59 protein-coding genes (1 of these 59 only partly in view) are annotated in these 55,176 nt (G+C 53.1%); 41 read left to right on the top strand and 18 right to left on the bottom strand.

Features of this window, described 5'->3' with window-relative positions; translation table 11 throughout:
* The 7 genes from H7F08_RS00895 to H7F08_RS00865 all read left to right on the top strand — a co-directional run.
* Positions 1–369 carry the 3' portion of a PTS sugar transporter subunit IIA gene (locus H7F08_RS00895; RefSeq protein WP_010640622.1) on the top strand. It extends 39 nt beyond the left edge of the window, so the window shows 369 of its 408 coding nt (coding positions 40–408); the start codon falls outside the window, past its left edge; the stop codon is at positions 367–369.
* A 130-nt stretch (positions 370–499) separates the two neighbouring features.
* On the top strand, positions 500–772 hold the full coding sequence (locus H7F08_RS00890; RefSeq protein ID WP_024893430.1) for an HPr family phosphocarrier protein: 273 nt from the start codon (positions 500–502) through the stop codon (positions 770–772).
* Positions 769–2,481 carry a phosphoenolpyruvate--protein phosphotransferase gene (gene ptsP / locus H7F08_RS00885; RefSeq protein ID WP_031571013.1) on the top strand — a complete coding sequence of 571 codons (1,713 nt, stop codon included), beginning with the start codon at positions 769–771 and terminating at the stop codon, positions 2,479–2,481. The genes H7F08_RS00890 and ptsP overlap by 4 nt, the downstream gene beginning before the upstream one ends.
* A gap of 7 nt (positions 2,482–2,488) precedes the next feature.
* The gene (locus H7F08_RS00880; protein WP_193639674.1) at positions 2,489–3,751 is read left to right on the top strand and encodes a hypothetical protein; all 1,263 of its coding nucleotides are present in this window, start codon (positions 2,489–2,491) and stop codon (positions 3,749–3,751) included.
* Positions 3,748–4,860 carry an A/G-specific adenine glycosylase gene (mutY, locus tag H7F08_RS00875; protein WP_024893427.1) on the top strand — a complete coding sequence of 371 codons (1,113 nt, stop codon included), beginning with the start codon at positions 3,748–3,750 and terminating at the stop codon, positions 4,858–4,860. The genes H7F08_RS00880 and mutY overlap by 4 nt, the downstream gene beginning before the upstream one ends.
* Before the next feature lie 76 nt (positions 4,861–4,936).
* Positions 4,937–5,209 carry an oxidative damage protection protein gene (locus tag H7F08_RS00870; protein ID WP_010640613.1) on the top strand — a complete coding sequence of 91 codons (273 nt, stop codon included), beginning with the start codon at positions 4,937–4,939 and terminating at the stop codon, positions 5,207–5,209.
* Between the two features lie 482 nt (positions 5,210–5,691).
* Positions 5,692–5,937, top strand: coding sequence for a hypothetical protein (locus H7F08_RS00865; protein WP_010640611.1), 246 nt, complete (start codon positions 5,692–5,694; stop codon positions 5,935–5,937).
* Between the two features lie 295 nt (positions 5,938–6,232).
* On the opposite strand, the gene H7F08_RS00860 is transcribed toward H7F08_RS00865, so the two are convergent.
* Positions 6,233–8,425 carry a TonB-dependent receptor gene (locus H7F08_RS00860; RefSeq protein WP_193639673.1) on the bottom strand — a complete coding sequence of 731 codons (2,193 nt, stop codon included), beginning with the start codon at positions 8,423–8,425 and terminating at the stop codon, positions 6,233–6,235.
* Between the two features lie 245 nt (positions 8,426–8,670).
* On the opposite strand from H7F08_RS00860, the gene H7F08_RS00855 reads away from it, so the two are divergent.
* Genes H7F08_RS00855 through H7F08_RS00845 form a run of 3 tightly spaced genes read left to right on the top strand, consistent with a single transcriptional unit; the run spans position 8,671 to position 11,875 of the window.
* The gene (locus H7F08_RS00855; RefSeq protein WP_031571028.1) at positions 8,671–10,170 is read left to right on the top strand and encodes a sensor histidine kinase; all 1,500 of its coding nucleotides are present in this window, start codon (positions 8,671–8,673) and stop codon (positions 10,168–10,170) included.
* Positions 10,106–10,486, top strand: coding sequence for a hypothetical protein (locus tag H7F08_RS00850; RefSeq protein WP_010641183.1), 381 nt, complete (start codon positions 10,106–10,108; stop codon positions 10,484–10,486). The genes H7F08_RS00855 and H7F08_RS00850 overlap by 65 nt, the downstream gene beginning before the upstream one ends.
* A gap of 3 nt (positions 10,487–10,489) precedes the next feature.
* Positions 10,490–11,875 carry a sigma 54-interacting transcriptional regulator gene (locus tag H7F08_RS00845; RefSeq protein WP_010641185.1) on the top strand — a complete coding sequence of 462 codons (1,386 nt, stop codon included), beginning with the start codon at positions 10,490–10,492 and terminating at the stop codon, positions 11,873–11,875.
* A 1-nt stretch (position 11,876) separates the two neighbouring features.
* On the opposite strand, the gene H7F08_RS00840 is transcribed toward H7F08_RS00845, so the two are convergent.
* Positions 11,877–13,250, bottom strand: coding sequence for a glutamate decarboxylase (locus tag H7F08_RS00840; protein ID WP_193639672.1), 1,374 nt, complete (start codon positions 13,248–13,250; stop codon positions 11,877–11,879).
* A gap of 311 nt (positions 13,251–13,561) precedes the next feature.
* Positions 13,562–13,930: a rhodanese-like domain-containing protein gene (locus H7F08_RS00835; RefSeq protein ID WP_010641189.1), complete on the bottom strand. Its 369-nt coding sequence runs from the start codon at positions 13,928–13,930 to the stop codon at positions 13,562–13,564.
* A gap of 128 nt (positions 13,931–14,058) precedes the next feature.
* Between H7F08_RS00835 and H7F08_RS00830 the strand changes: the two genes are divergently transcribed.
* The gene (locus H7F08_RS00830) at positions 14,059–14,670 is read left to right on the top strand and encodes a histidine phosphatase family protein (RefSeq protein ID WP_010641191.1); all 612 of its coding nucleotides are present in this window, start codon (positions 14,059–14,061) and stop codon (positions 14,668–14,670) included.
* A 226-nt stretch (positions 14,671–14,896) separates the two neighbouring features.
* Here the strand turns inward: H7F08_RS00830 and speE are convergent, their stop codons facing one another.
* A complete protein-coding gene (gene speE, locus H7F08_RS00825; protein WP_010640600.1) occupies positions 14,897–15,733 on the bottom strand; it encodes a polyamine aminopropyltransferase in 837 nt (278 codons plus the stop codon).
* A gap of 118 nt (positions 15,734–15,851) precedes the next feature.
* Positions 15,852–16,253, bottom strand: coding sequence for an adenosylmethionine decarboxylase (gene speD / locus H7F08_RS00820; protein ID WP_010640598.1), 402 nt, complete (start codon positions 16,251–16,253; stop codon positions 15,852–15,854).
* Between the two features lie 315 nt (positions 16,254–16,568).
* Here speD and H7F08_RS00815 point away from each other — a divergent pair, with 315 nt between their 5' ends.
* Genes H7F08_RS00815 through pdxA form a run of 8 tightly spaced genes read left to right on the top strand, consistent with a single transcriptional unit; the run spans position 16,569 to position 21,817 of the window.
* Positions 16,569–17,393, top strand: coding sequence for an ABC transporter ATP-binding protein (locus tag H7F08_RS00815; protein ID WP_010640596.1), 825 nt, complete (start codon positions 16,569–16,571; stop codon positions 17,391–17,393).
* 3 nt (positions 17,394–17,396) lie between these two features.
* A complete protein-coding gene (mlaE, locus tag H7F08_RS00810; protein WP_010640594.1) occupies positions 17,397–18,179 on the top strand; it encodes a lipid asymmetry maintenance ABC transporter permease subunit MlaE in 783 nt (260 codons plus the stop codon).
* Positions 18,180–18,192: 13 nt separating this feature from the next.
* On the top strand, positions 18,193–18,672 hold the full coding sequence (gene mlaD / locus H7F08_RS00805; RefSeq protein WP_193639671.1) for an outer membrane lipid asymmetry maintenance protein MlaD: 480 nt from the start codon (positions 18,193–18,195) through the stop codon (positions 18,670–18,672).
* 12 nt (positions 18,673–18,684) lie between these two features.
* Positions 18,685–19,326, top strand: a complete 642-nt coding sequence (locus tag H7F08_RS00800) for a phospholipid-binding protein MlaC (protein WP_024893421.1) — start codon at positions 18,685–18,687, stop codon at positions 19,324–19,326.
* Positions 19,323–19,640 carry a lipid asymmetry maintenance protein MlaB gene (locus H7F08_RS00795; protein ID WP_010640588.1) on the top strand — a complete coding sequence of 106 codons (318 nt, stop codon included), beginning with the start codon at positions 19,323–19,325 and terminating at the stop codon, positions 19,638–19,640. The genes H7F08_RS00800 and H7F08_RS00795 overlap by 4 nt, the downstream gene beginning before the upstream one ends.
* Positions 19,633–20,553: an ABC transporter ATP-binding protein gene (locus H7F08_RS00790; protein ID WP_075322056.1), complete on the top strand. Its 921-nt coding sequence runs from the start codon at positions 19,633–19,635 to the stop codon at positions 20,551–20,553. Before H7F08_RS00795 ends, H7F08_RS00790 begins: the two co-directional genes overlap by 8 nt.
* A 14-nt stretch (positions 20,554–20,567) precedes the next feature.
* Positions 20,568–20,819 (top strand): S4 domain-containing protein, encoded by a 252-nt coding sequence (locus H7F08_RS00785; protein WP_010640584.1) that lies wholly within the window; start codon positions 20,568–20,570, stop codon positions 20,817–20,819.
* On the top strand, positions 20,816–21,817 hold the full coding sequence (gene pdxA, locus H7F08_RS00780; RefSeq protein WP_193639670.1) for a 4-hydroxythreonine-4-phosphate dehydrogenase PdxA: 1,002 nt from the start codon (positions 20,816–20,818) through the stop codon (positions 21,815–21,817). Before H7F08_RS00785 ends, pdxA begins: the two co-directional genes overlap by 4 nt.
* A 35-nt stretch (positions 21,818–21,852) precedes the next feature.
* Here pdxA and H7F08_RS00775 read toward each other — a convergent pair whose 3' ends face one another.
* Positions 21,853–22,407 (bottom strand): HNH endonuclease, encoded by a 555-nt coding sequence (locus H7F08_RS00775; RefSeq protein ID WP_193639669.1) that lies wholly within the window; start codon positions 22,405–22,407, stop codon positions 21,853–21,855.
* Between the two features lie 65 nt (positions 22,408–22,472).
* Between H7F08_RS00775 and rsmA the strand changes: the two genes are divergently transcribed.
* On the top strand, positions 22,473–23,276 hold the full coding sequence (gene rsmA, locus H7F08_RS00770; RefSeq protein ID WP_193639687.1) for a 16S rRNA (adenine(1518)-N(6)/adenine(1519)-N(6))-dimethyltransferase RsmA: 804 nt from the start codon (positions 22,473–22,475) through the stop codon (positions 23,274–23,276).
* Positions 23,273–23,740 (top strand): YbjN domain-containing protein, encoded by a 468-nt coding sequence (locus tag H7F08_RS00765; RefSeq protein ID WP_010640577.1) that lies wholly within the window; start codon positions 23,273–23,275, stop codon positions 23,738–23,740. The genes rsmA and H7F08_RS00765 overlap by 4 nt, the downstream gene beginning before the upstream one ends.
* Here the strand turns inward: H7F08_RS00765 and H7F08_RS00760 are convergent.
* Positions 23,706–24,560, bottom strand: a complete 855-nt coding sequence (locus H7F08_RS00760; protein ID WP_193639668.1) for an SPOR domain-containing protein — start codon at positions 24,558–24,560, stop codon at positions 23,706–23,708. The genes H7F08_RS00765 and H7F08_RS00760 overlap by 35 nt on opposite strands.
* Before the next feature lie 6 nt (positions 24,561–24,566).
* Positions 24,567–26,306 carry an arginine--tRNA ligase gene (gene argS / locus H7F08_RS00755; protein ID WP_193639667.1) on the bottom strand — a complete coding sequence of 580 codons (1,740 nt, stop codon included), beginning with the start codon at positions 26,304–26,306 and terminating at the stop codon, positions 24,567–24,569.
* 364 nt (positions 26,307–26,670) lie between these two features.
* Here argS and H7F08_RS00750 point away from each other — a divergent pair, with 364 nt between their 5' ends.
* Complete coding sequence (locus H7F08_RS00750) at positions 26,671–27,585, top strand: mechanosensitive ion channel family protein (protein WP_010640572.1); 915 nt, start codon at positions 26,671–26,673, stop codon at positions 27,583–27,585.
* Here H7F08_RS00750 and H7F08_RS00745 read toward each other — a convergent pair.
* Positions 27,501–29,069, bottom strand: coding sequence for an MFS transporter (locus H7F08_RS00745; RefSeq protein WP_193639666.1), 1,569 nt, complete (start codon positions 29,067–29,069; stop codon positions 27,501–27,503). The genes H7F08_RS00750 and H7F08_RS00745 overlap by 85 nt on opposite strands.
* Before the next feature lie 91 nt (positions 29,070–29,160).
* Between H7F08_RS00745 and H7F08_RS00740 the strand changes: the two genes are divergently transcribed.
* A complete protein-coding gene (locus tag H7F08_RS00740; RefSeq protein WP_193639665.1) occupies positions 29,161–30,051 on the top strand; it encodes a LysR family transcriptional regulator in 891 nt (296 codons plus the stop codon).
* Here the strand turns inward: H7F08_RS00740 and prmB are convergent.
* The 4 genes from prmB to H7F08_RS00720 are packed head-to-tail and all read right to left on the bottom strand — an operon-like array spanning position 30,041 to position 32,880.
* Complete coding sequence (prmB, locus tag H7F08_RS00735) at positions 30,041–30,940, bottom strand: 50S ribosomal protein L3 N(5)-glutamine methyltransferase (protein ID WP_024893411.1); 900 nt, start codon at positions 30,938–30,940, stop codon at positions 30,041–30,043. The genes H7F08_RS00740 and prmB overlap by 11 nt on opposite strands.
* Positions 30,940–31,701: an exodeoxyribonuclease III gene (locus tag H7F08_RS00730; RefSeq protein WP_024893410.1), complete on the bottom strand. Its 762-nt coding sequence runs from the start codon at positions 31,699–31,701 to the stop codon at positions 30,940–30,942. Before H7F08_RS00730 ends, prmB begins: the two co-directional genes overlap by 1 nt.
* A gap of 12 nt (positions 31,702–31,713) precedes the next feature.
* Positions 31,714–31,998, bottom strand: a complete 285-nt coding sequence (locus H7F08_RS00725; protein WP_010640562.1) for a DUF2322 family protein — start codon at positions 31,996–31,998, stop codon at positions 31,714–31,716.
* Between the two features lie 33 nt (positions 31,999–32,031).
* On the bottom strand, positions 32,032–32,880 hold the full coding sequence (locus tag H7F08_RS00720; protein ID WP_024893409.1) for a 23S rRNA (adenine(2030)-N(6))-methyltransferase RlmJ: 849 nt from the start codon (positions 32,878–32,880) through the stop codon (positions 32,032–32,034).
* Between the two features lie 80 nt (positions 32,881–32,960).
* Between H7F08_RS00720 and H7F08_RS00715 the strand changes: the two genes are divergently transcribed.
* The 13 genes from H7F08_RS00715 to H7F08_RS00655 all read left to right on the top strand — a co-directional run bounded on the left by H7F08_RS00715 (position 32,961) and on the right by H7F08_RS00655 (position 46,210).
* A complete protein-coding gene (locus H7F08_RS00715) occupies positions 32,961–33,563 on the top strand; it encodes a glutathione S-transferase N-terminal domain-containing protein (RefSeq protein WP_024893408.1) in 603 nt (200 codons plus the stop codon).
* A gap of 5 nt (positions 33,564–33,568) precedes the next feature.
* Positions 33,569–34,339 carry an exodeoxyribonuclease III gene (gene xth / locus H7F08_RS00710; protein WP_024893407.1) on the top strand — a complete coding sequence of 257 codons (771 nt, stop codon included), beginning with the start codon at positions 33,569–33,571 and terminating at the stop codon, positions 34,337–34,339.
* On the top strand, positions 34,339–35,352 hold the full coding sequence (gene hemH / locus H7F08_RS00705) for a ferrochelatase (protein WP_024893406.1): 1,014 nt from the start codon (positions 34,339–34,341) through the stop codon (positions 35,350–35,352). Before xth ends, hemH begins: the two co-directional genes overlap by 1 nt.
* A 55-nt stretch (positions 35,353–35,407) precedes the next feature.
* Positions 35,408–35,890 (top strand): FKBP-type peptidyl-prolyl cis-trans isomerase, encoded by a 483-nt coding sequence (locus tag H7F08_RS00700; protein WP_024893405.1) that lies wholly within the window; start codon positions 35,408–35,410, stop codon positions 35,888–35,890.
* A gap of 56 nt (positions 35,891–35,946) precedes the next feature.
* Positions 35,947–37,080 carry an anhydro-N-acetylmuramic acid kinase gene (locus tag H7F08_RS00695; RefSeq protein ID WP_024893404.1) on the top strand — a complete coding sequence of 378 codons (1,134 nt, stop codon included), beginning with the start codon at positions 35,947–35,949 and terminating at the stop codon, positions 37,078–37,080.
* Positions 37,081–37,343: 263 nt separating this feature from the next.
* Positions 37,344–38,228 carry a shikimate dehydrogenase gene (locus tag H7F08_RS00690; RefSeq protein WP_024893403.1) on the top strand — a complete coding sequence of 295 codons (885 nt, stop codon included), beginning with the start codon at positions 37,344–37,346 and terminating at the stop codon, positions 38,226–38,228.
* Positions 38,198–39,916, top strand: coding sequence for a type IV-A pilus assembly ATPase PilB (gene pilB, locus H7F08_RS00685; protein ID WP_024893402.1), 1,719 nt, complete (start codon positions 38,198–38,200; stop codon positions 39,914–39,916). Before H7F08_RS00690 ends, pilB begins: the two co-directional genes overlap by 31 nt.
* A 32-nt stretch (positions 39,917–39,948) precedes the next feature.
* Complete coding sequence (locus H7F08_RS00680; protein WP_024893401.1) at positions 39,949–41,562, top strand: two-component system sensor histidine kinase NtrB; 1,614 nt, start codon at positions 39,949–39,951, stop codon at positions 41,560–41,562.
* A complete protein-coding gene (locus H7F08_RS00675) occupies positions 41,559–42,917 on the top strand; it encodes a sigma-54-dependent transcriptional regulator (RefSeq protein ID WP_050816103.1) in 1,359 nt (452 codons plus the stop codon). The genes H7F08_RS00680 and H7F08_RS00675 overlap by 4 nt, the downstream gene beginning before the upstream one ends.
* On the top strand, positions 42,914–43,714 hold the full coding sequence (locus tag H7F08_RS00670; RefSeq protein WP_024893400.1) for a prepilin peptidase: 801 nt from the start codon (positions 42,914–42,916) through the stop codon (positions 43,712–43,714). The genes H7F08_RS00675 and H7F08_RS00670 overlap by 4 nt, the downstream gene beginning before the upstream one ends.
* A 6-nt stretch (positions 43,715–43,720) precedes the next feature.
* Positions 43,721–44,329 carry a dephospho-CoA kinase gene (coaE, locus tag H7F08_RS00665; protein ID WP_031569871.1) on the top strand — a complete coding sequence of 203 codons (609 nt, stop codon included), beginning with the start codon at positions 43,721–43,723 and terminating at the stop codon, positions 44,327–44,329.
* 95 nt (positions 44,330–44,424) lie between these two features.
* Complete coding sequence (gene zapD, locus H7F08_RS00660; protein WP_024893398.1) at positions 44,425–45,171, top strand: cell division protein ZapD; 747 nt, start codon at positions 44,425–44,427, stop codon at positions 45,169–45,171.
* A gap of 34 nt (positions 45,172–45,205) precedes the next feature.
* Entirely contained in the window at positions 45,206–46,210 is a 1,005-nt protein-coding gene (locus H7F08_RS00655) for a class 1 fructose-bisphosphatase (protein WP_024893397.1), read from the top strand.
* Between the two features lie 123 nt (positions 46,211–46,333).
* On the opposite strand, the gene H7F08_RS00650 is transcribed toward H7F08_RS00655, so the two are convergent.
* Positions 46,334–46,600: a phosphopantetheine-binding protein gene (locus H7F08_RS00650; protein WP_024893396.1), complete on the bottom strand. Its 267-nt coding sequence runs from the start codon at positions 46,598–46,600 to the stop codon at positions 46,334–46,336.
* Positions 46,601–47,138: 538 nt separating this feature from the next.
* On the opposite strand from H7F08_RS00650, the gene bamE reads away from it, so the two are divergent.
* The 5 genes from bamE to H7F08_RS00625 all read left to right on the top strand — a co-directional run bounded on the left by bamE (position 47,139) and on the right by H7F08_RS00625 (position 51,514).
* Positions 47,139–47,639 (top strand): outer membrane protein assembly factor BamE, encoded by a 501-nt coding sequence (gene bamE / locus H7F08_RS00645; RefSeq protein WP_140391095.1) that lies wholly within the window; start codon positions 47,139–47,141, stop codon positions 47,637–47,639.
* Between the two features lie 57 nt (positions 47,640–47,696).
* Positions 47,697–48,455: a polysaccharide deacetylase family protein gene (locus tag H7F08_RS00640; RefSeq protein WP_024895508.1), complete on the top strand. Its 759-nt coding sequence runs from the start codon at positions 47,697–47,699 to the stop codon at positions 48,453–48,455.
* An 80-nt stretch (positions 48,456–48,535) separates the two neighbouring features.
* Positions 48,536–49,858 (top strand): NAD(P)/FAD-dependent oxidoreductase, encoded by a 1,323-nt coding sequence (locus H7F08_RS00635; protein ID WP_035209650.1) that lies wholly within the window; start codon positions 48,536–48,538, stop codon positions 49,856–49,858.
* A gap of 91 nt (positions 49,859–49,949) precedes the next feature.
* Positions 49,950–50,750: a lysophospholipid acyltransferase family protein gene (locus tag H7F08_RS00630; protein WP_024895477.1), complete on the top strand. Its 801-nt coding sequence runs from the start codon at positions 49,950–49,952 to the stop codon at positions 50,748–50,750.
* Entirely contained in the window at positions 50,747–51,514 is a 768-nt protein-coding gene (locus H7F08_RS00625; protein ID WP_024895476.1) for a glycosyltransferase family 2 protein, read from the top strand. Before H7F08_RS00630 ends, H7F08_RS00625 begins: the two co-directional genes overlap by 4 nt.
* Before the next feature lie 79 nt (positions 51,515–51,593).
* Here H7F08_RS00625 and fabG read toward each other — a convergent pair whose 3' ends face one another.
* From fabG to H7F08_RS00605, 4 genes are read right to left on the bottom strand one after another with little or no spacing between them, the layout of a single operon-like run.
* Positions 51,594–52,331: a 3-oxoacyl-ACP reductase FabG gene (gene fabG / locus H7F08_RS00620; protein ID WP_031569592.1), complete on the bottom strand. Its 738-nt coding sequence runs from the start codon at positions 52,329–52,331 to the stop codon at positions 51,594–51,596.
* Positions 52,328–52,762: a 3-hydroxylacyl-ACP dehydratase gene (locus H7F08_RS00615; RefSeq protein ID WP_226831401.1), complete on the bottom strand. Its 435-nt coding sequence runs from the start codon at positions 52,760–52,762 to the stop codon at positions 52,328–52,330. The genes fabG and H7F08_RS00615 overlap by 4 nt, the downstream gene beginning before the upstream one ends.
* Before the next feature lie 41 nt (positions 52,763–52,803).
* Positions 52,804–53,619, bottom strand: coding sequence for a beta-ketoacyl synthase chain length factor (locus H7F08_RS00610; protein ID WP_193639664.1), 816 nt, complete (start codon positions 53,617–53,619; stop codon positions 52,804–52,806).
* Positions 53,620–53,628: 9 nt separating this feature from the next.
* Positions 53,629–54,825 (bottom strand): beta-ketoacyl-[acyl-carrier-protein] synthase family protein, encoded by a 1,197-nt coding sequence (locus tag H7F08_RS00605; protein WP_031569586.1) that lies wholly within the window; start codon positions 54,823–54,825, stop codon positions 53,629–53,631.
* Positions 54,826–55,176: the final 351 nt, after the last annotated feature.

The raw sequence follows: 55,176 nt of genomic DNA, 5'->3' as shown, positions 1-55,176 counted from the left end.
GTGGCATTTGCCAATACCCTGGAACATATTTTCGGCACCATGCCAGCAGCCGTCGAGGTTGTGGAGATTCTGCCCGACGCTAATCCCGAAACCGGGCGCAAGCGCCTGTGGGAATTCATTGAAAAACTGCCGGAAGGTGATGCCATGCTGATTCTCAATGATCTTTACGGAGCAACCCCGGCAAACCTGATTCCGGCGATTCTTCCCGAAGACCGCGTAGCAGCCATTAGCGGTTTGAATCTGGCGATGCTGCTGCGGGCCTTATCGCGGCGCGAAGAAGGTTTGGCCGCAGCCCGTCAGGGGGCCTTGGATGGGGCTGTGCAGGGAGTTGTAGATATTCTTGCTCTGCGTGCTGTACCACGTACCTGACCATAAGCCTGGAGCGGGTGGCGGTCATTCGCCACAATGTCCGGTGTTGCTGGCGCTATGGTCGCACATTCGCTGTCAGGTTATGCTGAAAACAATTTAAGTCTGACCTCGTTGTCGGGGAGTATGTGTTGTGACGGTCCGTGTTGACTATCCTATTATTAATTCGTTGGGCTTGCATGCCCGGCCTTCGGCGAAGTTTGTCAGTCTTTCGGCACGTTACCCCTGTGCTGTCTGGCTGGAGCGCGATGCTCAGCGGGTCAATGGTAAAAGTATCATGGGCTTGATGACCCTGGCCGCAGCCCAGGGAACCATTCTGACGTTGGAAACCGAAGGAGAGGGAGAGCAGGCCTGTGCCGATGCCTTGCTGGCCCTGGCTAAGGACCGATTCGGGGAAGATGCATGAGTTTTGAACTGGCAGGTATAGGGGCTTCTGGTGGCATTGCGATTGGCACAGCGCTGGTGCTGGAGCCGACGACGCTGGATATTCCCGAACATATTCTGGCTCCAGAAGCTGTGGAGGCAGAAGTGCTGCGCTTACGTGCAGCTCTCAGCACTGCCCGTGATGAACTTTTTGCGGTACGTGACGTGATTCCTGCCGACGCACCCCAGGATACCCGCCTGTTTATTGATGCGCATCTCCTGATGCTGGATGATCCCGCCTTGCGGGAAAGACCGTTACGTTCCATTCGCGAAGATCACCGCAATGCGGCCTGGGCCATTCAGCTGGAACGGGAACGCCTGCTGGAAATTTTTGACCGCATGGAAGATGCCTATCTGCGTGCCAAGCGGGAAGACATTATTCAGGTGACCGATCGGGTATTACGGCAGCTCGTTGGCTGGGAGCCGCCGACGCTGCAGAGTGCGGAAGGACAAATCATCATTGCTGAAGAGTTGAGCCCTGCTGATACCGTGCTCATGAAAAAGGACAAGGTCCTGGCCTGGGTGACCGACTTTGGCGCAGCAAACTCGCACGCCGCCATTCTCGCACGGAGTCTTGGTCTGCCAGCGGTCGTTGGCGCCCATTCTGCCAGTCGTCTGCTACGCAGCGGCGACATGGTCATTGTCGATGGTGATCAGGGCATTATTCTGGTGGCACCCGACGCGCTGGTACTGCGACAGTATCAAGGTTTACAGGAACAACGACAGCGCCGCCGCCGGCTTCTGGAAGAACAACGGGATCTGCCCGCCATTACTGCCGATGGTGTAGAAATTCATTTGCGGGCCAACATCGAATTACCGGACGACTCCAGTCTGGTGCGGCGCATGAATGCCGATGGTGTGGGTTTGTATCGCAGTGAGTTTCTGTTTATGAATCGTCCCGATATTCCTGATGAAGAAGAGCAGTATCAGGCCTTTTCCCGGGTGGTGACTGAAATGGCAGGGGCTCCCGTTACCATCCGCTCGTTGGATATTGGTGCCGATAAGGGGTTAAGTGACGACGAAACGACCACACATAATGCCCTGAATCCGGCTTTGGGTTTGCGTGGACTACGCCTTTGTCTGCGTCGTCCCGAGTGGTTTCGCCCGCATTTGCGGGCCATATTGCGGGCTTCGGCCCTGGGGCCGGTGCGTTTGATGCTGCCGATGCTCAGCAGTATGAGCCAATTGCTGCAAAGCCGGGCGCTGGTAAGTGAATTGCAGGCAGAATTGCGTGGCGAGGGGCTGCCCTGTGATCCGGATATGCCTCTCGGGATTATGGTAGAAGTGCCCGCCGTGGCCATGGCCGCGCACTATTTTGCCGGTTGTGCCGATTTTTTCTCCATCGGGACCAACGATCTTATTCAATATGCCCTGGCGGTTGATCGTGGCGATGATGATGTCAATGATCTTTTTGATCCGTTGCACGTCGGCGTCCTGGCTTTGATTCAGCACACCATTGCTGCCGGGCGCGCCAAGGGTATTCCAGTAGCAATGTGTGGCGAAATGGCAGCCAATCCGGCCTTTACACCATTACTGCTGGGCTTGGGTTTGCGGGAATTCAGTATGTACCCGGGGGCAATTCCCGAGGTGAAGGAAATCATCCGCCAGACATCCATTGCCGAAGCCGAACAGTTGGCAATGGGTGCTCTGGCGGGAGAATTTTCTGTGGCCCTGGAGACCGGCCATAGCTAGATCACCCATGCACCGTATGGGGGTCGGGTTGATACTGCTCCTGTTGCTGCTGCTCATCGGAATGTTTGTTTTCTGGTTCATCGGTGGCCCCCGTATTGTTCTGGAAGAAGTTCTCGCTACCCGCCTGCAGACCCCCGTACATCTGCAGGCCAATCCCCGCTTTTATCGGGGCAAGCAGCAATTGCAGGTGACCCTGCAAGGCTTGCGGATCGGAACAGCAGCACAGCCCCGCCTGCGGTTGCGGCGGCTGATGTTCAGTGTGCTCTGGCGCCCCCTGCTTGCCGGGCATATAAAAATCCGCCAGATTTTTCTGGATCAGCCTTCTGTGTATGGTCCCTGGCCAGCCAGCCCGGGCTCGGCAGCTTCTTCCGCCAATATGAATGTCAGTCTGCCGGGAGACATCCAGATCCGCGATGGCAGTTTGCGCTGGTCTGGTCTGGCGGGACATGTCTTACAGCTGTCCGATGTGCAGGCCAGTTTCCCTCGTTCTGGTGCCGGGGCCGCTACCGGACGCTGGTTCTGGAATCAACATGCGGGTCAAGGCCGTTTGCAAATGGATATTCACTCCACCAGCGGACTTTCTCTGCGCAATTTGCAATTGCTGATTGGCACTCGTCAGGTTCCCGATGCCCTGAGTCTCCAGATGCCGCGCCTGGAAATTCAGGATAAAGTTCTGCAGATTCCCGCGCTGCAGGTCCGTTGGCAAGATAATCATGAGCGGCGGATGGAGCTTTCCCTGCAGGATTTACAGGCCCAGCCAGGGCTGCAGAAAATTGCGCTGCGCAGCGCGACACTGCAAGCCGGATCAGATTTTCACATGCAGATTGATCATGCCCGGTTTTCCTGGGCGCAATGGACCGGTCAGGCAGGCTATGTCCTCAGTGCAGAGCATCTGCCTGAGCTGGCAAAAAAATGGGGATTGTTCTGGCCGAAATTGACGAACCCCAAGGTCCCGCGATATTTCAAAATGAGCGGCAAGCTGGCCTGGAAAAATCCCCGCTTCGACTGGAGCATCCGCCAGGGACTGCTAGATAGCAGTCCCTGGTCTGGAAACATTACGGGAACCTGGCAACCCCTCAAAATTCATCTGGCTTTACAGATCCAGCGCCTGAACCTTGGTGCCTATCTCCCCGCGCCCAAAGCGGGTCCAGGAGCGGTACTACCCAAGCTTCCCGCAACCTGGCCGATCACCGGCTCGCTGCAGATCGGGCAGCTGATCTGGGGAAAAATCCGGGCGGAGAACGTGCTTATCCGTAGTCGAAAACCATGATGCAGATTGCCGACATATTGCTGGACTGGTACGGCGAAAATGGCCGTCATGGTCTGCCCTGGCGACAGACCCGGGACAGTTATCGCCTGTGGCTTGCGGAAATCATGTTGCAGCAAACCCAGGTGGAAAGTGTCAAGCCCTATTACCAGCGGTTTCTGGACGTCCTGCCCAATTGGGAGGCTTTGGCTGTTGCGCCCCAGGATCAGGTGCTGGCCTTGTGGAGCGGTTTGGGCTATTACGCCCGGGCCCGCAACGCCCAACGTGCTGCGCAAAAAATCATGACGGATTTTGCGGGTGAATTTCCCGATACGCCGGAAAGTGCAGAAAGTCTCCCGGGAGTGGGGCGCAGTACGGCTGCTGCAGTACTGGCCAGTGCTTTTGCCCAGCAACGCCCTATTCTCGATGCCAATGCCCGCCGTGTCCTGATCCGGACCCAGGCCATTAGTAGTGATCCCAAGGCCAGCAAGACCCTGCAGCATTTGTGGAAGCTGGCTGAGGCACTGACGCCCGCTGATGCCCACACCTACAATCAGGCTATTCAGGACTTCGGCGCAATGATTTGCCTTCCACGGCATCCTCACTGCGACGCATGCCCCTTACAACGGCATTGCCTGGCTTATGCGGGTGGGTTGAGTGAACAACTGCCGCTGCCCACCCGCAAGCCGGAAAAACCCGATCGCTGCGTTTTTTTTCTGCAGTTAGAAGATCGTAGTGGACGGATATTTCTTGAAAAAAGACCGGATTCTGGCATATGGGGTGGGCTCTGGTGTCTGCCTCAATTTAACCCGGAAGGTTCGTCGAACCCCTTCCTTTGCAATGATCAGCAAAAGGCCCTTGCCGATGGGATCCTGCTGCGCGAGCGGGTAAGACAGTTCTGTGTCCTCCGTCATGGTCTTACCGTAGAAGTAAAGGCGCTGACAATGGTTCAAAAGCATGTATTTACCCATTTTCAATTACACTTCCGCTGCATTCTCGCGACGGTGCAAGACGATCAAATTGTGCCGGGTGTCGCAGATCAGATTTTGACAGGACGTTGGTTTACCCGGGAAAATGCCCTGGCAGAAGGATTGCCAACCCCTGTTCGCAAGATTCTCAGTCAGACTTCGTAACTTGCCCGTGAGACAGGTTCAGGTAAGATGGGCGGCGTCTCCTTAATATCCTGATGTTCTAGCGAGGAAGTTTCTTATGTCTCGAATGGTGCAATGCGTAAAACTGGGTCACGAAGCTGAAGGTCTGGATCGTCCCCCTTATCCTGGCCCACTGGGCGCGCGTATTTATCAGGAAGTTTCCAAGGAAGCCTGGCAGGGTTGGCTGAAGCATCAGACGATGTTGATTAATGAATATCGTCTTTCGCCGATAGATCCCAAGTCCAGAACTTTTCTGGAAAAACAGATGGAAGCCTACTTTTTTGGTGACGGCGCGCAGCAACCTGAAGGCTTTGTTCCGCCTTCTGCCTGAGCAGTTCAAAAACAACCCGGAGGAAGTCGTTTCGGCAACCTCCCATATTTCCCATCCTCTCCATAAGCTGTTTCTCCAGCGTCGTCGTTGAATGACGACAGGCGCGCGCGGCGTCAGATCATCCATTTATTATAAAATCCTTTCCACCTGTCGCTAACAAGTGACGTATTACCATGCGTTCCGGGGTGGCGGCGATCGCTGACAGGCTATGGGATAAACCAGGGACTTATTTTTATCTGACTGATAGTTAAGCGCAAATAATTTTGCACCGGGAGTTTTCGTGCCCGGATTTTTATTGGCTGGAGATGGGACGTTAAGGTTGATTCTGCCTGTTTCAGCGCCATGAATGTTTTTATATTTTATTTTCTTATTATAATCATTAACTTAAAAAGTTGGCACGCGTTATGCTATGAGGTTATCGCTGCTGAAACAGCGCCGCTGCAAGCGGAAATCTGGAACCACCTTTTGAGGAGAGCTTATTTATGAAGAAAATTGTTGCCCTGACTGCTGCATTGTCTTTCTTGACTGCTACTGCTGCTTTTGCGACCACCGAAGTGCCTGCCAAGGCTCCTGAAAAGATGGTTGAGCACAAAGCGCCTGAGCACAAAATGGTAAAGAAAGCCGAGCACAAGAAAATTGAGCACAAGAAAATGGTGAAGAAGGCTGAAATGAAGAAGCCTGAAATGGCAAAGAAAATGGAAGAAAAGAAGGCTGAACCAGCTGCATAAGTAGCTTCAATCCGCAGCCTGATGGCGCGGAGTTCAGTTGTGCAGATGAACCCGGGGAATCTTCTCCGGGTTTTTTACGTCCGATAAATCTAAAAACGGCAGTTGCCGTGGGTGCTTTGCCGCGACTTTTGTTTCGAGCCGTTGTTGTTCTTGGCGAAATCCAGCGCCCGTCAGGAGAGCTGTTTGAGCCCGTAGGGCGAGTTCTCTCCTGACAGCAGGATGAGTCTTAGAACAACAGGCAAGGAACAATGGAGCAAAAAGCACCCACGGCAACTGCCGTTTTCAGGATAAAATATCAAAATTGATATTGCAGGCTCATGTTCACAGAACGTCCTGAACCAGGTAGTGCTGTGCCATAAGTCATGGGGCGCTGGCCCAGATAAAGCCCTCCAAGTGGTTGTTCATAAAACTGGTTCAAGAGATTCGCGAGTTCCAGGCTGGCCTGCCAGTGGCCCTGCCGATATGCGGTGCGCAGATTCAATAAGCCATAGCCAGCTGTTTGCGGTTCATTACGCAGCGCGTCTACCTGGTTTTTTGCGGCAACCAGCTGTTCTTCGATAGTGTTGCGCCATGCTCCCCAGTTTTGATGCAAGGCAAGTCGCAAGTTTAAGGGCATCATGTGGTAGAGGGGCGTATGGTTGCTCAAGTTATCCCCGCGCACATAGGCGGCTTTTGCCGACATTGTAAATGTTCCATAACGCCGGGTTTGTGCCAGACGGGCAGAGCTATCCATATTGATACCCCATATTTCGGCGGTTTGATTGGCAAATTGCAAATAGACAAAACCGCTTTCCGCGTGCAGATTTGCCGCTGTGCAGGCTCCTCCCAGGCTGGTCGGACAGCGGACAGCACCAATATAATTATGAATGTAGGTAAAGTAAGGCTGAATTTGCACGTGCCAGATTTGTGGATCTGAGCCATGGAAATTGGCAGCCAGACTGACCGTGTTGGCTGTTTCTGGTTTCAGGTTGAGATTACCAATATAACCATTACCATCGTTGAACCAGCCGATCATATTCATGGCCATGGCATTGCTGGACCAGGGGTAGAGTTCGTAAAGGCTGGGGGCTTGGGCTTTACGCGCCAGTCCCAGGGTATAGCTACTGTGTTTATCGGGCTGGTAGTGCACGATGGCCGAAAAATTCCAGATGGTGTACTGGCGCTGGCGATCACTCCGGTTGAATGTACCCGGCAAGCTTTGCGGGTTGTCCGGGTTTCCATACATCATGGCATTGTAACCTTGGACTGGGCCGGAGTTCATGCGCACATCTTCCAGCCGCAGGCCAAGATCACTGTTCCATTGTGGATCCCATTGCGTTTTCAGGTCGGCGAAAGCGGCATAGCGATCCCTTCTGCCATTGTCGATAGTTATATAAGTATTGGGACCCATCATGCTCATTTTACTGGTTGCTGGGGGCCACCAGTCGTTCAGATGTTCATGGTTGTAACTGGCACCGAATTCCAGGCGATTGCGTGTGTCCAGAGGCACAGCAATTTTGCCCTTTACGCCGTTATTCACGCCCTGAGTGTTCATTGGCATGCCCATCATGGCGCCCAGGTTTTTGTCTGCAAGGAAGTTCATGTTGTGTTGAACTACCTGATTGTAAGCCTGTAATTCTAATTCACCCCATTGAAAGCGTCCCTGATAATGGAGGTTAAGGCGGGTACTGTGATTTCCGGTCATATCCATGCGGGCACTGGGAAATCCTTGGTAGGGAATGCTCTGATATTGCACGCCCAGTTCCAACACCTGCTGTTTCCAGCGGTAGGCAGCATTGAGATTCTGGTATACTGCCTCATACAGGGATGAAGCCACCACATCGCCGGGAATGCCGTAGGTTACAGGCTTGAAAGCTTTTGCTGCGGTGTAGTTGCCGCCATGTACATAGGAGCCGCTATAGTTAATGCTGAAGTGCCGGGTAGCCGCAGCGGCATTCAGATGCGTCCCGTAAATATGGCCATTACTTTGATAAAACTCGCCTACGCTGCCGCCACTCACAAAATGACTGCCGGTCTTTGCGAAAATTGGTTGCGGAGATTTGACGATGACGGCCCCACCAACAGCGTTGCCCCCCACACTTACCGGAACCACCGTGGGATAGATGGTTATCTGACCAATGGCAGCTGGCGGAAGGTACGAAAGTGGTGGGTTCATATGATTGGCACAGGCATTGGGAGTGCTGAATCCGTTAACCTGCAAGAGCAGCTGATTGTCACTCAAGCCGTTTAAAACTGGCAATCCGGATACTCCACCTGCGGCGGAAACAGAACCTTCGGGGATGTTCTGCAAAATCTTCGCGGTATTGCTTGCCAGATGGGCATTATCACGCGCATTGGCCGAGGCATTCAGGACGCCATCTGCAGAGTCCGTCATGAATCCATATCCTGGTAGGTTAATGTTAATGGTCATCGGGGTTGTTGCCCCAGAGCTGTTGGCCAGTGCCAGCAAGACCGCGCCGATAAGCGGATGGATGGGGGCTCGTCGCATGAAATTCTCCTGATAATTAAAGTTATTTTTGGAATTTTGCGGCGTTTGAGGATTACGGGTGGGAACGCGTCCTCACTTTTTTATGGCAAGATCGTATTCGATCTCCACAGTAGTTTGTAATTCTAATGTTTTGCTGGTTAATAGAGCGATATTATTAAAGTATATTAAGGTTATCTGATGTTCTTGCGATTTGTTTCCGGCGAATTTACGCTGGAGCCTGGGTATTTTTGGGAGTGCAAAGCTTCATGGTTCTTCGTCCAAGTTCCATTTCCAAGCTGGTCGTGTTTGGCTTCGGTCTGGCCATCGTGCCACTGGTATTGGTCATTGTCAGCGTGACGCTTTCCATCGCGCATTTTGCCGAACAGGGGCAGGTCAGTATTCTCCGGGCAGTGGCCATGAGTGATGCGGCCAATCGCATGAATAACGCCGTGCGTTCCATGGAGCGTTATGGTCTGCAATACACTGTACTGCAGGATCAGGCATTACTGGTTTTGTATGATCAGAGCTTTAGCGAGTACCAAAAAGCCAGTACCCAGTTTGCGGCGGCAGGCCCCTCGCCGGTCGACCTGGAGCGGCTGCATCATCTGGCTGAAAATCTATCCCGTGCCCGTCAGCTATTACCCCTGGTTTCCCTGGAGGGCAACCGGAGTGCTCTGGCAGGTGATTTCAGCCGGGCCAGCGGGGAGGCCCAAAGTCTGCAAAGTGATGTGAATGAAGGAATCAGTACAGAGGTCGGTAAACTGGGCACGCGTGCGTTGGCCATTAAACGGCTGACCATTTTTGAGGTGCTTCTGGTTTTACCCCTGTCAGTCGCGGTAGCTATTGTGTTCATTATTCTCATTACCCGACCGGTGCGGCGTCTGGACCAAGCGGTGTCCGGGCTGGGTGCAGGTGATCTGGAAACACCCATAACGGTCAAAGGTCCGCGCGACATAGCCAGTTTGGGAGATCGCCTGGAATGGTTGCGGAACCGTCTGAACGCTCTGGAAGCGGCCAAGCTGCATTTTCTGCGTCAGCTTTCCCACGAGCTGAAAACGCCTCTCACAGCCATTCGCGAAGGATCAGAGTTGTTGCAGGATGATCTCGGCCAGAATCTCAGTGCTGAGCAGCAGGAAATTGTACAGATTGTAGGGGATAACAGCTTACGCTTGCAGCGCCTCATAGAAGATTTGTTGCGCTTTAGTCTGGCGGAGGGGCCTGTGGGGGCAGGGATGGTGCAGGAGTTATCTTTGACGCATGTGGTAGAGGATCTGCTGCTGAGTTATAAGCCCAGCCTAAGAAGTAATGCATTGCACCTGGAAACCCGGCTTGAGGAGGTGCGTATTCGCGGACATGCAGATCGACTCCGCACTATTTGTGATAATTTGTTGTCAAATGCCGTGAAATTTTCTCCTCAAAACGCTACCATACGGGTGGATTTGCAAGTACAGGACGAAGATGCGGTGTTGGACGTTCAGGATGAGGGTCCTGGAGTGGATCCCGATGAGCGGGAAAAGATTTTTGATATTTTGTATCGCGGCGAAGCTTCGGATTCCGGAAAAATAGAAGGTAGTGGTCTCGGGTTGGCCATTGCCAGGGAATATGTGTTGAGTTATGGGGGAAGTCTTGAATTGCAGGATAAAAAAACACCAGGTGCTTGGTTTAGATTGCGCTTACCCCTTGCTGGGCAGGATGCTTCCCATGCTCATCATTCCGCTGATACTGACGGGATGCGCCAGCACCCCGGTCCCAGCTCTTCCGTCTAACGCCGTACTGCTCAAACCGGGGGAACAGATTATTAAAACCAGTGAGCTGGCAACCCTCAAGGCACAAATAGCCGAACTGGAAAAAGTGACCCCGGTGACTGCACCCTGCATTTCCGAAAAAGCCGAAGCAGCTGTTCTGAGTAAACAGTTGGCCGATGCAAGGGCAGGAGATCCCGGATACCAAAAGCTGGAAAACAAGGTGAACGACTTGCAAAATCGTCTTCTCCAGTCGCAGCAGCATGAAGCCGAATTACGTCGTAAACTGAACGAATTGGTACAAATAGAGAAAAACGCCCGCTTTCCGCAGGGACACTGAATCATGGCAGATAAAGGTAAAATCCTGCTGGTAGACGACGACGCAGATTTGCTGCGCCTGTTGTCGCTGCGCATGAAAACGGCAGGATATAACATCAGTACGGCGGCTAATGGTAATGAAGCTCTGGCGCTGTTGGCCATGGAGCATCCGGGTCTGGTAATTACCGACCTTAAAATGGACCAGATGGATGGCATGGCCCTGCTGGATGCCATTCGTCGGGAGTATCCCACCTTGCCCGTCATCATTTTGACAGCCCACGGTTCCATACCCGATGCCTTGCTGGCCGCCAATCAGGGGGTTTTTGCCTTTTTGACCAAGCCCTTTGATGGTAAAGATCTGATGGCCCAGGTTGAGCGCGCTTTTAGTTTGACCGCAGCCGTAGCCCCATCTTCCGGAAAAAAGGGCAAGGATACCAGTTGGGATAGAATTTTGACCCGTAGCCCTAAAATGCAGGCGGTGCTGGATCAGGCACGCCTGGTAGCGGCCTCCGATGCCAGCGTTTTTGTGCACGGTGCCAGCGGTACGGGCAAAGAGTTGCTGGCTCAGGCCATTCATCAGGCCAGTCCACGGCGTGCGCAGCCATTTATTGCCCTGAATTGTGCGGCATTTCCGGAGCAGTTGCTGGAGTCGGAGCTTTTTGGTCACAAGAAAGGCGCTTTTACCGGGGCGGCCAATAATCATCAGGGATTATTCCAGGCAGCGGAAAAGGGCACCCTGTTTTTGGACGAAATTGGTGATATGCCGCTTTCCCTGCAGGTCAAATTATTACGGGCTCTGCAAGAACGCATGATTCGCCCGGTAGGGTCGACAGAAAGCATCGCCGTCGATGTCCGCATCATCTCCGCCAGTCATCGTGATCTGGAAAAAGAAATGGCTGAACGGCGTTTTCGCGACGACTTGTATTATCGTCTTTGCGTGGTGACGCTGGAATTGCCCGCCCTGGCCGAACGCCCTGAGGATATTCCCTTGCTGGCAGAGTTTTTTCTGCGCGATACCGCCGCTAAAAACCGCAAGGATGTGCGCGGTATTGCTCCGGAGGCGATGGAGCTCCTGGTGGCGGCGCCCTGGCCAGGAAACGTCCGGCAGTTAGCCAATGTCATTGAGCAGGCGGTGGTTTTATCCACCACACCACGTATTGGTGCGCCCCTGATTCGCCACGCCCTGCGCGACAAAGAGGGCGAAGTCATGCCCCTGGCCGATGCCAAAGGGCGTTTCGAAATGAACTATCTTATTCAGATCATGCGCATGACCCGGGGAAATGTGAGTCAGGCGGCTCAGTTGGCGCAGCGCAACCGCACCGAATTTTATCGTTTGTTAAGACGCTATCACCTGGATCCATCAGCCTTCAAGGAAAATGGAACGGTAGATGAAGAAGAAGGCGAAGAATGAGCTAATTGTGATGAAAGTGTTGATCATCTGATTTTTTGGCGGCGGGCGGGGCTGCTTCGAGTTCAGCAATCACATTCTTGATATCCTGTAAAAGCAGACCCGCCATATCTCGTGAAAACCCTTCTCGAATGACTAGCCGTAATACGGCGATTCCGCCGGCATTTTCCGGTAGGGTGTAAGCAGGAACCTGCCAGCCCCGAATACGCAGCCGTTCGGATACATCAAATACACTATAGGATTTGGCTTTTTTGAGGCGTACGGCAAATACCGGAATGGCGCTGCCATCACTCAAGAGGCTGAAGGACCCTATTTTGGCCATTTCGCCAGAAAGCCAAAGGGCGGTATCCCGTAAATTCGACATGATTCGCGTGTAACCTTCCCGCCCAAGACGCAGCAGATTGTAATACTGTCCGACAATCTGGTTGCCCGGGCGGGAAAAATTGAGGGTAAAAGTGGGCATGTCACCGCCCAAATAATTGACATGGAATACCAAATCTTCCGGGAGATGCTCTTCACCCCGCCACAGCGCCCAGCCCACTCCAGGATATACGAGTCCATACTTGTGCCCGGAGGTGTTGATGGAAACCACATTGGGCAGGCGAAAATCCCAGTGTAAATCGGGTTGCAGAAAAGGGGCCACAAAACCGCCGCTGGCAGCGTCGACATGAATGGGAACCTGCAACCCGCTGTGCTGACTATGGGCCACAAGGGCGTCGTGGATTTCTTTGACCGGATCAAACTCCCCGGTAAAAGTGGTACCCAGTACTGCGACGACACCAATACTGTTTTCATCCACCATAGCCAGGACTTCGTCGGAAGTAAGGGTATATCGATCATCCTGCATGGGAATATAACGAGGTTCCACTTCCCAATAGCGACAGAATTTTTCCCAGACGACTTGCACGTTGCGGCCCATGACGAGGTTGGGCTTTTCTGTGCTCAGGCCTTTATCCTGACGGCGTTTCCGCCAGCGCCATTTCAACGCCATACCCGCGAGCATGACGGCTTCGCTGGAACCAATGGCCGAGACGCCTACGGGTTTTTCTTCGGGGTTGGCATTGAACAAACGGGACAACATATTCACACAGCGGGTTTCGATTTCGGCGGTTTGTGGATATTCGTCCTTGTCGATCATGTTTTTGTCGAAAGTTTCAGCCATGAGCTTTTCGGCTTCAGGCTCCATCCAGGTGGTGACAAAAGTGGCCAGATTGAGGCGGGCGTTCCCATCCAGCATAAGCTCATCATGAATCAACTGGTAGGCTGTTTGCGCAGACATTTCTCCATCAGGCAATCGGTATTTGGGAATAGGGTGATCCATGGTCCGGGATCCATAAGCCGGGGTGATATCGCTGTCTTCGGTAAAGCGCTTGACCATGTGGTTCTCCTTGGTAGTGGGTGAGAGCTTCCTGGTTTTGGCCACTTTACAAGTGGGTAAAGTTCAAAGCTGCACAGCATTCTCGCGCCGAAAGATGAGTTGCTTTATAACGTATTGGGACATCATTTTATGGCGAAGAATGATGGTGGGGGAGATTATAATAAACGACTGTCCCCGCCGCGCTGGCAGCCATTAGCGGCGGGCAGCTGCTCAATAAAGTTGCCAAGGCACACCCATGACCGCAGTGATTGAGGCTCGCCCAATCCATTTGCGGCTGAATTGGGTTTCAGGCGAATCCCGCCCTGATGTTTTCAGGGCTTGTGAACTGGATGATCGGCGTCATCCCAGGCGTCCATGCCACCTTGAATGGAATGAACATTGGTGTAACCCATTTTCTTTAATTGTTGGGCGGCCAGTGCGGCACGCCCTCCGGTTTTGCAGTAAACCAGGATTTCCCGATCTTTGTCCTTGAGGGCCGGATGGGAGTCTGCCTTGAACTCGAGCATGCCCCGGGATATATGGTGCGCACCAGGAATATGGCCACCAGAAAATTCATGGGTTTCGCGAACATCTATAATAACCACTTCTTCCGACTGGTGTTTGCCATGGGCCTGCTGTAAATCCATTTCCCGAATTTCTGCCTTGGCTTCCTTGACCAGTTCCATTGCTGTCTTGTTCATTATGCGCCCCTTGATCAGATAAATCAGAAAAACTGATTAAACCATAACGACCCACGACCATTCGCGCAAGCCCCTTGTCGGAGCGTCTATAGTTTGAAGAGTATCTGTCAAAAAACAGGAGAGCCATCATGCAAATTGAATCCATTACCCTGGTGCGGCATGGTATGACCGAATGGGCGGATCAGGGTAAGCATACCTCGGACACGGATATTGGTCTGACCTTCGCAGGGCGAGCAGATGCCGAGGCGCTCTGGGCAGCGTTTGAAAATCAGGGGCATTTTGACGGGATTTATTCCAGCCCGCTGATTCGTGCCCATCACACGGCCATCCTTGCCGGTTTTGCGCATCCGCAATTACATGATGATTTGATGGAATGGCGCTATGGCCGTTATGAGGGCAAGACTACCCAGGAAATTCACAAGGAAAATCCAGAGTGGAGCATATTCCGCTGTGGCGGGCCGGAGGGAGAAAGCCCGGCAGAGGTGACGAAACGCTGCGATCGGCTGCTTCACGACTGGGATACAAAAGGGCACAAGCATGTTCTTTGCTTTGCCCACGGGCACATTTTGCGCGCCCTGGCGACGCGCTGGCTGGGGTTGGATCTCCGCTTTGGAGATCATTTGCATCTGGACCCCGGGAGCATTTCCCGCCTGGCTTGGGAACATGATACGCCAGCCTTGCATCTCTGGAATTACTGTCCCCGGTACACCCATATCGGACCGGGGCGGCCTGCCCAATGAACCTAAAAACGGCAGTTGCCGTGGGTGCTTTTCAGCGACTTTTGTTTTGAGCCGTTGTTGTTCTTGGCGAAGTCCTGCGCCCGTCAGGAGAGCTGTTTGAGCCCGCAGGGCGAGTTCTCTCCTGACAGCAGGATGAGCCTTAGAACAACAGGCAAGGAACAATGGAGCAAAAAGCACCCACGGCAACTGCCGTTTTTAGGATGAAGTGGTTCAGTTCCGGACAGGTTTAGCCGAGCAGGAAAGCCGGGGCTACCTGTGCTGCCTGCTGCATACCAGCATGGTAGTAGTGAGTGCCGGTAAAGGCTTTGGCATCTTCAGCGCGAAACGCGTCCATGCTCAGACCCTTGCGCCCCAAGGTGCCGCTCCACCAGCCGGAGGGGTAGCAAAACTGGGGAAAATACACGCTGTTCACCGCTTCAAAGCCTGCCTCTGCCATGCGACTTTGGCACTGGCGAATGAGGTCAGCATGCAGTAGCGGGGATTCAGATTGTGCAACCAGAACGCCCTGCTCGGCCAGAGCGTGGTGACAGGCGGCATAAAAATCGGTGGCAAACAGACCGGCAGCCGGTCCTACCGGATCCGTGGAATCCACAATGATGACGTCATAACGTCCGGCAGGGGCTTCCTTGATCCAGGCGATGCCATCTGTAAAGTGAAAGTGGGCGCGGGGATCATGGTTTTTTTCGCACAACTCGGGAAAAAAGCGTTCGGCAACCCGGGTCACTCTTTCGTCTAGTTCGACCTGCGTGGCTTCTTCCACTTCCGGGTGACGCAGCACTTCCCGGAGGGTGCCACAATCTCCGCCGCCAATAATCAGCACCCTTTTGGGTGCGGGGTGGGTAAACAGGGCGGGATGGCTCATCATTTCGTGGTACAGATAATTGTCACGATCGGTGACCATCACCAGACCATCCAGAGTCATGAGGGTGCCAAAATGTTCCGTTTCAAAGATTTCTATAGTCTGGTACGGGCTTTGTTCGCGATGCAGTACTTCGCGGATTTTCAGGCTCAAGCTCGCGCCATGTTCTTCATAGCGTTCGGTATACCAAAGTTCTGTGCTCATGATTGCCTCTCATTGTGACCGGAATGGTATGTCCCCGCGTGGATTTTGCGGAAGAATGAGATAAAAGAAAAGGCGGGCTCCGGTATTCAGAGCCCGCCCGCTGTGGTGACGGATACTTTCAGGCGCAGAGAACCGGCTTGACGCGCAGTTCATGGGCGGGAATGCCCATCATGTCTACTTGCCCGCGTTTCATCTCCATGGTGGAGACCTGGCCGGCACCAAAAGCTTCCTTGAGGTAATTCAAGGCATCTTCAGGCTGAATGATATCGCCACAGGTAAATACATCTACCGCTGCATAACCATATTCGGGCCAGGTATGAATGGCCAGATGGGATTCCGCAACGATTACGGCACCACTGACCCCGTAAGGAGAAAAGTGGTGAAAGGTTTGCGTCACAATGGTGCAGTTGGCGCGCCGGGCGGCCTCCAGCATGGCATCCGTGACAAAATCAACATCAGACAAGGTACTGCCGTCACAGTGATAAAAGTCTGCAACGATTTGATGTCCTAACGAGCGCATAGGTGCCCCCCTTACCAAAGTTAAAAAGGTTAAGAAGTAGCTCCCGTGCACCCCCAGACAGTACTTGGTTTTATGCCCTACCTTGCTGGAACGTGGCCATGCCGTGCTCCAAGTCTCTTAAGGACTGACCCCCTTAGTAACTGCTTTCGGTGCCGTGGAAACAGGATGCGAACTATACACTTATCCGCATGGGATGCAAGGGATTTTTGAGATTTTTTTAGATCTGCCCGCAGGCCGATATTCTGCTGTTCTGGTACCCTGTTGACCGTTCGGTTTATACTCTGACCCCTGACTGATAATGGAACAAGGATGCTCATGGCTGCTGAGGCTCTTGTAGAGCTGGATAATGTGCGCTTTGCCCGTGGCTCGCACCCGGTGCTGGCGGGAGTAGACATGCACATTCCCCGGGGTGCCATTGTTGCGCTGATGGGGGCCAGTGGCGGGGGCAAGACGACCATGCTCAATCTCATGGCAGGGACTTTGCGTCCACAATCCGGCCAGATTCGTATTGCCGGACAGGATCTGCAAAAGCTCAGTGAGGATGCCATGTATGCTCTGCGTCGGCAGATGGGTATGTTATTTCAGCACAGTGCTTTGTTTACTGATTTGACTGCCTTTGAAAACGTTGCTTTTCCGCTGCGCCGGCATTTCCGCCTTCCGGAGAACCTGCTGCGCAAGCTGGTCATGATGAAGCTGGAGGCAGTGGGGTTGCGTGGCGCTGCGGGTCTGTTTCCGGCAGAGCTTTCGGGAGGAATGGGGCGCAGAATCGCCCTGGCCCGGGCGGTCGTCATGGATCCGATGTTGATATTTTATGATGAACCTTTTACCGGGCTGGATCCCATCAGCGTGGGCATTATTGCCTCACTCATCAAACGGCTGAATACGGCCCTGGGGGCGACCAGCGTGTTGGTGAGCCATGATGTGGAAGAAACTTTTTCCATTGCCGATTACGGTTTTATTCTGGCGGGTGGCAAAATCATTGCTGAGGGCAGCCCGGCAGACTTGCGTGCCAGTGATTCTGCCCTGGCTCGACAATTTTTGGGGGGGCAGCCCGATGGGCCGGTGCCTTTCCATTATCCGGCCCGGCAGGATTATGCCGCAGCGTTGCGGGACAGCCATGCCGCTGGCGAGGTGCTATAGCCTATGGCTATGCTCGAATTTATTCCGCAATTGGGCCGACGCGCCTTGCAAACCGTTCCCGGCCTGGGTGCCGCCAGTCGTTTTCTGTTATCGAGCCTGCTCAGCGTGTTTAACCGGCATTTCAGCTTTCAGCAGTTATTCCGGCAGATTTATGGTTTTGGTGTGCGCTCGCTCATCCTTATGGTGGTTGCGGCGTTTTTTACAGGAATGGTGCTGGGATTTCAGGGTTATTACGCGCTGGTGCGTTTTGGTGCGACTTCGGCTTTGGGAACGCTGATTGCCTTGTCTTTGCTGCGCGAGCTGGGGCCGGTGCTGACCGCTTTGCTATTTGCCGGGCGTGCGGGCTCTGCGCTGACTGCAGAAATCAGCTCGATGAAAGCCACCGAGCAGTTGAGCGCCATGGAAATGATGGCGGTTAATCCCCTTGCCTGGGTAGTTGCTCCCCGCATTTGGGCGGGAATCATCTCGGTGCCCATACTCTGCGCGATTTTTGATCTGGTCGGGATTTTTGGCGGATATCTGATTTCCGTGCCGGTATTAGGTGTGGATGGTGGGACTTTTTGGGCGCAGATGCAGTCTAACGTGACCTTTTCAGGGGATATACTGACGGGTTTGTTCAAGGCCCTGTGTTTTGGTGTGGTGGTAACCTGGATTGCCGCCTGGAAAGGATATACTGCGCGGCCGACGGCGGAAGGGGTAGGTAATGCAACGACGCTGAGTGTGGTGACAGCCTCGCTGACCGTATTGGGTCTTGATTTTATTCTTACAGCTTTGCTATTCAGCTGAGGGCAGGAAGCACATGGAAACTCGGGCAATAGATTGGTGGGTCGGCATATTCGTACTGCTGGGCATTGCAGCGTTGGTGGTGCTGGCATTACGGGTAGGGAATCTTTCCGGCTTTGCCTATGATAGTGGTTATGTGCTGCATGCCGATTTTAGCAATGTCGGGAGTCTCAAGACTCGCAGTCCGGTCAAGATCGGTGGCGTCACCGTTGGTGAAGTCACTCATATCGGTATGAATCCGAAAACCTATATGGCCAATGTGACCATGCGCATCGAACCGTCCATCAAGCTGCCGATTGATACGGGAGCCTCGATTTATACGCAGGGACTGCTGGGTGAACAGTATATTGCCATTCAGCCGGGTGGCATGCCGCAGAACCTCAAGCCCGGTGCTACCATCACCATGACTCAGGGGGCCGTTAACATTGATCAGATGATTGGTCAGATGGTGTTCAGCAAGGCTGCAGGAAGCAGCAAGTCTTCAGGAAGTCAATAAGGAGAAATTTTGATGCGTCAGATCACCTGGATTGCGCTGTTATGTTTGATTTTCGCCTGGACTGTGCCGGCCAGTGCTACGGATGCTCCCAACGCCCAGGGTGCCGTCACCGTGGTCCATGAACTCACCAATAACGTCTTGAAAGTGCTGCGCGCCAACAAGGGTAAACCCATCACCCCGGCTGTCAAAAAGCAGGTGGCTGATATTGTGTTGCCACATATGGACTTCACTACTATGTCCCAATATGTCATGGCGCAGTACTGGCGGCAGATGAATCCCGCGCAGCAGAAAGAGTTTGTAGTCCTTTTCAAGGATCTGCTGGTGCGTACCTACAGTAATGCGCTGAATCATTATCATGGTCAGACGGTAAAAATCACGGGTAGCCAGCAGGTTTCCCAAGACCCGCCCGTAGCCCAGGTCAACATGGTTATCCGCCAAGCTGATGGTGGTCCAGATATTCCGGTTATTTATGCCCTGCTCTACACCGATCATACCTGGCGGATATATAACACCTACATTGATGGTGTGAGTATGGTTCTTAATTATCGACAGAGTTTCGGGCAGATAGCTTCCAGTCGCGGAATCCCCGCCTTGCTCCAGCAAATGACCGAGAAAGATGCGACTGAAAAAAGTTCTGGGAAGCAGCCCGCTTGAGTCTGGGAGCCAGCTGGCAGCGCCGTGAAGTCGGCGGACAGACCCAGCTCTTCTTGCTGGGCGACTGGCGGGTTGCGCATCTGGACGGACTGCTCAAACGCTTTGACTGGAGCAGGGAAAGTCAGAGCTGTGCGGTGATTGCCCTGAATGAGCTTGAGGCCGGAGACAGTGCCACCCTCGCCCTGCTCATGGAATGGACACAGGTCCAGGCGTCCAGAGGGATGACGTTGCAAATTCGCGGGATATCGCAGCCCTTGCAGGAACTGGTGGCGCTTTATCGTTTACAGGACATGCTGCACATTGACCATGACTGATTGCCCCGCCATTCACATTCAGGGTTTACGTAAAGCCTATCAGAGCGGACATCTGGCGCTGACCGGTGTGGATCTGGATATTCACGCCGGTGAGTTTTTCGGTTTGCTGGGCCCCAATGGGGCGGGTAAGTCATCTCTCATTAATATTCTTGCCGGTGTGGTTCGCCGCTCCAGTGGCGTAGCGGAAATTTTCGGGTTCGATGTCGAAAGAGATTTTCGCCGAACCCGGCAATTGCTGGGGGTGGTTCCCCAAGAGCTGGCTTATGATCCCTTTTTTACCGTGCGTGAGTTTTTGCATATGCAATCCGGTTATTTTGGCCTGCGCCATAATGATGACTGGATTGATGAGCTCATGGCAGAGCTGGATCTGGCAGACAAGGCTAATGCTAATCTGCGGAATTTATCCGGGGGCATGAAACGGCGGGTGCTGATTGCCCAGGCCCTGGTACATCGGCCGCCGGTAGTGGTACTGGACGAGCCGACTGCAGGCGTGGATGTAGAGTTACGCCAGGGACTCTGGCAGTTCATACGGCGCTACAATGCCGAAGGCCGAACGGTCATTTTGACCACCCATTATCTGGAAGAAGCCGAGGAGTTGTGCGAACGGATTGCCATCCTGCAACAGGGAAAAATTGTCGCCCTCGACAGAAAAGAGAATTTATTGAGTGCGGCAAGCTGGCGAATCCTGAAAGTGACTTTTGATCATGACCCCGGAGAACTGGGTCCAGCGCTGGAGGATTTGCTGACCGGGGCTAGTGAAAATATCCGGGTATTTCGCATTGATGCACAACGCAATCCTCTGGGTGCAGTCCTCGCCCAGTTGCAGCAGTTGCCTGCGCAAATTCTCGATCTGCATTTGCAGGAACCACGTCTGGAGGATGCCTTTACTGACATCCTTGGACAGATGCGCTGAAAGGCTCTGCTTCAGTGCGCCTGGATCTGTTCCTGAAAATGTCGCGGCTCATCAAACGCCGCAGTCTCGCCAAGGAAATCTGTGATGCCGGTTGTGTGCAAATCAATGGTCGGATTGCCAAGGCCGGGGCAGAAGTAAAACCAGAAGATGTGCTGACCGTGGATATTCGTGACCGTTTGCTGCGGGCGCGGATATTGCGCTTGCCTCAGCGGGTGGAAGGACCCGAGGGGATCGTGGAAATGATGCCAGAGGAATCCGGGTTATGAATACATTGCCGCGTTTGTTGGTGACCGTTGGCGAACCTGCCGGAATTGGTCCGGATATTTGTCTGCAGTTGGCTACTCATCCCCTGCCGGCAGCCGTCATTCTGCTGGGGGATCTGCATTGCCTGCGCAGCCGGGCGATGATATTGGGGTTGCCGGTACGACTGGAACCCTGGCAGGAAGGGGATCCATGGCCTGAGCTTGAGCCCGATGTTCTGCGCGTGCTGGATATACCCCTGCTGCACAGCTGCCAGCCGGGACATCTGGATCCTGCCAATGCTCCGGCGGTGTTGCGCAGTTTGGACAAAGCCCTGGATTTACTGCGCGTGGGGATGGCGGACGCTCTGATCACTGCGCCCGTGCATAAGGGCATCATCAATGACGCGGGTATTCCCTTTACGGGACATACCGAATACCTCGCTGCATCCTGTGGGCAAAACGAAGTGGTGATGCTCCTGGCCGGACGCGGCTTGCGGGTTGCTCTGGCCACCACCCATCTGCCTCTGGCCGCAGTGCCAAGCGCTATTACCCGGGGTGGTCTGGAACGGACCCTGCGGATTTTGCAGGCTGCCCTGATTCAGGATTTTGCGCTGGCCGCGCCCCGTATCATGGTCGCGGGTTTAAATCCTCACGCCGGTGAGGGTGGGCATCTGGGACACGAAGAAACTGACATCATTATCCCGGTTATTCATGCCCTGCAACAGGAAGGTATGCGGGTTTCGGGCCCCTGGCCGGCAGATACCCTGTTCACGCCGCGCTTGCTGGAGGACGCCGACGCGGTTCTGGCCATGTATCATGATCAGGGGTTGCCGGTGCTTAAATATCATGCGTTCGGTGAGGCCGTGAATATTACCCTGGGTTTACCTATTGTGCGCACCAGTGTAGACCACGGTACGGCCCTGGATGTGGCGGGCACGGGGCGGGCGCAAGGAGAAAGTCTCCTCCATGCACTTGATGTTGCAACAGAAATTGTCCGTAACCGGCATATGAACCTGCTCTGATGGAGAAGCTGGTTCAGGTCGAGAGCGACAGTCGCTCAGCCTATCCGGCTGCGCCCTTCGGGCACTTGAGCCAGCAGGAACTCCATCTGATCGGCGAGAATACGGCGATTGCTGAGCAACAGATATTCCGCCCAGGTCGGCGTAAAAGGTACCGCCAACAAGGGCATGTGCGCCTCGTCCGGAGTTCGATCGTCCTTACGGCTGTTACAACTGCGGCAGGCGGTCACCACATTCGTCCAGATATCCCGGCCCTTGCGAGAAATGGGGATAATATGATCACGGGTCAATTCGCGCACCGGATAATGTTTGCCGCAGTACATGCAGAGATGATGATCGCGGTGAAACAGGGTTTGATTGGACAGGGCAGGAGGCCTGATTTTGCCAAGATGCCGACCGCGCACGGCAATGACCGGATGAATGTCAAGCTGGGAATGGATGCCACTGCGCCGGCATACTCCACCGTGAGCAGTGAAAAAAGGATTCCCGAGGGTCCAGGCCACATTACCCCGGACATAATGGGCGGCGGCTTCTTCCCAGGTTTCCCAGGCCATGGGACGACCACCGACGTCAAGACGAAGCACGAGGTGCATGGACTTTCCGTTTCGCATCGCCTGCTAGAGGCGTCACCCAAATATAGCATGAAGCGAGGTTGAGAATGCAAGTGGGGGCCTTGCCGGCAGCCAAAAAACGTTTTGGACAGAATTTTCTGGTGCAACCCTATATTGTGGAGCGCATCATGGATGCCATTCGCCCGGATCGGCAGGACGTTCTGCTGGAAATCGGGCCGGGGCCTGGAGCGTTGACCCAAAAGCTGCTCCAGGTTCTGGATCATCTGACCGTGATTGAGCTGGATCGGGACATGATCCCCGGCCTTGAAGCGCTGGCGGCCCCCGGGCAAATGACGATCCTGCAGGCCGATGCCCTGAAGGTGGATTTTGCGCGTCTGGGTGACAGCGACAAGTCGCTGCGGGTGGTGGGTAATCTTCCCTACAACGTCGCGACCCCCATTATTTTTCATATTCTGGAGTCGGTAGAGCGGGTTCAGGACATGCACTTCATGTTGCAAAAGGAGGTCGTCGAACGCATGGTGGCGGCCCCCGGGAGCAAAACCTATGGACGACTATCGGTGATGATTCAGGCCTGGTGTGAAGTGGAGTCCCTCTTCACGGTGGGTCCCGGGAATTTTTTTCCGGCGCCCAAGGTGGATTCAGCCTTCATGCGTTTGCTACCCTGTAAGCCGGTTTTGCTGACCGATGGTCTGCGCCCGGCTTTTGCCCGGATTGTCACCAGCAGTTTTGCGCAGCGCCGCAAGACCATCGCCAATAATTTACGCGGCATTTTCAGTGCGGAGCAGTTGCAGAGCTTGGACATTGATCCGTCCTGTCGTGCAGAAACACTGGATCAGGCTGCCTTTTTTCGCCTCGCCGAGGCTTTTGCTGAACAAGGATCCCAACAATGAATCATGTGGAAGTGGTTGAAAAACTGTTTATGGAACTGGAATGGGAAGCCAAAATGCTTCCGGATTATCCGGTCATGACCTGTGCACTGCAGGTACCCAATGGCACCCTGGATATTTTCTGTCATGTTCATGCAGATCGTGAGCGCATCCTGTTTTATTTGCGTCCACAGAATCTGGATATTACGGCGAACAAGCGATTGGCGGTGGCCGAATTTGTGACCCGTGCCAACTATGGTCTGTCTCTGGGTAATTTCGAGCTGGATATGGAAGATGGTGAAATCAATTTCAAGACGATTTTGCAGGCACCGGCAGCCGTATTATCTACGGCCTTGTTGCGTCCCTACCTGTTGTTGGGTGTGGAAACCATAAACCATTACCTGCCTGGGTTGGACAAGGTACTGGCCGGTCAGGAAACTCCCGCTGCAGCCATCAAGGCACTGGAGACTGGGACAGCGGTGCATTAGTTGCTGCACCGATGATGCCGTTGCCAATCAGCAAAGGGGTGATGCCCATGCCACGAATTTTGGCGAGAGTGGGTTGGGCATCGGCCAAAGAATCAAACGTTTGGGTTTGCAGGCGATAAAGCGTGTTACTGCCATTGCCATCCACTTTGGTCATGCTGGTGCTGACGCCCAGTAGCGCCAGGCGGTCGCGGAGCACGACGGCGGCAGCCCGATTCGTAAATGCTCCCACCTGAATGGTTACCGGCTGATGTACGGCCACGGCAGCAGTGCTGTTGGTGCTTGCGGAAGGAATACCCGGACCACTGCCGAGAATGTCCGCCGGTATATCAACATGCATTTTTGGCAGGATCTGATAAAAGTTGAAATCCACGCCGCTGCGTGTGGAAGCGGCAGCGGCAGTTGACTGGGTGCTGGCTGCTGTCCCGTGTTTGCTGGTGCTGGAGACAGGAGCAGCGGAGGACGCGATGGCCGTAGCCAATGCCACGGAACTGGCACTGGATGATTTGCCCCCTGTTGCAGGCTTGGCATTACTGCTGGCTGATGCGGCGGCGGCAGTGCTTCCTGAATTTTTCGACAGGAGCCCCAGTTTGCCGGTGTTGATGGGTAATTGCGCGATCCACCACCACACCAGGGCGCTGAGCAGCAGAATGATAATGAGCAATATCCAGGGCCAGAGTCTGAGGCCTCGATCTTCGGCAGAATGCAGTGCTTCCTGCTCTTCCTCCAGTTCGGGTTCGGGCTCCCTCGGCCTCCGGGGCTGAGGCGCCGGGCGCTGCTCTCCGGAAGGTGGGCGGCTGGTCTGGTTCTTATAATCACGCATGACGGTTTACATCTGCTCCGGTGCCGAGACCCCAAGCAGTTTCAAGCCATTGGCAATGGTCTGGGCGACCCCTTTGCAAAGTGTCAGGCGGGCATGGCGCAGGGGTGTTTCCTCCACCAGAATCTTGGTGGAGTTGTAATAAGTGTGAAAAGCGGCGGCCAGCTCGCGCAGATAGAAAGCAATCTGATGCGGTTCCCGATCCCGGGCGGCGTTGTGCACGACTTCCGGAAAACGCCATAGTGCATCGGCCAGAGCCAGCTCGCGGGAATCTTGCAGACAATCCAGTGCACTCTCATTATCGGCAGGAAGACTCAAGCCTTTTTCTGTAGCCTGGCGGAGCATGGAGTAAACCCGGGCATGGGCATACTGGATATAAAATACCGGATTTTCTTCTGAGTGCTTTTTGGCCAGATCCAGATCAAAGTCGAGGTGCTGGTCAGCGCGGCGCAGCACATAAAAAAAGCGGGCGGCATCATTACCAACTTCTTCGCGCAGTTCGCGCAGGGTGACAAATTCTCCGGCACGGGTGGACATGGATACCTTTTCCGCACCACGATACAGAATGGCAAACTGGACCAGTACGACTTCCAGCTTTTCGTCGTCCAGTCCCAGTGCTTTGAGCGCTGCCTTGACGCGAGGAACGTAGCCGTGATGATCGGCACCCCACATATCCAAAACATGAGTGAAACCACGGGCAAATTTCTCGGCATGGTAAGCCACATCCGAGGCAAAGTAGGTGTACGCACCGTTTTCCCGACGCAGAACCCGGTCCTTGTCATCGCCAAATGCGGTTGACCGGAACCAGAGCGCGCCATCCTGAATGTAGCAATGTCCCGCAGCTTCCAGTTCGGCTGTCGCCCGGTCTACGGCTCCGGAATCGACCAGTTGTCGTTCTGAATACCAGCGTTCGTAATGCACGCCGAATTGTTCCAGATCATTGCGGATGTCGTTCAGGATTTCATCCAGCCCGGCACTGTGCAACACGCGGTAATCGTTCCCCAGACTTTGCTTGAGGTGGGCGATCAGTGTGTCCACAGCCGCATCGGCGTCTTCCATGGCAGGCAGGTTGGGGATGCCGGCTGCGGCATGCTCCAGGCGATCACCGCATTGCGTGCGTAGTTGTGCCGCAATTTCGCGCACATAAGCGCCGCGATAACTGTTGTCAGGAAAGGGCCAGGGGAGCAGTCCGGCCGCTTCGAGGTAACGCATATAAACACTGGCGGCCAGAATATCCATCTGCCGACCGGCATCATTCACGTAATATTCACAGAAAATATCATACCCATTGAAGCGCAAAATATTGGCCAGGCTCGCACCGTACGCAGCACCACGACCGTGCCCCACATGAAGCGGACCGGTGGGATTGGCCGAAACAAATTCCAGCTGCAGCTTTTGCTGCTCGCCCCGTTGGTTGGACCCGAACTGGTTTTGTTCGGTCTGGATTTTTTCGATGACCGCATGAAAAGCGGCAGGGCTCAGGAAAAAATTGATAAAACCCGGCCCGGCAATTTCCGTACGCACTATCCACGGGCTGGCGGGCAATGCCGCAATAATGGCGTCGGCCAGTTCACGGGGTTTACGCCCCGCCTTTTTGGCGAGAAGCAGGGCGATATTGCTGGCCAGATGGCCGTGCTCCACCTGCTTGGGACGATCCAGTTCGAGCTGAGCCGGAACCTCCGGGATGACGCCCTGCAGTAGCAGGGCATTGAGGGCCTCTTGCAGGGGCTGGAGAACAAATGCTTTCACGGGGCTACCTTATCCAGTCAATTTTTGCTTTAGTGTAACTGATGTGGACGCTTTGCGGCAGGGGTTGTTGTATGTTTGTCACGGAGCGCATTCTGATAGACTAGGAACAATCCTGGAAACGGCAGTGGGTCTGGTCTAGGGGCTTTTTGCTCCAACGTCCCTTGCCTGTTGTTCTAAGGCTCATCCTGCTGTCAGGAGAGAACTCGCCCTACGGGCTCAAACAGCTCTCCTGACGGGCGCAGGATTTCACCAAGAACAACAACGGCGCGGGCCAAAGTCGCTGCAAAGCCCCCAGACCAGACCCACTGCCGTTTCCAGGACAAACACCCTAACCTGGGCAAAAAAATCGATGGAGAAACCGAATATGCATGATTATCTGGGGGCTTTCTGGCGATGGTTTACCACGCCATGGCATTTGCCGGGCAATATTCTTATTGAACCCCTGGGTATTGTCGAATTTGTGCTGATCCTGTTTTTCCTCTGGTGGGGCGCTATATGGCTGAGAAGGCTGATACGAAAAACCCTGTCCCGAAGCTTGGGTACGGCGACGGCTTATGCAATCTCAAGGTTGACCTACTATATCGTCATTGCTCTGGGTATTTTGATTGCCCTGCAAACGGTGGGCGTCAATCTCAGCAGTCTGAGTATTCTCGGTGGCGTAGTCGGTGTCGGTTTGGGCTTTGGTCTGCAGAATATTTTCAGCAATTTTGCCTCTGGTCTGATTCTGCTTTTTGAACACAGTATCAAGGTCGGAGATTATATTCAGATCAAGGAAAATGGCCTGCACGGTGAAGTCAAAAAACTCAGCGTGCGTTATACCCAGATAATGACGAACGACCATGTGGATGTTTTGGTCCCTAATTCCCAGTTTGTGAATGGGGAAGTGATTAACTGGAGTCTGGATGATCCGGTCATGCGTATTCACGTTCCTTTTCGGGTTCCCTACGGGACTGACCGGGAAAAACTTCGCGAATTGGTGGTGAATACTGCCTTGGCGCATCCCTTATGTACGCCAAACAAGCAGTACCCACCTTCACTCTGGCTCAACGCTTTTGGTGAAGCAGGATATGATTGCGAGATGATTGTTTGGGTAGAGCGTGACGGATTGATGCGCCCTGGCAGCACCCATGCGGCTTTTAACTGGGCTTTGGCGGATGCCCTTGAAAATGCCGGTATAGAAATTCCCCGCCCGCGTCAGGAAGTGGTTCTGGCGCCGTCGGCGGCTTCGGCTTTTGCCGAAGCCGCAAAACCGGTTTCCTCTTCTTCCTCTTCCACATAGTTTTGCGGGCCGCTGGCTTTGTTCATGCGGCTCGGGGGGATGATGAAAAAATAGGCTATCAAGGCGGCGGCCAGGCAAATCCACATGGACAGTCGCAACAGGTTGTCGATACTGAGGGTGTCGGCTTTGACCATGATCATGCTGTGCAACATGGCGGCTGAAAAATCCTGGTGGCTCTGGAAGCGGCTGATCTGCCCCCGAAAATGATCGGCAGCCATGGCGCTGTAACGGGTCCAATAGACACTCAGCAGGCTGACGCCGATATTTGCACTGAATACCCGGATGAAGTTGCTGGTCGTTGCCGCTGAAGGGATTTCTTCGCTATCCAGACCCGAAAGAATGATGAGGGTCAGGGGCACAAAGAGCATGCCGACGCCGATGCCGATCAGGAGGATGGGTATAAAAAGGTCAGACAGACTGCTGATGGGGCTGAGATAGGCATTGCCATAGGCAAAGGCAAAAATGCTGAAACACAAGGCAGCCAGACGACGCAAGCCCAGCAGACCCCGGAGGCGATCCATCTGGGTGGACAGGGGGATCGCCCCCAGCCCAATGGGGAAAAGAACGAGGCTGGCCCAGAAGCCGTTGAAGCCCAGATCTTCTTCCGCCCAAAGCGGTAAAATGGAAGCCCAGCCCATGAACATGGCCCATCCCAGGCAGAGTAACAAAAGCCCCAACCAGTAATTGCGCCGCTTCAGAAAATGGATTTCCAGCAGGGGATGGGCTGTTTCGCTTTCGCGCCAGGCAAATAGCAAAAAACAAGCCAGAGCAATCAGGGTCATTTTCAGAATAAACGCAGAGTGCCACCAGCCATATTCTTCGCCCTGATCGAGTACGATTTGCAGACTCATCAGCCCGGCGTAGAGCAGGCCGAATCCCCAGCCGTCAAAGGGTGGCATGTTTTTTCGACCCTGATCTTTGGGGATACCACTGCTACCGAGCAGTAATGCCAGTATCCAGAAAGGCAGGGAAAGCAGAAAAATACTGCGATAACCGAGGTCTGTAGCCAAAAAACCGCCCAGGGCCGGCCCGAAAAAAAAGGGAACCAGCATGGCATTACTCCAGAAAATGGTGACGAGGCCATGCTGTCGTTCGGGACTATGGCGCAGAAACAGACTTTGGCTCAGGGGGACCAGCAATCCGGCGGCAATCCCTTCGAGGGCACGGGAAAGCAGCATGATCCAGAGATTACTGGTGGTGGCGCTGATGATGGTGCCGATGCCGGCGACCATAACGGCCATCTGGAATACGCGCCGCATGCCAAAACGCTGGGTGGTCCAGGGCATGAGGGTAATACCCAGGGACCAGTGTACGATGAAGTAGGTGAGGGTCCACAGGGCGTGATCGTTACTGGTGGAAAGGCCGCCTGCCACATAAGGAAAAATACCCTGCACCGAGGCGCCATCAAAAGAACCCATGCCCAAAGCCAATGCTACGCCTGCAAAAAGTGGCCAGGTTCTGGACAATGGCTGGATACGCTCCATCGGGTGTCTCCCATCAAATTTGCCCTACTGTAGCGCTGTCACTAATATAGAACTAATAGATTGATTTGTACGCATTCATCGGAAAATCCTATTGAAAATACATGCAGAAGAATTGTTGACCTTTTTGGCCGTTGCCGAAGCCGAAGGGGTAGGACGTGGGGCCCGAATGTTGCAGCGCAGTCAGCCTGCTGTTTCCGAGCGCCTGCGGGCCCTGCAGCTGAGTTTGGGAGAACCGCTTTATCAACGCAGTGGTCGCGGTATCAAGCTGACGGCAGCGGGTGAGTCCCTGTTGCCCTATGCGCGTCGCCTGCGCGAAAGCCTGGAGGAGGTGGAAAGCTGGTCGGCGCGACGCCAGAACCTGCAGGAAGGCAGTTTACGCATTGCGGCCACCAATACGGTCGCCAACTATTTTTTAATGGAACATCTGGCCCGTTTCCGCAGTGCTTACCCGAGTATCCAGTTGCAATTGAAAACGGGTCCTTTGCCGGATGCCCTTTCTTTGGGTAGTTGGGATTTGCTGTTTACCGAAGAACAAATTGCTGCAGATCATTTGCCCCAACATATGGAGCAGGAGGCCTGGCGGGAAGACGAACTGGTGGCCATTCTGCCCTGGGATCATCCCTGGGTGCAGGAAGGACGACAATCGGCGCGCTGGGAGGAAATTCTGCAACAACCTATTGTCTGGAGAGAAGCCCATTCAGGAATCCGGCGCCGCGTGGAGGCCGCCATTGCCCATGCCGGATTGTGTGCCCGTTACAGCGTGGAGGTGACGGGCGTCGAAGCCCTACGCGACGCGGTCGCGGCGGGATTGGGTATTGGCTTTGCCTCGGTGGAGGCTCTGGACAAGGTCCGCTGGCCTTTGGCCTCCCTGCGCCTGGAACCGCCGCGCGGGTTATTCTGGACACTGTTTCTGATTCGCCCGCAGAGGGATTTTCAGTCGCGGGCGGTGCGGGTGTTTTTACAGTTGCTGTTCAGCCATTAAAAGTCATCAGGAAAACACCGGAGCCCCCCGCAGGGTGTTCCAGCCAGATCAGCGGCAAATCGGGTCTTTGTTCGCTGAGCGCTACTTCTGCATCGCCGGTTTCCACAATCAATACCCCGCCTGCTTCCAGGTGCCGGGGAGCCTGTTCCAGCAGGGGCAGGAGACAGTCCAGTCCATCCGTGCCAGCGGCAAGGGCCAGGCGTGGCTCATGGGTGTATTCCGGGGGTAACTCGGCCATAGCTGCGGCATCCACATAGGGGGGGTTGCTGATAACCAGATCGTAACGTTGGCCCTGCAAAGCCGAGAATAAATCTGACTGATATAAATGTACCTGATCTTCCAGCCCGTATTTCTGGACATTGCTGCGCGCCACGTTCAGGGCCTCTAGAGAAATATCTACAGCATCTATTTCAGCATAGGGAAAACGTAGGGCCAGGGTAATGGCCATGCACCCGGAACCGGTACCGATTTCGAGAATACGCTGGATGCGCGATTCTTCCACCCAGGGCGCAAAGCCCTCTTCAATAAAGGGCTCAATGAGGCTGCGGGGGATCAATACCCGCTCATCCACCATAAAGCGCAGCCCGGCGAACCAGGCTTCTCCAGTAATATAGGCCGCCGGCCTGCGGAGAATTTCACGCGCATAAAAGTGTTGCAATACCCGGCGCTTTTCCTCCGGCAGCAGCCGGGCACCTGAAAAGTCCGCAAGATCTTCGGGTTCCAGGTGCAGGGCGCGCGCCAGGATCAGATCGGCTTCGGCGCGGGGGTTTTGCTGCCCCTGACTGAAATCCAGATCGGCGGCAGCAAAGCGGCTGCTGCCCCAGCGCCGCAAGTCTGCCACGGTGAACAGCTCATTTTCGGCAAGTTGTACATACTTTTCGAGGCGCATCAAATAATCTCCAGCCAGACGGGACAATGATCAGAACCCATGACTTCCGTAGCGATACCCGCAGCGCGCAGGCGCGGCAGAAGGCTCTGGTGTACCCAGAAATAATCGAGGCGCCAGCCAATGTCGCGACTGCGGGCATCAGTGCGTTGGCTCCACCAGGAGTAACGGGCCTCATCAGGATGAAAATGACGAAAACTATCCACCCAACCAGCCTGTTGCCATTGGTCCATGCAGGCTCTCTCCTCGGGAAGAAAGCCGGAAATGCGCTGATTTTCCTTGGGGCGGGCGAGGTCGATGGGCTGATGCGCCGTGTTCACGTCCCCGCAAAAAATCACCGGGCGGCCTGCCGCCGCTTTCTGGTTGATATGCGCCAGAAAGGCGGCATAAAAATCCAGCTTGAAGGCCAGTCGTTCGCTATCTTTTTTGCCGTTGGGAAAATAAACGTTGTACAAATCAAAATCGCCGCAATCGGTGACAACCACCCGGCCTTCGCGGTCAAAACGCTCTATGCCCAAGCCCGCATGAGAAGTTTGTCCGGGAATTTTGGTGAAAGTGGCGACGCCGCTGTAACCGGCCCGTTCGGCCACGGCCCAGCAGCTGCCATATCCTTCCAGGCGACTTTCCGCAGCGGTCAGTTTTGCAGGATCCGCCTTGGTTTCCTGAGTGCAGAGCAAATCGGGGCCGGTCTCTTTCACCCAGTCCCGCAAACCTTTGCGGTAGGCTGCCCGCCAGCCGTTCACATTCCAACTATAAAGACGCAATGTCCGTTTCCTTCAGCGCATGACCCGTACAGCCAGAAAATCACTGTCGGCAATCACTTTTTCCAGAATTTTGCGGCCACTGTCACCGGCTGTCCCGGCAGTAGCCAACAGGGCCAGACCTTCACGCGCTGCAGTGGGGCTGATGACGCCATGACGCAGGGCCAGTTGATAGAGGACGGCGACACTGATTTCTGCGCCGGGCGTTTTGACCAGCTCCTGCTGTAGCTGCGCGGAGGGGCCGCCATAAAGCAGCAGCTTTTGAATATGATCGATATTGGGAAGAGTTTCTTTGTCCATCCGCTTAACCTTTTTCTGCGTGATTGAGATGAATCATTTTTTATGACCGGCTTTTTCAGGGGCGGCCCAGCCGCTGCAACGCAGAGACCAGAATCCTCCAGATTGCGGGTCGGCCAGTAGAGGACCAAGTTCGGTAAGGCCGGCGCTGAGGGCTTCCTTGACGCCCCAAGGCGCATTGATCAGCAATAACCCGCTACCGGCCAGGGCTTCGCGACCTTCTTCCGGCCGTTGTGTCAGTTCAAATACCTGCGCCGCAATTTTGCCGCGTATGGCTTGCCAGAACCGCGTGATCGTACCCCGTATTTTTATGGGATACCAGATGAGATAGGTTCCCTGCGGCCAGCGTTGATAGGCACGCAGTATGGTATCGGCGAGCATTTCCCATTCGTCCCGGCGCTCAAAGGGCGGATCAATCAACACCAGACCGCGTTTTTCCTGCGGAGGAATATGGGCGAAAAGGGCGCGATATCCGTCTTCGTTCAAAATACTGGTGTGCGGTCTTTTACCCATATTCGCCCGTAGCTGCGTGGCAATTTCCGCCTCTGTTTCACATAAAATCATCCTGTCTTCCGGCCTGAGCAGTTCTGCGGCCAGCCGGGCCGAGCCGGGATAGTACTGCAGTTGTTTGTCGTGATTGATCTGCTGTATACGTTTGAGCCATTCTCCGGATTGGGGCAGGCTGCGCCGATCTGCCCAGAGGCGCGTAATGCCGCCGAGATGTTCTCCGCTATTGCCCAGCGGGTAACTGCCCGCCCCGGCATGGGTGTCGATGTAGGCCAGGGGGGTGTCCTTGCGGGTCAAGGCTTCCAAAACAAGATAAAGCGCCAGATGTTTGATGCAATCTGCCGCATTACCGGCATGAAAATGATGTTGGTAGTTCATGATTCCTGGGCTTGGCTAGGGATGATAATTTAAGTCATGATAACAGAGTCAACGCCGGCCTACTCATAAGGAGAAAAAAGATGCGCCTGTTCGCTACCGAAACCAGCCCCTACGCCCGCAAGGTCCGTATAGTGTTATTGGAAAAAAATATCCCCTGCGAAGTGGAGTGGGTTAATCTGCGGACTCAGGATCACGCCGCTCTGGCCCACAATCCGCTCGGCAAAATCCCTGTACTGCTGCGCAATGATGGTTCAGCAGTTTATGATTCTGCGGTGATTGTTCAGTACCTGGAGGTGTTGCGCCCGGACCCGGCGATTATTCCCAAGGACCCGGAAGCGCGTATTGAAGCCCTGCGTGTGGAAGCACTGGCCAGCGGCATCATGGATACAACCATCGCCTGGGTTCTGGAGCAGCGTCACGCGGCTGATTGTCAGGATCTGAACATGTTGCAGCGCGCGCGCGGCAAGGTGACTACGGCGCTGGCCATGCTTCAGGAGGAAACCATGGCATGGAAAGACGTGGGGTCCGCGCCGGTATTGAATCTGTCACAAATTGCGACGGTAGCTGCAGTGGGTTATGTGGATCTGCGGGCTCCGGACTTTCTGGTCCAGTTTCCCGATTTGTTGGCCTGGATGCACAGTATGCGTTTACGGCCCAGTGTCAGTGCGACACTACCGCAGTAATGTCCATGAAAGTGGCCAGTTGGAATGTCAATTCACTGAAGGTGCGGCTTCCGCAAGTGCTGGAGTGGTTGCAGGAAAAATCTCCGGATGTGCTGTGTCTGCAGGAAACCAAGCTCAGCGATGAAAAATTTCCCGTTGCCGAACTGGCTGAAGCGGGTTATCACGCACTATATCATGGGCAGCCTACCTATAACGGCGTGGCGATACTCAGTCGCAGCGTGCCGGAAGATGGGCGCTGTGATTGGCCTGATGGAAGCGACGGTCAGGCGCGGCTTTGCGCCGGCACTTTCGCGGGTACCCGGGTGGTGAATGTGTATGTGCCCAACGGTCAGTCATTGGAAAGTGACAAATATCCCTACAAGCTGCAGTGGCTGGAGCGTTTGCGCGCGTTGATTGCAAAGGAATTGCAGCAGTGGCCCCGGCTGCTGCTCGTTGGAGATTTTAATATTGCCCCCGATGACCGGGATGTTTATGACCCGGTGGCCTGGGGTGAAGAGGTCCTGTGCTCACCCCCCGAACGGGCAGCCCTGACGGCCCTGCTGAATCTCGGGTTGCAGGATAGCTGGCGTCACCAGCATGGTGATCTTCAGGAATGGAGTTGGTGGGATTATCGGGCGGCAGGATTCCGCCGCAATCGCGGGTTGCGGATTGATTTGATTCTGGCCTCCAATGCCCTGATGACGAAGGTTCAGGATGTAGTCATCGATCGGAATGCACGGGCTGCTGAACGACCTTCAGATCACGCACCCGTTTTGATTCAACTTGAGGAGGTGTGATGATTGGTGTTCTGCTGGTCAATCTGGGTACGCCTGAAGCTCCTACAGCTTCTGCCGTGCGCCGTTATCTACGCGAGTTCCTCAGTGATCGGCGGGTGGTGGAATTGCCCCGGATTATCTGGTGGCCCATATTAAATGGTCCGATTCTGACTTTCCGTCCGGCGCGTTCGGCACGCAATTATGCCAGCATCTGGATGCCCGAAGGGTCCCCTTTGATGGTTTACAGTCAACGTCTTGCGGATGGCTTGCAGCAGTACTGTGATACCCATTTTTCCGGGCAGGTCCGCATAGCTCTGGCCATGCGCTATGGAAAACCGTCCTTACCGCAGAAAATGGCAGAATTGCGCCAATCGGGATGCGAAAAATTACTGGTGGTGCCGCTCTATCCCCAATATGCCGCAGCTACTACGGCTTCCATATTCGACAAGGTCGCCGATGTATTGCGCGGTATGCGCGATATTCCCGAATTGCGCATGCTCCGGGATTGGCATACCCATCCTGCCTATATTCATGCGCTGGCAGAAAGTGTCCGCCACTGGTGGCAGGAAAACGGTCGCGCTGAAAAGTTGCTGATTTCCTTTCATGGCCTGCCCCAGCGGTCTATTCAGTTGGGTGATCCATATCGTCAACAGTGCGAAGTCACCACGGCACTTCTGGTACAGGCGTTGGGCCTGAAGCAGGAGGAATGGGTTCAGACCTTCCAGAGTCGTTTTGGCGCGGCAAAATGGCTTGAGCCTTATACGGACAAAACCCTGGAGAATCTGGCCCGGCAGGGGGTTCGGGAAATAGATGCTCTCTGCCCCGGATTTTCGGCGGACTGTGTGGAGACTCTCCAGGAAATTGCGCTGGAGGGCAAAGAAACTTTTTTGAATGCTGGCGGGAAGACTTTGCGATATATTCCGGCACTTAATGACAATCCTTTGTGGATCAAAGCATTCAGCGAGATTCTTGCGCCTTCCTGGCAGTTTTGGGAGACCCCGGAAAATTTTGCCGTTTCTGCCCAGTCAAGCTAGAATTCTCACTGAAATCAGTCTTTATCCTCCAGCCCTCATCTATAGGACGCCCAATATGATCATCAGCAACGACAAGGTAGTCACCATCGACTATTCCCTCACCGATGAAGAGGGAGAGCTGATTGACAGCTCTGTAGGTGAAGAACCACTTATTTATCTGCACGGACACCACGGAATCATTCCCGGATTGGAGCAGGCGTTGGCCGGGCATCGCACGGGTGACAAGGTTGAAGTATCCATTCCGCCCGAAGAAGGTTATGGCGACTGGGATGAGGATCTGGTGGAAGTGGTTGCCAAGGAAGATTTTGATGATCCGGAAGATCTCGAAATCGGGACGCAGTTTGAAACCGAGACGGACGAAGGTGCTCGTCTGGCCACGGTGATTGATATTGAAGGCGAAGAGGTGACCGTTGATTTGAATCATCCTCTGGCCGGAATGACGCTGAATTTTGATGTCACGGTACTGGATGTGCGTGATGCGACTGCAGAAGAACTGGCTCACGGCCACGTACATGGTGAGCACGGTCACGAACATTGAGCGAGGCTGTTCGCCGCAGGAACAATTTCTGAATCCTGTTGCGAAGCGGTAACGGCTTGCGCGCTTTGGGTTTGATGTCCGGAACCAGTGCCGATGGCGTTGATGCAGCGGTGCTGGATTGCGATGTTACTCCCGCACGGGGATATGCCGGTTTATTCAGCCAGGCTTTTGCTGCGCCCTTGCTGGAAATGGTGCTTGCTGCCAATGGCCCGCTGGGCGTTGAGCAAATGGCCATTCTGGATCGGCAACTGGGAGCCTGTTATGCGGAGGTGGCAGTGGCTGCCATCCATAAATTGGGTCCGGTCGATTTTATTGCCCTGCATGGCCAGACCATTCGGCATCAGCCGCGTGCTGTTCCCGGTTTTACCCTGCAGATTGGTTCCGCTGCTGATGTGGCTATCGCTACGGGTCTGACGGTGGTTCACGATTTTCGGCGAGCAGATGTTGCTGCTGGAGGTGAGGGTGCACCATTGGTTCCCCCATTTCATCAGCGCCTGTTCCAGGCAGATCAGCCACGTCTGGTCCTGAATCTGGGCGGTATGGCAAATTTAACCTGGATCCCTGGCGGTGATGACTCCCGGGCTTTGCAGGCCTTCGATACCGGGCCCGGGAATGTATTGATTGATGCTGCGGTCCGGATTCTGAGCGGAGGCGAAGCCTGTTGCGATCTGGACGGCAAATTGGCAGCGGCAGGTAAAGTTCAGGCGTTGCCCCTCGACCAATGGCTGAAACACCCCTATTTCCGGCAATCTCCACCCAAAAGTACCGGTCGGGAAAGTTTTGATGATCGGCTGGTCCATCAATGGTGGAATGACTGGAAATATTCGGGGGCGGATTTTGTTGCTACGTTAACGGCATTGACGGCCATAACGGTGGCAGATGCCCTGCGAAAATGGACACCGGATGCAAAAGAATTGCTGGTGTTTGGCGGCGGCGCTGAAAATCCAACGCTGATGCGGGAATTGCAGTCGGCTTTACCTGAGTTGCAGGTACATAATGGTTCAGAACAAAGCGGGATTCCCAGTCAGGCGCTTGAGGCTTTGGCCTTTGCCTGGTTGGGTGAACAATGCTTGCGAGGAAAAGCTCTAGCCTATGGTCAGGTGACGGGAGTTCGTGAGCCGGTAGTATTGGGCAATATTCTGCCAGGCAGGAACTGGCTGGAATTATTATCTCGACTGGCCCACGCTTAATATCTGGTTCTGTCATCTAAAAAACGGCAGAGGGTCAGGAGGCTTTGCAGCGACTTTGTCCCGCGCCGTTGTTGTTCTTGGCGAAATCCAGCGCCCGTCAGGAGAGCTGTTTGAGCCCGTAGGGCGAGTTCTCTCCTGACAGCAGGATGAGCCTTAGAACAACAGGCAAGGGGCGTTGGAGCAAAAAGCCTCCTGACCCTCTGCCGTTTTTTAGATAAGTTTTATAAAAATTGCTGCGGCATTGGGTTTATGAGGAGCAGATTTTGGTAACAGCAGTAGAAACATGGCATCCCGGTGGAGAAACTGCCGTCTACGGAATCATCGGTGACCCGGTAAAACACAGTTTATCCCCCTGGATGCATCGGCTGTTTGCGCAACAACTGGGGATCGACATGGTGTATGTGCCATTTCCAGTGATGGCTGCTGACTTGCCCAAAGCGCTCAAAGGGTTGGCGGCAGCCGGTGTATTGGGACTCAATGTCACGGTGCCGCATAAAGAATCCACAAAGATCCTGATGGACGAGCTCAGTCCAGCCGCAGCGCAGATTGGTGCAGTAAATACGGTACATTATGCAGCGGGTCGTTTTATGGGAGACAATACCGATGCTGTTGGATTTCAGCGGGCTTTGGAGCGTCATGCGGGGGATAATTGGCGCTCTGGCCCCGTTCTGATAATTGGTGCGGGTGGGGCAGCCCGGGCCATTATTTATGCCTTGGGAACGGCTGGCTGCCCCGCTATTTATGTGGCCAACCGCCATGCCGAACGCGCCGAAAAACTGGCGGCTGAATTTCCCCAATTCCCCCTGCATCCTCTGCCACTGGAACGACAAATCCTTGCCCGGATTTTGCCGCAGACGCTATTGCTGGTGAATACCAGCGCCTTAGGTTTGTATGGGGAAAGCCATCCGGAACTGGATCTGGAGTCGTTGCCAAATCATGGCAATGTGTACGATATCGTCTATAACCCGTTGGAAACCCCATTGTTACGCGCGGCTCGTCAGTACGGACGGGTTGCTATTGACGGGTTGGGTATGCTGGTAGAACAGGGGGCTGAAAGTTTCCGGATCTGGACGGGCGTTCTGCCGCAAACCCAAACTGTGGAGGATACATTACGTCGATGGCTGCAAACCCGGAACAAATCACTTTAACGCCCGTATTGCGGGCACTGGTCAGCAATGGGTTGGGTAATGAGGCGCAATTGCTTGCCCTGGCTAGTGATCCCGGGCGGGGAAAAAAACCATTACTGTTTTATGCAGTAGAAAAAGGGGCTGTTTCGGCACCTGCGCTGATGGCGCATTTATCCCAGCGCTACAATATGCCAATGCTTGATCTGGATGCGGTCATGATTGATGACCTGTTGATACGCCGGATTGATAAAAATCTGATGAGCCGTTATTTCGTTCTGCCCTTGTCCAAACGCGGCGAGACACTTTATCTGGCGATGGCAGATCCTACCGACTTCAAAGCCGTTGAGGACATCAAGTTCAATACCGGCCTGCAAGTTGTGCCGATACTTGTGGAAGCCAACAAGCTGATGCGCGCGGTAAACCTGGCCAATAATGCCGGAACAGGAATTGATGATGTCTTCCTTGAAAAGTCATCAGATGTAAATACCGATGATGCCCAGGAAGAATTTGATTTATCCAAGGATAGCGATGGCACTGTGGATGATGCACCGGTGGTGCGTTTTGTGCAGCAGCTGCTTTTGGATGCGATTCAGCGCGGCGTATCGGATATTCATCTGGAACCCTATGAGAAGGATTTCCGGGTGCGTTACCGCCTGGATGGGGTGTTGCAGGATGCTCTGCATCCGCCACTGGCCTTGCGGGATGGGGTCACGTCGCGGCTGAAAATTCTCTGTCGCCTGGATATTTCGGAGCGGCGTTTGCCTCAAGATGGACGCTTGCGGGTGCGTGTGCCTCCGGCTCGGGTCATTGATTTTCGTGTGTCTTTCCTGCCAACAAGTTTCGGGGAAACCATTGTCCTGCGTCTGCTGGATCCTGCCAGTTCCAGGGTACCCATCGAGCAACTGGGTTTTTTACCGGAACAACGCAAAGCCTTTGAAGAGGCCATTCACCGTCCCTATGGCATGATTCTGGTGACCGGACCTACCGGCTCCGGTAAAACCACGACGCTATATACTGCATTGAACATTCTCAATACGGGTGACTGTAATATCAGCACGGCGGAAGATCCGGTAGAAATTCCGGTGTATGGAATCAATCAGGTGAATATCAATGAGCGGATCGGCTTGAATTTTGCCGCTGCCCTGCGGTCATTTTTACGTCAGGATCCCGATATTATCATGGTCGGTGAAGTCCGCGATCTGGAAACCGCAGAAACTGCGATAAAAGCTGCCCAGACCGGACATTTGGTGTTGGCCACGCTCCATACCAATGATGCACCTCAGAGCCTGACCCGTCTGGAGAACATGGGTATTCCTACCTACAATATCGCCGGTGGAGTGCACCTGGTCATGGCCCAACGTCTGGCCCGAAAGCTGTGTACGCATTGCAAAAAGCCGGTTCGTATTCCTGATCAGGCGCTTGTGGAAGCCGGGTTTGCTGCGGATGATCTGCAAGGCTGGCGTCCCATGGGTCCTACGGGTTGTGATGAATGTAACAAAACGGGCTATAAAGGGCGTACGGGTCTCTATCAGGTCATGCCAGTCAGTGAAGCGATGCGCGAAATCATCATGCGGGGTGGCACCGCTATAGATTTGGCACGACAGGCAGCCAGTGAGGGGGTGCTCACCATGCGCCAGAATGGTCTACGCAGAATCAAGGAAGGCATAACCAGTCTGGAAGAAGTTTTGCGGGTTACCAATCTGCAATGAATAACTGATGCAGCACCACAAAATTCAAATTTATGGTATCTGAGTCCATCCAGCAGGACGGATCCTGGCGGCGTCTGTGGGGTGTTTCCGCATATCGCCTCCTGATTGCGGCGGCGATTGCCGTATTGGTGCAATTGCCGTTCAGTAAAAGCATTCTGGATATAGATGCGCATAATCATCCGCTTATTGTGCTTACGCTGGTCGCTGCGGGAATAAGTCTGTTTTATATTTTGTTCCTGCTTATGAAGTTTCCAGGCCAGACGCGTTGGCATATCTGGTTACAAGTGTTGATGGATACCGTCCTGGTATTGCTGCTCCTGCGCTATGGCGGTGGAATAAACGGTCCCTTCAGTATTCTGCCTTTTTTGTTGTTGGTGTCTGTGGCCAGTTTGCTGCGTGGCAGGGGTGCTTTTTTATTTGTCTGGGTATTGCTGCTACTTCTGGTGCTGGAGTCTCTGCAGGGGGGCATGACTAGTGTGCATCCTCTTTTGGGTCAGTTATTCATTTATATCCTGGCCTTGGTAGCAGTAGCCGTGCTGGCGGACAGTCTGGTGCGGAGTCTGGATCGCGACCATCGTTTGGCCCTGCAACGTGACCAGGAGCTTTTCAACCTCAATGTGCTCAACCGGGAAATCGTCGAGCACATGGATGTGGGCGTCCTGGTGCTGGATAAGCATAACCGGGTTATCCTGAGCAATCCGATTGCCCGCAAACTCTCCGGTTACCGGTTTTGGGGCAATGTACCCGTTGCCCTGGATCTGGTGCAGGCGCGTTTGGCCGCCATGTTGATTAAAAATCATGGGAACGACACTGAAGTTCTGGTTCCTTTGGGTCCGGAAGATCCGGCTTTACGAGACCAGACTCCCTCATTGATGGTACGAAAAATTACGCTTCCTGGGAGTCCCTACCGGCTGTTGTTGTTAAGGGATGCTTCTGTGTTGCGGGCGATGGAGCGTGAGGCGCAACTCGCCGCATTGGGGCGCTTGGCTGCGAATATTGCCCACGAAATCCGCAATCCGCTCAGTGTCATCCGTCACGCAGCCAATCTGCTTGATGAGAGCATGGAAAATGCCAGTTCTCGGCATTTATTTGAAATTCTGGAAAGGGAAACGGTGCGTATCAACGCCATTGTCGAGTCGGTGCTGGAAATGGCGCGACCGGGACCCGCCCATCTGGAGCCCATCGCCTTATCCAGCTGGTTGCCGAAATTGATTGTTCAGCTTCAGGCCGATCCGCAGTTGGCGGACATGCATGTGCTGGTTCAGGATATTCCCATGAGCTTGCTGATTTACGCAGATCCCGCACAATTGCGTCAGGTTGTCTGGAATTTGCTGCATAATACAGCCCAGTATGCCGTTGACGAAGATGGATTGGTGCGGGTGGAAATCAGTGCAGAACGTTATGGAAAAGAACAAATCATGCTGACTTTAAGAGATTTCGGTCCCGGCATCCGACCGGAAGTCATGGAACGCATTTTTGAGCCTTTTTTTACGACCAACTCTCGGGGTACCGGACTGGGTTTACCAATGGTGCGCGAGTTGATCCAGATGAATAATGGACAAGTGCTTTGCGAAAATCACCCTGAATGTGGTGCTATCTTCAAAATATTTCTGCCCTGTTGGGACCCGCACGAGGAGGCGGCATGATGACGAATTGTCCTGTTCCCTCGGCATTGGTCGTAGATGACGAGCCCAATATTGTTGAATTATTAAAGATTACTTTGCAGGGTATGGGGCTGCAGGTGTCCGGAGCAGGTTCTCTGGCGGAGGCTCATGCCCGTCTATCTCATGATCTCCCCTCGCTGGTGCTGAGCGATTTACGTTTGCCAGATGGTTCAGGTATTGATTTGGTGCGATATTTGCACAATGCCCATCCACATATTCCGGTGGCCGTCATTACGGCTTATTCATCAGCGGATGGTGCTGTAGAGGCCATGCAGGCTGGGGCTTTTGACTATATGTCCAAGCCCATTGAGTTGGCACGCCTGCGTCAGTTGGTGGCCCAGGCGCTCAAGCTGAATCATCCCCAGGGTATGGAGCAGGATGCGACGAACCGGCTGATCGGTCAGTCTCTCGTAATGCAGCAATTAAGAGCAGATATTCGCAAACTGGCCCGTAGTAATGCCCCTGTTCATATTACGGGCGAGTCAGGAACCGGCAAGGAGCTGGCTGCACGGGCTATTCATGATTCCAGCCTGCGGCAGGACAAGCCTTTTGTGGCCGTGAATTGTGGCGCGATTCCCGAAGGTTTGATTGAGAGCGAATTATTTGGTGCCGAAAAAGGCGCTTATTCTGGCGCAACCCAGTCCCGCCAGGGGCTTTTCCAGGCGGCTAACGGAGGCACGCTTTTTCTGGACGAAATTGCTGAGTTGCCCATGTTGATGCAGGTCAAGTTGCTGCGTGCCATTCAGGAGCGGGTGATCAGGCCGCTGGGTGGAGCGCGCGAAATTTCTTTGGATCTGCGGTTTATTTCGGCGACGCATCGCGACCTTGGCGCGATGGTGGAGGCTGGGAGCTTTCGTCAAGACCTTCTATATCGGCTGAATGTGGTGCAGTTACACATGCCGCCATTACGGCAACGACTGGAAGATGTTCCCCAGCTAGTCGAGGCGATTCTTCAGCGCATCAATGGGCAAGCAGACCAGAGCCCGACCATTTTGGCGGAAGACGTCCTGGAAAAGCTGCAGCAATATGATTTTCCGGGTAATGTGCGCGAACTGGAGAATTTGCTGGAGCGTAGTCTGGTATTTCCGGACAAGAATATTCTTGAAAATGGAAATCACGTTGCTCCGAACCGGAATGTGGACCGAAGTTTCTCTTCAGTCGCTCCGAAAACCGAATCCGGGGTTGCCTGCACCCTGGATAGTGCCGAAGCCGATTTGCTCCGATCCGTGCTTGCAGAGGTCTCTGGAGACCCTGTGGCAGCGGCGACACGACTGGGTATTTGTCCACAATCTTTTGCACTCAGATTGACCCGTGCCGTGACTGGGAGGGGGAGGTGACGCCACTTTTTCCCGTTGCCGAATACGTTTTTGTGGGACTGTTCGGGTTGCTGATTGGCAGTTTTCTCAATGTGGTCGTGCACCGTGTTCCTCGCCGGGAATCAATCATTCGGCCTTCTTCCCATTGCCCACAGTGTGGGCATGTGCTCCATTCCTGGGAAAACATTCCGGTGCTGAGCTGGTTATTGCTGCGTGGTCGCTGTCATTCTTGTGGTAGTTCGATCTCCTGGCGCTATCCGGCTTTGGAGTTATTAACGGCGATATTCAGCGTAGTGGTTGCCTGGCAGTGGGGATTCCGTTGGTCATTAATTCCTGCACTGCTTTTCACCTGGGCTTTGTTGGCGCTTACCCTGATTGATCTGGAAACTCAATTGCTCCCGGACCGCATTACCAAACCGGGTATGCTCCTCGGTCTGCTCATTAATGCTTCCGCTTTTTTGGGGTCGGGACTAGCCCTGACCACGCCATTGAATGCCCTCCTCGGTATTTTTCTGGGATATGGCAGCTTATGGTTGCTGGCGACCGTGTATTTGAAAATGACCGGACGGCATGGCATGGGTGGTGGCGACCTCAAGCTGCTGGGTTTAATCGGAGCCTGGCTGGGTTGGCAGGCAGTATTTCTGACACTATTCATAGCGGCAATAAGCGGAGGGTTGGTAGCCATTGTTTTCCTGCTGGGCGGGAAAGGGCGGGACTATGCCATTCCCTTCGGTCCCTATCTGGCTCTGGGAGGATGGCTCATGCTGCTCTGGCCTGGTGATATTGTCCATGCGTATCTGCATTTTCTGGGAGCTTGAGCCATTATGCACATAGGGCTGACAGGCGGAGTTGCCAGCGGCAAAAGTACCGTGGCGGAGATGTTGGGGGCCTTGGGTGCGCATATTCTGGATGCGGATCTCATGGCCCGTGAGCTGGTTGAGCCGGGCCAGCCGGCCTACGCGGAGATTGTCCGGCAATGGGGGCCACAATATTTGCTGGCGGATGGTTGTTTGGATCGGTCTTTGTTGCGGGACCGGATTTTCAGCGATCCGGTCGCCAAAAAATGGCTGGAGTCCCTGTTGCATCCCCGGATTCGCCAACTTTTTCTGGACCGCAGTCAAAGCCTGCAAAAGGATCAGCCCGAAGCGGTCATCGTCTGGGTAGTCCCGTTGCTTGTCGAAAATCATTATCAGGCCCTGCTGGATCAGGTTCTGGTCATTGATTGTCCGAGTGCTTTGCAAATTGAACGATTACAGTTGCGTCCCGGCTGGTCCAACGCGCAAATTGAGGCTGTTCTGGCGGCACAACTTCCGCGTGCCGAGCGGAATGCCGCTGCAGATTATGTTATTAGCAATGAAAAAGACGTGCAGGCGTTGCGCGAAGCCATTTTGCTTTACTGGGACACAGTTTATAAAGCCCGTGGATTTGCCTAGAAAAATTGCCTGTGGCAACCTGTCGGTTGATGCCCGAAAATGGTGCATCAATTGCTGTCGCTATGAACGGTTTTTACGGATAAAAAAGGACAGGCATGGCAGTTTATGAGCATCCCCTCCACGAACGCGCCCGATTGTTGTTGCGCATGGAGAGCGTTTTTGCGCAGGTGCAGCGTATTCATGAGGGAGATTTGCGGCAGGCACTGCGTCCATATAATGAACTGCTGGATTTTTGCAGTCGACCTGAGCTGCGTCTGGACTTGATTCTGGAGCTGGAGCGACTTGGGCAAAGCCTCAGTATCTGGTCCCAAAGTCCTGAGGTGGATGAGCGGCCTCTGCAGGCCTGGCAGTTTCGCATTAATCAGCAACTCAAATTACTGCGTGAACATCGGGAAGCTTTTGGAGAGTTATTACGACATCAGGAAATCATTCAGCTGGCGCGGGGTCGTATGGGGGTGGCTGGCGGTTTGGCAGACTGCGATTTACCTTTGTTGGCTTTTTGGAGTCAGCAGGCACCGGAACGCGCGAAAATCCTGCTTGGTGGCTGGGAGAAAGGGCTGGAATTATTGCAGCAAAGTGTCGATTTGATTCTGGCTTTGCTGCGGGATTCCTGTGCATGGTCACTCGTGGATGCTCAGGAAGGGCGCTATGGTTCTGCCCTTGATCCGCGTCGACCGCCCTCATTGATCCGTCTGGAAATTGCCGATGATATGGATTGTTACCCCAAAATCAGTGGAGGTATTCATCGTTTTCACATTCAGTGGTTGCAATGGTTGGACCAGGGCGCGGGCCGCGCGATAGAATCCACCATCACCTTCAGGCTGGGTCTGAGTGCCCTGTAGACAAATTTTCATTGCTTAATTAAAGGATCGGCGCATGCATATTGGGACTACCCTGACACAATTCATTACGGAAGAAACACGACGGCATCCTCAGGCCTCCGGAGACTTTGCTGCACTTTTGAATGATCTGGCCGTTTCCTGCAAGTTTATCGGTGCACAGGTTTATCGGGGTGCCCTGGTAGGGGCCCTGGGAAGTGCCGGGACTGATAATGTCCAGGGCGAAGTACAGAAAAAGCTCGATATTATTTCCAACGACGCCATTTTGCACGCCATGGACTGGACGGGTCATCTTGCGGGGATGGCTTCCGAGGAAATGGATGATCCTTATTCCATCCCCAATAGTGTTCCCAGAGGTAAATACCTGCTTCTTTTTGATCCTCTGGATGGTTCCAGCAACACGGATGTTGGGATCAGTGTCGGAACGATTTTCAGCATTCTCAGAGCGCCAGTTGCGGGACGGGATGCCAGTATGAAAGATTTCCTGCAGCCGGGTGTGGAGCAGGTGTGTGCCGGTTATGCCCTGTATGGGTCCAGTAACATGCTGGTTTACAGTACGGGGCACGGGGTCAATGGCTTCACCCTGGACCCGTCCATCGGCGAATACATTCTCACCCACAAGCAAATGACCATTCCGGAAGACACCAGTGAATATGCCATCAACATGAGTAATCATCGGCACTGGCAGAAACCGGTACAACGTTATATTGATGAGCTGAACCAGGGTACAGAAGGTCCGCGTGGGCGGAATTTCAACATGCGCTGGGTGGGTTCCATGGTTGCGGATGTTCACCGCATTCTTTGCCGGGGCGGAATTTTTCTGTATCCCTTTGATCAGAAAGACCCCAAAAAACCCGGTAAACTCAGGTTGTTGTATGAAGCCAACCCCATGTCCTATCTGGTGGAGCAGGCGGGTGGTGCAGCAAGTACCGGGACTGCACGGATTCTGGAAATACAGCCGGAGGGACTGCATCAGCGAGTTCCCGTCATTTTGGGCGCTAAAAATGAAGTCGAACGGGTGCTCAGTTACCATCAGCACTGATTTTTTCAGCAGAACTGAAAAAGCTCCCGAGTTTGGTCGGGAGCTTTTTGTTTCACACAAACCGCGCATTATGGGGGTGTGATCAAATTTTCAAGAAATGTCAGTATTTACTCAAATCAAGTGCTAAATGACTTGGTGTGACTCTATATAAGTGGATAGATTGCGCAGGCAACTAAAAATTTCCATTTTATTTTCACTATCGTTGGCTATGGTCACCCCGTATTTTTTTGATACAACCATAGATATCTCTAAAATATCAATAGAATCAAGCCCTAATTCTCCACCATATAGTGGTGATTCAGGGTCGATGTTGTGCGGTTCGGTAGAAAGATTCAATGTTTTTATTATCAGTGAGCTTAATTCCATTTCCTGGGGCGTAAGGTTGTTCATACTTGACGATCTCCATTTTTTTGAACTGAGATAAATCAGGATCATTATGTTATATTAATTCTAATTTTTTTATTTTCTATAAATATAATTCCTCTAAAAATAATTTTTAAAATTAATCGATTAAAACAAAATTGATGCTGAGATCAACTTTTTTGACGGCCAGCAATTGCCTCTTTTCCCTGTTTTAATCTTCTGCCCCCATCGTTGGAGGTAGGTGCCAGTCTCCAAAAGCTGTAGTACGGCCAAATACCTCGCAAGTACTAAAATTCCAGCCTTTCTGCACAATGAAAAGCGCCATTTACCTTCTAACAACAGGGTATAGATTACCACAGGGCATGCAACAATGAATACATTGCTAAGAATATGTTATCCATTCCATGCGCCAGCTGAATGGTTATGTAGATCTGTGATGACCATTTTTCAATTTTGTAAAAACTAATGAGGCATACGCGAAGATGTCAGTGGCAGTGTGTTTGTGGTCAGCCACTTGCTAGACTGGACAGGCTTTCGTCTGTAGCATAAACCGCAGTATAAGTCAGTGGAATACACATCAATCATCTTAATTGATATTCAACATGGGGAAATTAGAACAATGAACTCAGCCATGAGAATTTTTGGAATATTATCGGTAAGTTGTTTGACTTTTGGGCTGATTGGTTGCGCAAACGACGCGAGTAAGCCTGCATTAATCTCTTCGTCTGCCCAAGCTAATGCTGCGGCCCCGGCTCCTACAGCCAGTACAAACTCGGCACCAGCACTTGAGACAAAAGCTCCCGTGGTTCTTCCTGCCCCCGGCTCGCCATTCTCCAAATTGAAAGTAGGTATGTCCAGACAACAAGTCGAGCAGTTGATTGGTTTCCCAAGTCATACTTCGAGCCATATCACCGGCAAGCAATTTATCCCATTCTACTTTGGCGGTGATACGCGTCGTACGGAAGCATTTTACAAGGATCAAGGTGTTCTTACCTATGACAACAACTCTCGATTTGGATCCACAGATAGTTTGATTAAAATAACAGTGGATACAAATACACCATAAAAATATATGGTTATGGTTATTTTCTCTGGGGGTTGATCTGCTTAAGGTGGCTTGGAATTGGAGGTTTTTGGACATATGCAGTTAACCTCAGTGCTTTGGGTTCTTGCAGGGGTGGTGGTTTTGGTAAATGTTGGACTGGGCTTTCTGGTAATGTGTCCCCGTTGCAAAGTGATCAGCAGTAATCTGGTACGCTTGCCAGAAAACGCTGTTAAGCGTGGTGAGATAGTTTTGACGTTCGACGATGGACCAGATGCCTATGTGACTCCCCTGATACTGGACCAACTCGACAAATATTGCGCTAAGGCCAGTTTTTTTTGTATTGGCAAGAAAGCAGTCGCACATCCGGACTTGCTCGCGGAAATCGTTCGTCGAGGGCACAGCATTGAAAATCATAGTTACAACCACCGAAATTTGTTTGCATTTTGCGGGATGAGAAAATTGACGATAGAAGTCCTAGCTACACAACAGGTCTTGAATTTAGCCAATAATAGTGTCAATCCCAGGTTCTTTCGTGCACCTTTTGGTTTTCGAAGTCCTTGGTTAGGCTTTGTTTTGCGCCAGTTGCACATGCAACATGTGGCCTGGACCCGGCGCGGTTATGATACGGTTTGTCATAATTCTGATTTGGTTTTCCGTCGCCTCGTCCATAATTTATCTGCAGGTGATATTTTGTTGATGCACGATGGAGGGTCGGCGAGCACGGTTACCGGTCAACCCGTCGTCCTTGAGGTGTTGCCTAGGCTATTGGAGTGTTTTGAACAACATGATCTACACAGTGTGTCTTTGCCAATGGCACTTGATAACAGTGGTTTCTAATTTTGTTTATGGTTCAGGCGTCTGCTGAGGGCGTAATCGTTGAGAATGTTTTGTGAAAAATACAGTGGAGAAGACAACAAATGGAAAACGAAGAAATAACCGGTCCGAGCCTGACAACAAAAATTTGCGATGTTCTGGTGATCGGCGGTGGACCGGCGGGCTCTACAGTCAGTGCGCTGCTGGTGGAACGGGGCTATCAAGTGACGGTTCTGGAAAAGGTGCATCATCCTCGTTTTCATATTGGAGAATCACTGCTTCCGGCCAATTTGCCCTTGTTGCAAGAATTGGGCGTTGCAGAAGAAGTGAAGCAAATTGGCATGGAAAAATGGGGGGCGGAATTTAATTCACCCTACCATACTGAAAAGCCGCAGAACTTTGCTTTTGCCGACGCATGGGACAAGACTATGCCAATGGCATATCAAGTGCGGCGCTCGGATTTCGACGAGATACTTATTCGCAATGCCGAGCGAAAGGGTGCCAAGGTTATTGAAGGTTGCCGAGCCAAAGCAGTGGACTTTTTGCCTGATAATGCGGGAGTCCGGATCCTTGCGGAGTATGAAGATGGTCGACAGGAAAATTTGCAGGCACGCTTTCTTGTGGATGCATCTGGTCGCGATACCTTTTTGGGAAATCTTTTCAAGCAGAAGCGTCGTAACCCAAAGCATAATAGTTCGGCTCTTTATGCGCATTTTCAGGGGGCTCGACGTCTTGAGGGTAAAGAGGAGGGTCATATTTCTTTTTTCTGGTTTGAGCATGGATGGTTCTGGTTTATTCCCCTCGCTGATGGAACGACCAGCGTGGGATCTGTGGTTTGGCCGTACTATCTGAAATCCAGAACAAAATCAGTAGAGGAATTTTTTATGGACACCATCGCGTTATGTCCCGATCTGGCAGCGCGGCTGGTGAATGCAAAACGTACCAGTTCAGTGAATGCGACTGGCAACTACTCATATGTCTGTGAACAAACCCATGGTTCCAACTATCTATTACTCGGTGATGCATTCGCTTTCTATGATCCGGTTTTTTCTTCGGGGGTCATGTTGGCAATGCAAAGTGCTTTCATTGGTGCAAAGACCATTGACACTTGTTTGCGTGAGCCGCAAAAAGCCACAAAGGCGCTCAGACGTTTTGATCAACAGGTGCGCCATGGAGGCAAGGTGTTTTCCTGGTACATCTATCGAATCACCCAACCGACTATGATTGATCTTTTTATGCGTTCAGGGAATATTTTCCGAGCTCGGGAGGCGGTTATCTCGGTCCTTGCGGGAGATATTTTCAAGAAGACACCGATCAAACCTTCGCTCGCCGCCTTCAAGAGTATTTATTACTTAGCTTCTTTGCGGCATGCGACGCGTTCGTGGTCAGCCTGGAAGCAACGAAAAGAAAATATACGGGTAGAGTGACCTCCAGTGTTTTATCATCAGGCCGATATAGCTTGGGAGATCTTTTGGTAAAAATTGGAGAAATCGAAAGTCTATTTTTTAGCGGTGGGGTATGAGCCAGATTCCGGACGCGGGTTCTCCAAGCAGATTCCGGACTCTGCGAGAATACCTCATTTTTTATTGTGGACTAGGTTTGTTGGCAGGCATCAGTTTGTTATGGACCTTGTTGGCTTTGCCATTAAACCTGATTTTGCCGAGAAAATGGAAAACGCTCACCGGGCGGATAATTATTACTATGGGTTTCAGAATGTATTTGTGGGCACTTTCTAGTATGGGCGCTTGCCATTTTAATCTGCAAGCACTGGATATTCTCCAAAATGATTCGCCCATGATCATTGCGCCTAATCATCCGTCCATGCTGGACGCGCTGATGGTGATTTCGCGATTGCCCAATCTGGCGTGCATCTTGAAGTCTGATTTGGTAAATAACCTGTTTTTTGGTGCGGGGGCTCGTTTGGCTGGATATATCCGCAACGATTCTTTACGCAAGATGATTCGCCTTGCCACGGAAGACCTGCGCGGTGGTAGCCATTTGCTGCTTTTTCCGGAAGGTACCAGAACTACACGCCTCCCCATTGGGACCGTGCATGGCAGCATTGCCCTGATTGCCAAGGAAGCCAAGGTACCTATTCAAACTGTGTTTATTGAAACCGACTCGGCTTTCCTGACCAAAGGCTGGTCTTTTTTTCGTAAACCATCTATGCCTATTCATTATCGGATCCGTTTAGGCAAACGCTTTGCCCCACCGAGCGATGTGCGTGGTTTTACGGTTGAGCTGGAAAGATATTTCGAGTCAGCAATGACGGAAGTTCCATTCCCGCCGCTTTATCCAACAGAAGCAGAGAGACAATGAACGAAGCTTCAGTCACCCATCTGGTATTGATTCCCAGCTATAATCCGGGCCCAAAAGTATATGAAACCGTTGTTTCGGCGCGGTTGCAGTGGAACCCCGTATGGGTTGTAGTGGATGGCAGTACTGATGGAACAGCTGCTGGACTGGAAGCTATGGCTGCCAAAGATAGTGGAATACGCGTTTTTCAACGCTCCGATAATCAGGGTAAAGGTGCAGCTGTGCTTTTTGGTTTGGATCAGGCGGCTGCTCAAGGTTACACCCATGTGCTTACAATGGATTCCGATGGGCAACATCCCATGGAGCGTATTTCCGACTTCATGGCGGCATCACATGAAAATTCAGACGCCATGATTCTTGGGGTTCCGGTATTCGATATCAGTGCGCCGGCCTTGCGTGTAAAAGGCCGGCGGATATCCAACTGGTGGGCCAACCTGGAGACACTGGGTGGTGGCATTGGTGATTCGCTGTTTGGTTTTCGCGTCTATCCTGTTTCCCCACTACGGCAGCTGATGCATGCACATCGATGGATGCGGCGCTTCGATTTTGACCCTGAGGCGGCAGTGAGAATGTCCTGGCTTGGTGTCCGGATTATCAATATGCCCGCATCAGTGCGTTATTTTGATATGGATGAAGGGGGGGTATCCCATTTCCATTATTTGCGGGACAACCTGCTGCTTACCTGGATGCACACCCGTCTGTTCTTCGGATTTTTGTTACGCCTCCCAGCATTGTTTTTGCGTCGTTATTCAGCGCGGACACAATGAGTCCACTGGATCCGCTGACACCGGCTGGCGCAGGAAGGTCGCCCCCGGGGGGGTGCATTTGCCAGGCGCCATCTGTGGTTTATGCCATTGCTCCGTTGATGGAAATAATCTGTCCACTGATATAGCCAGCTTGTTCCGAGGCTAGAAATCCAACCAGATCGGCCACCTCATCCGCGCGTCCGGCACGTTTCATTGGCACTATTTGCGCAATGGTTTCGGTAGTGAAGGTTTGAGCACTCATGTCCGTGGCGATTATGCCAGGCGCTACTGCATTCACAGTAATGCCCCGGCTGGCGACCTCCAGCGCCAGAGATTTGGTGGCCGCATGTAATGCTCCTTTAGCTGCCGAATAATTGACCTGACCACGGTTACCTGTTTGGGCCGACACCGAGGTGATATTGATGATACGCCCCCAGCGGGTACGGATCATAGGCATGAGCACTGCCTGTGTTACATGAAAAAAACCATTGAGTGAAACATCTATCACGTCATGCCACTGCCTTGCATTTAGGGCCGGAAAGGCTGCATCGTCATGAATGCCCGCATTGTTGACCAGAATCTGGATGGGGCCACATTCAAGTTCTTTCTGCAAGGTTGTATTGGTAGCCTCAACGTCAGTGATGTCAAAAGCCAGCGTACTTGCTTTTCCACCAGCGAGTACTATCTGGTCAGCTAATGCTTGGGCTTTTGGCAGGTTTTGGTGGGCGTGAATAATGACTTGGTGGCCATCTTCAGCAAGTTTTCTGGCTATGGCTGCACCAATACCGCCACTACCACCAGTCACCAGTGCACGCTTCGGTATGCAGCTTATACTCATTCGAGTGTGGTCAAGGGGGATTGCAAAAAGGGTTCCGCTGCCGGCTTATTGACACCCAATAAAAGCGCCGCACGTCCTTCCAGCAGCACACAGTTCGCAGCCATAACTGTAAAGTGATATAACACATTGCCTTTGTCAGCCAGTTTTTCGGCCTTAATTTTTATATCGCATGCAATGTCATCAAGGCGCGACACATGCAAGGCAACTTCCCGTACGCTGATGAGATATCCTAAATGAGTTGTATCACTCTCCCCTGTTTTTGGGCACGACAAAGCGTTATGTACTGCCATGCTCTGTGCTGCGTATTCAATGCCGCAGGCAGCGCCGAGTCGTCCATGGGCACGGAGAGGCAAAGTCTCACTGCGGTGACTGGTTGCCCTGCAGGTGATGGTGTTTTCATCCCACTGTTCCACGGCTTCAAGCAAATGCATTTGACCCTGATGGGGTATATGTCCGCCAATCCATTGGCGGTCTAATGGCACGGTGCTATATCCACACTTAGACAGGATGGATTCTCATAATTCAGAACAACACAGCCGGCTTTTTCAATTGCTATGCGCTGAAGCAGCGGCAGGCAGCGTGCTGCAGGATTGGATTGGCGCAAAATTTCAAGATCAGGATGGTTCATGGTCTGCACAATAGCATCCGCGAATAGGTTCTCGCTGCAGATACTGACCTGAGCTAGTGTTTTTCCAGGGCTAAGTGTAGATTTTAGCAACAGTGCCACGGCAAAAGTGTCAACAATTGGTCGGGCATCGTACAGAGGCTGAGGATAGTCACTTTCGCAGGCTATTAACAGCACAGGTATTTCCGTAGTGGCCAAGAGCACAATGGCTTCCAGAAGTCCAGCGGCAAAGCTTCCATCATGTGCACTGACCACAGAGGATGGTGTCATTGCACCCGCAGAAATGCCCCAATAACCAGAAATCGCATTGTGTACGGAATTATGAAACTGAGTGGGAGAAATCATGGTATCTCCAGATGCCAGCGCTGTACAAATCGAATGACAGATGCGGCCATCACTTCCAGACGAAGCAAAAACTGATGCAGGTTCTGCGGGCGGCACATTAGCCATAGCGCAGGCTGCATGACCTACCTCCAAGGCAGCCATGACTCCTGGGCTGGCGCGACGTCGTTCTGCTGTTGGTAACGAAGCTGGGGGTGATAATACGGTTCTCTGATTTTGGTAAGGAGATTGCCCTGTCAGTATAGCCAAGCCTTGCGACCAGCTTCCAAGTCCAGGGCCGAGCAGGCCAATACCATCAAGATAAGCACTGAGCACTGTCATGATGTCATTTCACTTGAAGGAGCGACCAAAGACCAAACTGCAGTTGCTGCCACCAAAGCCGAAGGAATTACTTAACACATGGGAAACCCTTTGCCTTTGGTTTGAAGCAAGATATTGAATGCCAGTTGACGTATCTCTCTGATTAGCTTTTGGGCCTGCTGGCAGCAAATTATTTTGAATGGCAATGGCACAAATAACGGCTTCCAGAGCCCCTGCAGCACCCAAGGTGTGTCCAGTTGCTCCTTTTGTAGAACTACATGGCGTATTGATGCCGAAGACACTCGCCACGGCTTTGGCCTCGGAAATGTCGTTATTGAGCGTGGCGGTACCGTGCAGGTTGATATAATTGATGTCTGCGGGCTTTAAACCGGATGTGGACAGAGCTTGTTCCATAGCAAAACGTGCTCCGAGACCCTCAGGGTGGGGGGATGACATGTGATAAGCATCGCTGGATTCACCTACACCTAACAGGAGTACCTCATCTCCGCAGTGATCTTTTGGCATGCGCTCTACGAGCAGATAAGCTGCTGCTTCGCCAATGGATATCCCTTTGCGATCATCGCTGAACGGTTGACAAGGGCCGTCGGCCAATAGCCCCAAGGAATGAAAACCGTAAACAGTGGTAGCGCATAACGAATCTACGCCGCCAACAACTGCAGCGTCAATTAGTCCCAAGTCCAGCATGCGTTTTGCTGAAGCGAGAGCCTTGGCGCTGGATGAGCAGGCAGAAGAGACCGAAAGGGCCGGGCCTTCAAGGCGTAATTTGCGCCGTACAAAGTCACTTAAAGAGTAGGGACTGTGGGTGGCAGCATAAACAAAATCTGCTGGCAGGCTTCCCCTTACCGGGTCACGATGCTGAAATGCCAATTCGGTCTGGAGAATTCCGGCGGTACTGGTCCCCATGTAGACGCCGATGCGCTTGCGACCCCATTTTTCGATGGCAGCTTCTACCGCCTCCTCAAATCCATCCTGGCGCAGGGCCATTTGCGCTAACCGATTATTACGACAGTTGAAATCCCTTAAGTCCGGACTTATCTCTTCGTCGTCAACGGCGTCTACTTCGCCGACCCAGGTGTTGATGTTTATATTCTGAAAGACACGATGACGCAGTCCGCACTGGCGTTCGCTCAGTGCAGTTTTTGTCTGTTCCAAACCGCGTCCAATGCTACTCGTCGCAGTGAATCGTGATATAAGCGCCGATGTCATGTATCTTATAAGTTACAACAATAAGTCATGACAGCATTGTGGTCGGGGCCCCCATGAATGTCAAACCGGTTTAGTCGGATGCCAGGAACTGAAATTTGAGGTGGACATATCTTGATAGGGCAATCATCTACGGTATTTGTACGTTTTCTTTCTGTACGAGCTGGTGCTCTGCCTGTCTGACTGGAAGAGCGGAGCCTGGGGCAACGGAGTCAACGGGTAAGGGCTCTTCGTCAGATTGAGTGGGTAGGGGGTAGAATGCTGTGGAGCGGTCGTGCCCTGAATAGGAGTTAGCTGATGGTCCCTGAAGAGCTGTTTTCTCTCGCGTTAGGATTGGTTCCGCCGTGGTTGGTG

It is taken from the genome of Acidithiobacillus sp. HP-11, from assembly GCF_015100075.1.
Lineage (GTDB): Bacteria > Pseudomonadota > Gammaproteobacteria > Acidithiobacillales > Acidithiobacillaceae > Acidithiobacillus > Acidithiobacillus thiooxidans.
The sequence above is the reverse complement of the archived record's forward strand: the minus strand, read 5'-3'. Positions and strand labels throughout refer to the sequence as shown.

What these genes read in the sequence shown, in the direction of transcription:
- ptsP (WP_031571013.1), top strand. Translation starts at nt 769, where the DNA reads ATGAGTTTTGAACTGGCAGGTATAGGGGCTTCTGGTGGCATTGCGATT.
- H7F08_RS00880 (WP_193639674.1), top strand. Translation starts at nt 2,489, where the DNA reads ATGCACCGTATGGGGGTCGGGTTGATACTGCTCCTGTTGCTGCTGCTC.
- mutY (WP_024893427.1), top strand. Translation starts at nt 3,748, where the DNA reads ATGATGCAGATTGCCGACATATTGCTGGACTGGTACGGCGAAAATGGC.
- H7F08_RS00870 (WP_010640613.1), top strand. Translation starts at nt 4,937, where the DNA reads ATGTCTCGAATGGTGCAATGCGTAAAACTGGGTCACGAAGCTGAAGGT.
- H7F08_RS00865 (WP_010640611.1), top strand. Translation starts at nt 5,692, where the DNA reads ATGAAGAAAATTGTTGCCCTGACTGCTGCATTGTCTTTCTTGACTGCT.
- H7F08_RS00860 (WP_193639673.1), bottom strand. Translation starts at nt 8,425, where the DNA reads ATGCGACGAGCCCCCATCCATCCGCTTATCGGCGCGGTCTTGCTGGCA.
- H7F08_RS00855 (WP_031571028.1), top strand. Translation starts at nt 8,671, where the DNA reads ATGGTTCTTCGTCCAAGTTCCATTTCCAAGCTGGTCGTGTTTGGCTTC.
- H7F08_RS00850 (WP_010641183.1), top strand. Translation starts at nt 10,106, where the DNA reads ATGCTCATCATTCCGCTGATACTGACGGGATGCGCCAGCACCCCGGTC.
- H7F08_RS00845 (WP_010641185.1), top strand. Translation starts at nt 10,490, where the DNA reads ATGGCAGATAAAGGTAAAATCCTGCTGGTAGACGACGACGCAGATTTG.
- H7F08_RS00840 (WP_193639672.1), bottom strand. Translation starts at nt 13,250, where the DNA reads ATGGTCAAGCGCTTTACCGAAGACAGCGATATCACCCCGGCTTATGGA.
- H7F08_RS00835 (WP_010641189.1), bottom strand. Translation starts at nt 13,930, where the DNA reads ATGAACAAGACAGCAATGGAACTGGTCAAGGAAGCCAAGGCAGAAATT.
- H7F08_RS00830 (WP_010641191.1), top strand. Translation starts at nt 14,059, where the DNA reads ATGCAAATTGAATCCATTACCCTGGTGCGGCATGGTATGACCGAATGG.
- speE (WP_010640600.1), bottom strand. Translation starts at nt 15,733, where the DNA reads ATGAGCACAGAACTTTGGTATACCGAACGCTATGAAGAACATGGCGCG.
- speD (WP_010640598.1), bottom strand. Translation starts at nt 16,253, where the DNA reads ATGCGCTCGTTAGGACATCAAATCGTTGCAGACTTTTATCACTGTGAC.
- H7F08_RS00815 (WP_010640596.1), top strand. Translation starts at nt 16,569, where the DNA reads ATGGCTGCTGAGGCTCTTGTAGAGCTGGATAATGTGCGCTTTGCCCGT.
- mlaE (WP_010640594.1), top strand. Translation starts at nt 17,397, where the DNA reads ATGGCTATGCTCGAATTTATTCCGCAATTGGGCCGACGCGCCTTGCAA.
- mlaD (WP_193639671.1), top strand. Translation starts at nt 18,193, where the DNA reads ATGGAAACTCGGGCAATAGATTGGTGGGTCGGCATATTCGTACTGCTG.
- H7F08_RS00800 (WP_024893421.1), top strand. Translation starts at nt 18,685, where the DNA reads ATGCGTCAGATCACCTGGATTGCGCTGTTATGTTTGATTTTCGCCTGG.
- H7F08_RS00790 (WP_075322056.1), top strand. Translation starts at nt 19,633, where the DNA reads ATGACTGATTGCCCCGCCATTCACATTCAGGGTTTACGTAAAGCCTAT.
- pdxA (WP_193639670.1), top strand. Translation starts at nt 20,816, where the DNA reads ATGAATACATTGCCGCGTTTGTTGGTGACCGTTGGCGAACCTGCCGGA.
- H7F08_RS00775 (WP_193639669.1), bottom strand. Translation starts at nt 22,407, where the DNA reads ATGCACCTCGTGCTTCGTCTTGACGTCGGTGGTCGTCCCATGGCCTGG.
- rsmA (WP_193639687.1), top strand. Translation starts at nt 22,473, where the DNA reads ATGCAAGTGGGGGCCTTGCCGGCAGCCAAAAAACGTTTTGGACAGAAT.
- H7F08_RS00765 (WP_010640577.1), top strand. Translation starts at nt 23,273, where the DNA reads ATGAATCATGTGGAAGTGGTTGAAAAACTGTTTATGGAACTGGAATGG.
- H7F08_RS00760 (WP_193639668.1), bottom strand. Translation starts at nt 24,560, where the DNA reads ATGCGTGATTATAAGAACCAGACCAGCCGCCCACCTTCCGGAGAGCAG.
- H7F08_RS00750 (WP_010640572.1), top strand. Translation starts at nt 26,671, where the DNA reads ATGCATGATTATCTGGGGGCTTTCTGGCGATGGTTTACCACGCCATGG.
- H7F08_RS00745 (WP_193639666.1), bottom strand. Translation starts at nt 29,069, where the DNA reads ATGGAGCGTATCCAGCCATTGTCCAGAACCTGGCCACTTTTTGCAGGC.
- prmB (WP_024893411.1), bottom strand. Translation starts at nt 30,940, where the DNA reads ATGCGCCTCGAAAAGTATGTACAACTTGCCGAAAATGAGCTGTTCACC.
- H7F08_RS00725 (WP_010640562.1), bottom strand. Translation starts at nt 31,998, where the DNA reads ATGGACAAAGAAACTCTTCCCAATATCGATCATATTCAAAAGCTGCTG.
- H7F08_RS00720 (WP_024893409.1), bottom strand. Translation starts at nt 32,880, where the DNA reads ATGAACTACCAACATCATTTTCATGCCGGTAATGCGGCAGATTGCATC.
- H7F08_RS00715 (WP_024893408.1), top strand. Translation starts at nt 32,961, where the DNA reads ATGCGCCTGTTCGCTACCGAAACCAGCCCCTACGCCCGCAAGGTCCGT.
- xth (WP_024893407.1), top strand. Translation starts at nt 33,569, where the DNA reads ATGAAAGTGGCCAGTTGGAATGTCAATTCACTGAAGGTGCGGCTTCCG.
- hemH (WP_024893406.1), top strand. Translation starts at nt 34,339, where the DNA reads ATGATTGGTGTTCTGCTGGTCAATCTGGGTACGCCTGAAGCTCCTACA.
- H7F08_RS00700 (WP_024893405.1), top strand. Translation starts at nt 35,408, where the DNA reads ATGATCATCAGCAACGACAAGGTAGTCACCATCGACTATTCCCTCACC.
- pilB (WP_024893402.1), top strand. Translation starts at nt 38,198, where the DNA reads ATGGCTGCAAACCCGGAACAAATCACTTTAACGCCCGTATTGCGGGCA.
- H7F08_RS00680 (WP_024893401.1), top strand. Translation starts at nt 39,949, where the DNA reads ATGGTATCTGAGTCCATCCAGCAGGACGGATCCTGGCGGCGTCTGTGG.
- H7F08_RS00675 (WP_050816103.1), top strand. Translation starts at nt 41,559, where the DNA reads ATGATGACGAATTGTCCTGTTCCCTCGGCATTGGTCGTAGATGACGAG.
- coaE (WP_031569871.1), top strand. Translation starts at nt 43,721, where the DNA reads ATGCACATAGGGCTGACAGGCGGAGTTGCCAGCGGCAAAAGTACCGTG.
- zapD (WP_024893398.1), top strand. Translation starts at nt 44,425, where the DNA reads ATGGCAGTTTATGAGCATCCCCTCCACGAACGCGCCCGATTGTTGTTG.
- H7F08_RS00655 (WP_024893397.1), top strand. Translation starts at nt 45,206, where the DNA reads ATGCATATTGGGACTACCCTGACACAATTCATTACGGAAGAAACACGA.
- H7F08_RS00650 (WP_024893396.1), bottom strand. Translation starts at nt 46,600, where the DNA reads ATGAACAACCTTACGCCCCAGGAAATGGAATTAAGCTCACTGATAATA.
- H7F08_RS00635 (WP_035209650.1), top strand. Translation starts at nt 48,536, where the DNA reads ATGGAAAACGAAGAAATAACCGGTCCGAGCCTGACAACAAAAATTTGC.
- H7F08_RS00630 (WP_024895477.1), top strand. Translation starts at nt 49,950, where the DNA reads ATGAGCCAGATTCCGGACGCGGGTTCTCCAAGCAGATTCCGGACTCTG.
- H7F08_RS00625 (WP_024895476.1), top strand. Translation starts at nt 50,747, where the DNA reads ATGAACGAAGCTTCAGTCACCCATCTGGTATTGATTCCCAGCTATAAT.
- fabG (WP_031569592.1), bottom strand. Translation starts at nt 52,331, where the DNA reads ATGAGTATAAGCTGCATACCGAAGCGTGCACTGGTGACTGGTGGTAGT.
- H7F08_RS00615 (WP_226831401.1), bottom strand. Translation starts at nt 52,762, where the DNA reads ATGCATTTGCTTGAAGCCGTGGAACAGTGGGATGAAAACACCATCACC.
- H7F08_RS00610 (WP_193639664.1), bottom strand. Translation starts at nt 53,619, where the DNA reads ATGACAGTGCTCAGTGCTTATCTTGATGGTATTGGCCTGCTCGGCCCT.
- H7F08_RS00605 (WP_031569586.1), bottom strand. Translation starts at nt 54,825, where the DNA reads ATGACATCGGCGCTTATATCACGATTCACTGCGACGAGTAGCATTGGA.